Genomic DNA, 57671 nt, shown 5'->3' with positions numbered 1-57671 from the left:
AAATTATCAACAAGCACAGCAATATGACCTTGGTTCCTACCTTTGATTTGTTTAACAAGCACTTGGACAAATATTTATCAACGGATCATTTTCATCCGAATGGGGATGGATATCAGCGAATCGGAGAGCGATTCATTCAGGCTATACACTAAATCATAAGATGGCTGTGTTAGATAACATATCCTTTGAACAAGTACTAGTCGAGGAAATGACAGTAACAAGGAGATAAGCAGAATATGACAAAAGCGAACAGTGGAGAATCCAGCCCGGTCGTCTTGTCTGTGGACGGGGTACGGAAAAAAATAGGACGAAAGTGGATTATTGATGATGTTACGTTTGATGTGAGAGAAGGAGAAATATTTGGCTTCCTAGGACCCAATGGTGCTGGGAAGACGACTACAATTCGAATGCTTGTCGATTTGATTCGTCCTAGCGAGGGCAAGATTACGGTATGTGGTTACAATGTGAATCGAAATCCGGAAAAAGCGTTGCAATTTGTTGGCTCTATCGTTGAGAACCCTGAGGTATATACCTATTTGACCGGATGGGAGAATTTACAGCATTTTGCCCGCATGCAGCCTGGTATTGATAATGCTCGTATTAGCGAAGTCGTAGATATCGTTCGGCTGGATCAACGAATCCATGATAAGGTAAGTACATATTCACTTGGGATGAGACAGCGTTTAGGTATAGCGCAAGCGCTGCTGGGACGTCCGCGTCTGCTTATTCTGGACGAGCCTACAAATGGCTTAGATCCAAAGGGAATTAAGGAGTTACGAGAATTTATACGCAAGCTGGCTGATGAGGGCCTAGCGGTATTTGTATCGAGTCATTTACTCAGCGAAATTCAGCTTCTTTGTGACCGTGTTGCGATTATTAGCAAAGGACGTGTGCTGGCGGTAGGTGCGGTAGATGAGCTGATCGCTCGAAATTCGCCTTACGTTCTTTGGGAGCTGGAGCCTTTTGCTGAAGCTCGGGCACTGCTGGCTGATCGCCCGGACATTCAGATTCAGAAGCTGGAAGACGTTACCTTGGATGATTCTATTATTGCAGGGATGGGTCCGAATTCTTTAATCACTATTATGGAGCAGGATTTAATCCCCGAGATTGTGGCCGTAATGGTGACTTCTGAAATCGAAGTTAGGGCTGTGCATAAAATCAATCCGACACTGGAACAGCTATTCTTGAAACTAACGGAGGGTGAGAACGTTGAATAATATGCTTCCGTTAATCCGTAATGAGTGTTTAAAAATCATTAAAAAGAAACGGTTTTATGTTATACTGCTGATTCTGATTGTATTGGTGCCTATGTTTACCTACGCTCAGATGCGATCAGCGGAGCGTAGCCGAGATAAATTCAATTCCGATTGGCGTCTGGAGATCCAGCAGCAGATCATTGATAATCAAAATTCTTTGGGCAGTGATCGAATTCCAGAGGAATGGAAGACTTATCGGCGAATATTTGTACAGCAGCTTCAATATTACCTACATCATGATGTGAATCCGAACGAGCCAAGTGGCGTTACGTTTACCCGAGAGTTTTTGGATAATTCGGTTACTTTATTTATTCCACTGCTCATAATGGCGGTAGCATCGGATTTAGTCTCTGCGGAGCGAACCACAGGAACGATCAAAATGCTGCTGACAAGGCCAGTTAAGCGCTGGAAAGTCTTATTTAGTAAAATGGCGGCGCTGCTTATGTTTGTCTCGCTTATCGTACTCTCCACATTTGTGATCAGCTACCTAATCTCCGGTCTGGCTTTTGGATACAAGGGTTTTAATATCCCTGTATTTACAGGCTTTAAGATCAGTGGGGACTCGGTGGATATGTCTACCGTACATGCAGTGCCACAGTGGAAGTATATGCTTATGCAAGGTGGATTGGTCTGGTTCGTTAGCGTCGTAGTTGCCTTGCTTGCTTTTATGATTTCTGTACTTGTAAGGAGCACTGCTGCTAGTATAGTGGTCATGATGGCAGCGCTGATCGCCGGGAATATTTTGACCAATATGGCTTCAGCGTGGACAACAGCGAAATATTTATTTATGGTAAATCTTGGACTGACCGGTTATTTGTCAGGTACGCCTGCACCCATAGAGGGGATGTCCTTGTCATTTTCCATGGCTGTACTGGCTGTATGGGGGGCCGCTTCGGTGATCATTTCATTCGCCGTCTTTACGAAAAGGGATATTTTGAATTAGAATGTACAAAGTGACCAAAACGTTTGTTTGCATTTCTTGAAATATAAGAAGTATAAGATTTGTATCTATATTTAATATCTTATATTTCTCGCTTAAAGGCTTACCGTCTTTAAAAGGACGCCGAAGGCGCTAATGCTTGAGTATAGAGAAAAGAAGGAGGAGCATGAATGCTCGAACAGATCGATATGTTTGCTGAAGTTTCTAATAACGGCGAGAATGGCCGTACTGGATACGATGCTGACGACATTCAAGTGCTCGAAGGTCTAGTTGCAGTTCGCAAACGACCTGGCATGTATATCGGCAGTACAAGTTCTTCGGGACTACATCATCTAGTATGGGAAATTGTAGATAACGCTGTGGATGAGCATTTAGCCAAGTATTGTACGAAGATTGATTTACTACTTCGCAAAGATGGCTCTGTAACAGTAACTGACAACGGTCGTGGAATTCCTACTGGAATGCATAAGACAGGAGTGCCAACGCCGCAGGTTGTATTTACAATTTTGCATGCAGGCGGTAAATTCGGTGGATCTGGTTACAAGAAATCAGGCGGTTTGCATGGCGTCGGAGCCTCAGTGACGAATGCATTGTCTGAATGGCTTGAAGTAGAGATCTATCGTGAAGGCAAAATCCATCGTCAACGTTTTGAATATTGGGTGGACAAGAAGGGGAAAGAGCATGTTGGCGAACCTGTAACAGGCCTTGAAATTCTGGGCAACACCAACAAAACCGGTTCGAAGATCACTTTTAAACCGGACATTCGCGTCTTTCCAAATGGAATAGCCCTGAATTATGACACACTGGCAGAGCGGGTGCAGGAGATTGCCTTTCTAAATTCCGGTCTGCGTATTACGCTGCATGATGAGCGCAGTAATCGTCAGGACGAGTTCTTTTACGAGGGTGGAGCAAGCCAATTTGTTCAATTCCTGAACGAGGGTAAGGATGTTCTGCATGATGTCATTCACTTCAGCGCAGAAAAAGATGATATCGAAGTGGAAGTAGCCCTTCAGTACAATGGAGGCTATACAGAAACCTTGGCTTCCTTCGTTAACTCCATTCCTACTCGTAGCGGGGGTACTCATGAGACTGGCTTTAAGACTGCGTATACTCGTGTGCTAAATGACTATGCCCGGCGTACACAGTTGCTTAAGGAAAAGGATAAGAATTTAGAAGGAAATGACTTGCGCGAAGGTATGATGGCTGTCATTAGTGTCAAAATGTCCGAGGTTGAATTTGTTGGACAGACGAAGGATCAGCTCGGTAGTGCTTCTGCCCGTAGTGCAGTAGACTATATCGTATCTGAGAATATGGCTCGTTTCCTGGAAGAAAACCCACAGGTTGCACAAAGTCTTCTGAAAAAGTCGATTCAAGCTTCGAAGGCTCGGGAAGCGGCTCGCAAAGCCCGTGATGAGATTCGTACAGGTAAGAAACGCAGCGAGAGCTCGAATCTTGGCGGTAAATTATCACCTGCGCAGTCTAAGGACGTTACACGAACCGAGCTGTTCATCGTAGAAGGTGATTCGGCCGGAGGCTCGGCGAAGCAAGGGCGTGATTCTAAGATTCAGGCGATCCTGCCGCTAAAAGGAAAACCGATGAATCCGGAAAAAGCCAAGCTGTTGGATATCCTGAAGAACGATGAATATAAAGCGATCATTTCCACGATTGGTGCAGGAATTGGTCCAGACTTTACCGTCGAAGACAGCAATTATTCCAAAATTATTATTATGACCGATGCGGATACAGATGGAGCGCATATTCAGGTGCTGCTGCTGACATTTTTCTATCGTTATATGAAGCCGTTACTAGATGCTGGAAAGGTCTTTATCGCTCAGCCTCCGCTATATAAGCTGACCCGTAAAACGGGCAAGCTGGAGACCGTAAGATATGCTTGGAGTGATGAAGAACTGCAAAATTACTTAAAGGAATTCGGCAAAAACTTCGAGCTTCAGCGTTATAAAGGATTGGGTGAGATGAACCCGGATCAGTTGTGGGAAACGACGATGAATCCAGAGTCGCGTACACTGCTTCAGGTGCAGATTGAGGATGCTGCTAAAGCGGAGCGCCGCGTTTCTACACTAATGGGTGATAAAGTCGATCCTCGTAAACGCTGGATTGTTGAAAATGTCGATTTCACTGAAATTGTAGAGTAGTTGCAGCTAGTATTGCTGCAAGTGACGAATACTTCCACTGTTTTTAATTTTTTGGTGATAGGCAACGGAGTGGCGGAATCGTTCTGGAGGAGCGTTAGCGTTCGCCTTTGTTTCCGGATTTTATCCGCTAATAGCGGTATAATCGAAAAATCTGGAAACAACAGCGACCGGAAGAATGATCCGCAAAGCGAAGTTAAAGAATATCACCAATCTTTAAGAAAGTGGACAGATTGAGGAACAGAAGGTGAGCAAAGTGAGTAGTTTATCAGAACAATTTTTGCCGGCTTTTCTGGAAGAGGTCGTCGGTGACCGCTTTGGTCGGTATTCCAAATACATTATTCAGGACCGGGCTATTCCCGATGTCCGCGATGGACTTAAGCCTGTACAGCGTCGGATTCTTTATGCGATGTACGATTCTGGCAATACGCCTGACAAGCCGTATCGCAAGTCCGCCAAAACCGTCGGGGATGTAATGGGTAATTACCATCCACACGGTGACTCCTCGATTTATGATGGTATGGTTCGTATGGCACAGCCATGGAAGATGGGGCATGTACTTGTTGATGGTCACGGCAACTGGGGCTCGATGGATGATGACCCAGCTGCAGCGATGCGTTATACGGAAGCACGGTTATCTCCGATTGCAATGGAGATGATGCGTGATATCGAGAAGCGGACAGTATTGTTTAAGGATAACTTTGACAATACAGCTAAAGAGCCTGTTGTTGTTCCCTCTCGGTATCCGAACTTACTCGTGAATGGTACGAGTGGGATTTCCGCAGGTTTTGCCACTGAAATTCCGCCGCATAATCTGCGTGAGGTTATTGATGCTTGCATCGCAGTGATGCAAAAGCCGGATATTGAACTTGAAGATATCATGACCTTCATGAAAGGTCCGGATTTTCCTACTGGCGGCACTATCATGGGTGGCGATGGCATCATGGATGCATACCGCACAGGTAAAGGTCGTATTTACTTGCGCTCCAAGACTGAGATTGAGAATATGCGTGGCGGTAGGCAACAAATCGTGATTACTGAAGTTCCCTTCCAGATTGTAAAATCACGACTAGTTACCTCCATGGAGAACATTCGGTTAGAGAAGAAGATCGATGGCATTGCCGAGGTTCGTGATGAGAGTGGACGAGAAGGTCTTCGGATTGTAGTTGAACTCAAAAAAGAGGCTGATGCCCAAAGCGTTTTGGCGTATCTGCTCAAAAAAACCGATCTTCAAATCACTTATAACTTCAATATGGTAGCTATAGTTAACAAAGCTCCGCAACAGCTTGGTCTTAAAGCCATCCTGGAGGCTTATATTGCTCATCAGCGTGAAGTTGTGACTCATCGCACCCAGTTTGATCTGGAACGCGCAGAAGACCGTGCTCATGTCTTAGAGGGCTTGGTTAAAGCACTGAATATTCTAGATGAGGTTATCGCTGCCATCAAGGCATCGAAGAACCGACAGGATGCTCAGAACAATCTCGTGTGGATGTTCGGGTTCAGTGAACGTCAAGCGGACTCCATTCTTACCTTGCAATTGTATCGTCTGACTAATCTGGAGATTACTTCACTCCAAAAAGAATTGGACGAAATGATGGCAAAGATTACACATCTGCGCGGCATATTGGAAAGTGACAAGAAGCTCGTAGCTGTAATCCGTAAGGAATTACTGGAGATCCGCGACAAGTACGGGATCGATCGCCGTTCTCTGATCCAAGGCGAGGTTGAGGAGATTAAGGTTAGCCTTGAAGCGTTGGTCAACGCAGAGGATGTGTTAGTAGCACTTTCCGCAGACGGTTATATTAAGCGTACAAGTATGCTTTCCTTTACCCGTTCTGGTGGTGAACGCCATACATCGGGTGTTAAAGAAGGCGATCATATCGTCAAGCTGCTCGATGTGAATACCCGTGACAGTTTGCTGGTATTTACGCGAAAAGGACAATACTTCTTGCTTCCAGTTCACCAGATACCGGAGTTTAAATGGAAAGAACCTGGCACAGCGATCGTTAACGTTATCGGATTGTCTAAAGGGGATGGAATCATAAGTGTGATTCCGGTCAATAATCTTGATGATCCGCAGCAAAGTCTTGTGTTTATCACCCGTAGAGGTCAGGTTAAGCGTACAGAGCTCAAGGAATACTCTACAAGCCGTTCCGGAGCTGTAGCAGCCTGTAAGGTAGCAGACGGTGATGAGATCATTACAGTGGCTACTAGTACGAATGACAAGGATATTGTACTCGTGACTCGTGAAGGAATGAGTATTAGATTCCATGAGAATGAAGTTAATCCTATGGGCCGTGTTGCATCCGGTGTAAGAGGGATTCAGCTTCGTGAGGGCGATGAGGTGATTTCTTGCTTCTGGGTCAGCGAAGATGAAGGTGAGATTCTCTCCATCTCTGATATTGGATATGCAAAACGTTCATTACTAGTAGATTATCCATCTCAAAGCCGTGGTGGAAAAGGGATGCCAACCTTTGAATTTAAGGAAGGCAAACGAGTACGACCAAATGGCAGTAGATTGGCAGGGGCTTTCTATTGCAGAGAACCGCTGGAACTGAATGCTATTACAAAGGAGAATGCACATCACACATTCTCTTCTGAATCTGCACCACTTGGAGAGCGTCGTTCTACGGGTAAACAGATTGTCCCTGTAGAGAAAAAAGATGAGATTGTTAATCTTTTTCCGGCAGTTAAGTAAAACTAATCAGTAATTAACAGATTAAGGTGTTTAGTCAATTCTTTTTGAGAACTGACTAAACGCCTTTTTTTAATGTTCTTGCTCAACCGTGCAGAAGATTTATTTTTCTTCACTTGCAGGAAATGGAATTTGTTTCGCGAAAATGTAGTTATACCGGATAGAACCGCGAGGAAAGGAAGGAATAAGTGTGCACGCTTCTGAATTCAGTAAAATATGGCATAAAATTTTGAAAGATTACAAACTACATATGGACAGTAATCTTGCCCCATCGCTAACGGATGCCCAGCTCACAGTACTTGAACTGCTTCAGGAACGTGATGCCATGAAGCCTTCTGATCTGGCTCCACATCTGGCGACCAGTCCTGCAGCGGTTACTATGTTACTTGATCGGATGGAGAAAAATGGGCTTATCATTCGGGAGAGAGATGCTGCGGACCGCCGTATTGTATGGGTGAGTATAACCGAGATTGGAACGCAAGAGACTGTACGTGGTTTGAAGATCCGCAGTGATTTTTTTGCAGAAGCGCTTGATCCGATTTCCTCTCATAACCAACAGTTACTACTTTATTTAATGGGCAAAATGGTAGTTACAGCTACGCCGGAAGGTTCTACGCCGTGAATAAGCTAGCTTTGTTGTATCATTATTACGATAAAGCTACGGGTCCATTTCAGAATTTATCTGATTTACCACCACAAGAAGCAGAACAAATTCTGAATGATCTACGACACCAGAATAGAAGCTTTGCAAGTAAACGTTCGCAAGATTATCTTGAAATTCGACGGAGCCTTGAAGCAAAAGCCAGAGAATTATTTATTCAAAAAGGTGGAAAGCCATCGCGAGCTTACCCACATTATATGACACTAGGAGAGTGTCCGTGGTTATTAGACTGGTATCCAGAAGCTAAAAGCCTGCAGCTTTCCGTTGATCAATTTAATGCTGAGGGTATCAGCTTCACCTACGGGGATTTATTTCCTACAATGAGATATAAAGATGGTAAACCTTATCGCAATCAAGTGTATACCAAGGACGAGATCGTCCGTGTAATAGAACAATTTGGTATGCCGCAGGAATGGAATACCAGCGGTGACAAGGGACCTGAACGATATATTGAGGCCCAGATATGGGATGACAAACCTATAAATATCTTATTAGAGTATTTAGAGAAATGAAGGAAGTAGTGTTTAGAGGCACGAAGTAGGCATTTAGAAATACTTAGTTGTATTTCGTACAGCTACAAGTTGCTATTCACTCTGCCAAATAGATATAACTGTATTTTATACACCTAAACGCAGGGTTATCTTTACTTTTGAGAGGTTTAGCCAGTTTTTAATTGTAGAGAATGCACTTGAAATCCGATTGACTGCTTTTTTATTGTGAATAAGTGTACAGAATGCAGCTACTGGGTTCAATCAACCCACCGTAGATCTAAAAAAACAGGCAGCGATTCTCCGGTTAATGGACAATCACTGCCTGTTTTAAATTGCAAGAAAGGGCTGTTTTAAGAAAGCTCTTTTTTTAGTATTTCCCGCGACCACAGATCCCAAGGATAGGTTTGTGGCGGAAGAGAAATGAGTTCTACTTCTTCTTTAGTAACAGGGTGGGGAAAGCCTACAAGTGCAGACCACAGTGCAATTTGCTGTCCAGGTCTGTTCACCGAAGCCCCATACTTCTGATCACCGTATAAGGGGCAGCCGATGGAGCTAAGCTGCACTCGAATTTGATGTGAACGACCGGTAAGTAAATCGATCTTGAGCAGACTGTAACCCTCAGCGCTGCCAAGTACCGTGTAATCCAGAATGGCTTCCTTACCGCCGGGTGTTCCTTTCCGGACTACGGTGACGGTATTGCTCTTGGCGTCTTTAAGCAGCGTATCGGTAAGACGGCCATGAGATGCTGGTGGTTTACCGTGCACGACCGTTAAGTACACCTTATGAAAGCTGTGAGTTCTGACACACTCGGATAGTCTTGATGCTGCTTTTGATGTCTTGGCAAAGATCATTGCACCTCCAACCGGACGATCCAGGCGGTGGACTAGCCCCATATAGACATTGCCAGGTTTGTTAAAGCGTTCCTTCACATCTTCTTTGAGCAGGTTGAGCAGATCAGGATCTCCAGTAGCATCCTCCTGAACAGGAATATTCACGGGCTTCACAATGCCTAGAAGATGATTATCTTCGTATAACACTTCAAAGCGCTTCGACATTCCGTCCAACGGCTCATTGCTGCCAGATAAATGCTGTGTCATGGCTTACGCCTCCCAGCGTCCCAGAATACCGCATGGCAGGTTCATGCCGGAGGAAGTGATCGGAAGACCGATTTCGCCGGAGGTGAGCTTCCCACCATAACGTTTACCCATGGTCATCGACAACATATTACGTAGGACAGTTGGAGAAATCCCTGTGGTGTATGAATTGATTAGCATAAACAAAGGTTTGTCGCTCATAATTTGCATACAGCTCTCAAGGAAAGGATATAAGCTGGATTCCAGCTTCCACATTTCTCCGCCAGGTCCTCTTCCATACGAAGGAGGGTCCATTATAATCGCATCATACTTACTACCACGACGTTGTTCACGTTGTACGAATTTGAATACGTCATCCGTGATGTAGCGAACTGGACGATCACCCAGGCCGGACAGCTGGACATTTTCTTTGGCCCATTGCACCATTCCTTTAGCTGCATCCACGTGAACAACAGAAGCGCCGGCACTTGCTGCGGCTACAGTAGCTCCACCAGTGTAAGCAAATAGATTCAGTACTGAGATCGGACGGTTAGCAGCCGCAATCTTGTCCATCATCCAGCTCCAGTTGGCCGCTTGTTCAGGGAATAGCCCTGTATGCTTGAAATTCGTAGGACGGAGGTGGAATTTTAATTTTCCGTAACTAATCTTCCAATCGTCCGGAATCGTTTTTTTCATTTCCCATTGTCCACCACCAGCCGAGGAACGGTGATAATGACCATGTACATCACGCCATTTCGCGGTCTCATTGGAGAGTGGCCAAATAATTTGCGGATCAGGACGGCGCAGGATAATGTCACCCCAACGTTCAAGCTTCTCTCCACCGCCAGTGTCAATTACTTCATAGTCTTTCCAGTCGCTAGCTATATACATTTTTTAATCCATCCTTCAAAAATTCATTTAGCCTTTATTGTACATCATTTCACCATATAGCTACAAACAAAATACGCACAGGTCTAATGCACTGTTTATTTTATTGAATGAAGATAATGTGTATAATATTTCCATGCTGACTGCTGTTATTCTGGCAGATCAAGCAGCGATTGTGTATGATCAGAATCCAGAGTGCTTACAATTTTACCGATCGGAGAACAGCAGCTTATGTTCAATCTCGCACCTCTATATTTCCCGATAACTGCAAATCCAGCCCAAACCAGTGAATATCTACCCAACCAAGCTTTGCAGCCGTATATTCGCTGTTTCTGGGGCTCTGTTGCACCACGTATTCGTACGGATGTATCAGTTCCCTTAATGGACAAGATATCTTGTTATGAACCTCGAAATGAAACGATTATTCCGGATACATGCATGGACATTATTTGGGATTTAGATGAATCAACAGGGATAACAACATCCGTTTTTTCTGGCATCAATGATGCTCCATTTGAGGTGCCTTCAGACAGGGGGGAAGGGTTGATTTCACGATTCGGTATCCGATTTCATTTCTGGGCTGTTCATTTTTTTGCGGATGACCATCTGCGGGATGTCTTGAATGCATTTGTGGATGTAGACCATTACTTTAGTACGTTTAAAAGTGAGCTTGGACTATTGCTGGAACAAGCAAACTCTATGGATGAAAGAATAGCGGTAGCTGAGGCTTATCTGTTTCAGCGTCTTGACCGTGGAGGCCGGACTAACGATCGGATGATGAATGCCGTTTATACCCTAATTAAACAAAAGGGTGTCGTAACCGCTGAGGATTTGGAAGCCAGCTCTAATCTAAGCAGACGTCAACTCGAAAGACTGTTTCAAGAATACATAGGTGTATCACCTAAAAAAACAGCTGATCTTGTGCGATTTCAGAATGTATGGCGGGAAATGTATCATCAGCCTGTGCAGACGAAGAATATGCAGGATCTTATTTTTTCGTATGGATTCAGCCATCAGCCGCATTTCATAAATAGTTTCAAGAAATATGCAGGAAGAACACCACTTGAAGCTTTAGTCTATGCTGGCAGATAAAATGTCGCAATTTTGCAATACAAAGGCTGTTAGCCTTGTTAAACTAAATTCAAGTTAAAATTGACACTATGATGCTGAGAATGAAAGGGGACAAATTATGATTTCGTCTTTTGAAGGTACTAACATTTACACCAAGGACACAGCAGCGCTGGCTGCATTTTACTCGGAGGTGCTGGGTATTCCTATCCCGTTCGAAGGTTATGGCAATTTTGATGGCGCAAAGATTGGCTTTGACAAGAAGCAGCCTGGAATTATCATTTGGGATGCGACAAAATGGGACAAGCTCACGACAGGCTTTGTTAATTTAGTGTTCGGCTGCGATAATCTCGATGAGACGTATGAGCAATTAAAAGCTAAGGGACTGGATTGTCAGCCGCCGGTTACGATGGAGTATGGCGGGAAGGAAATGAACTTCCGCGATCCTGAGGGGAACCACATTACCTTACTCGAAGGAGCATACTAATTCAGTATTGAGCAAAAATAAGGATCGAACGCAAGCTTAACCGTGTGAATAACCGGGAGTTTGCGTTTTTTTATTTTTATCATTTGACAATGATAATCATTATCAAATAGAATGAGGGGGAAGCACACATCATTTAAATTTTATGTTTAGTAATGGGAGGAACAGATAGATGACTAAAGTGCTAGTGGCGTATGCCAGTTTAACTGGGAACACTGAGGAAATGGCTGAATTGATTGTAGAGGGAATACGCCAAGCAGGCGGTGAAGCCGTTTTGAAATCGGTCACTGAATGTAATGCGATTGAGATAAATTCATATGAAGGCGTTCTGTTAGGAGCATACACTTGGGGAGATGGAGAGCTGCCGGATGAAGCTCTTGATTTCTATGAGGAGATGGATGAGCTTGATTTGACCGCTATGAAATCAGCAGTTTTCGGTAGTGGAGATACAGGTTACGCCATTTATTGTGGAGCGGTGGACTTATTTGTGGAGAAGTTAAAGGAACGCGGGGCTTTTATATTACAGGATAGCCTAAAGATTGAATATGGACCGAACGCTGCTGAAAAAGAAGCTTGCCGCCAATTCGGTCGTCAATTTATCGAAGCTTGTACGGTGGTTTCATAGGATGGGCGGGCCAGCGGGAAGTTGGATGAAGAAATCAGTGAGTTTACATACGCCATCGTATAAACGGTTGCATGATTATCGAGTGGAGCACATTATGCTTGGTGGAGCCGAGAATTTATCAAGCGGTGCTCCAGCGACCGGGCTCCCACGCTGGCGCCAGCAGGTTCAATATGCTGTAGGGCATACACTTAACGACTTCTACAGTTTGTTGCCTGAAGTTCGAAGGGAAACACCTATACAATTTCTGTTAGAGCGTCGATGGCCTCCTAGAGGGGACGCATTTCCTTCATTACTTCAATATTGGGATATCAAGACGAGTATAGCTGATGAACTTATGCGTATCGTTTCGACCAATCATCTAGAGGAAATTCCGGTAATGCTATACGAGCAGTGGTATGTGCCCGTGCCGGAGTTGAATCTGGAGCTATCTATGATTACTCAATTGGCTTGGAATTCTTCTCAGCATGGTCGAAGTCTGAACATTCAGAAATTTATGGTGAATGGCAATGAGGATACCGTTGCAGGCTTTTTGCATATGACTAATGTCTTTTGTTATGCGGCCTACGGAGAGCCTGCAGAGACCGTGGAAATTTACTCTTTACTAGAGGGGCATAAATACACTTACAAGGGAAATGCAGTCCCGTATAAGGAGTCTTTGGATTACGTGCGATTGTTATCTGTATTTCTGGATCAGGAAGTGCTCGCTGACGGCTCGTTAAGCTGCAGTAACCGTAGAAGTGATAGAGGCGAAGCTAATGTTGGAGGCTTTGGACTCATGTGATAATAAGAAAGCCTCCTGCTCTACAGGCGAGAACGCCATTAGACAGGAGGCTTTAATTCTATGGATTAGCCGATATAGCGGTAATAATCCTGTTTATTCTGAATGACAAAGCCACAGCTTTCATATAGCTTAAGCGCATTAGGATTATCTAGAGCGACCTCCAGATTAATGCCATTATAGTTTTTACGTTCTCGTTCGATCGTTTGAAGAAGTGCGCTTCGACCAATACCAAGTCCTCGTAGCTTCTTGTTGACGGTAAACCCATAAATCCAAGTTTCATTATCTTCGGTCCACAGTCGCATTTTACCAACAGGTTGTCCGTCCATTTCGATCATAATATGCTCTTGCAGATCTTCTTGCTTCTGCAGGTCATAAAGTTCGGCGGCATCTGCTGTCTTCATGTCAAAGCCTCCACAATCCAGCTCTACGAGGATAGGTGCTTCGTCTGCACGAGCAGGTCGTAAGATCACAGTTCCTGTCGCTGAGCTTGCTTCAGAAGAAGCAACCGAATCTCCGCTCCATTTCATTTGATATTCCGCGTGGTTGAACTGAAGAGGTAGTGTTTGCAGGAACGCAGCTCCGGAAGCTGAGGAGGCGGGAGCATTTAGAAGCAGGCTATCAACATTGCCCCGTTTGATAATCGTCTGTGCCCGGTTCCACAGGGAGGTGAAGATTCCACGTCGACGGTAACCTGGTCGAACCATACCGCAAACTTCCATTTCACTTCCGAATCCATACAAACCTAGGAATCCGACCAGTAGTTCATCATCATAGGTCACAAGCCATTCTGTATCACCAACATTTGATGGGCCGCGAAGCATATCCCAATTCAACTTTAGTGAAATTCCGTCATATTGCTCACAGCGTTCTTGTAACTCCTCTATATTTCTCAAAGTATCAGTAGTAGTCAAACCCGTTTCCTCCTAAAGTGTATTTGAACTAAGTGAATAAGTTCGAATAGGTTGATAAAGCTTTACGGAAACGGGAAGAGAGATCAGTCTCGTCCGCCTGTGTTCCCGCTCAGCACGTCCTTATACTCCGGATGCTTCTCGAATTGATGAGCTGCATAGGAGCACACAGGAACAATTTTTAAATTTTCATTTCGGGCTTTATCTACAACAGCCCGTACAAGTTCTTCACCGGTACCTTGCCCGCGCAGTTCTTCAGAGACACGGGTGTGGTCAATGACCAATTCCCCAGCCTCTTTATCCAAACTGTATGTGATCTCGGCAAGGTCCTTACCGTCATTCGCAACAAAAAAACGATCTGTCCCATTTTGAATTTGCATCTTATGGCTTCACTCCTAAATTGTTATTGCCTATATTTTACTACTGCGATTTGTAAAAAGCGAGGCACTAAGCAGATTGATTGCTCACCCTGGACGTTTGATGGCGTTCCATAGATGGATTTATCGAGGAAGTTAGGATTATTGGTGTGAATGATGCGCTCATGTTACTAAAGGCAGTTGCTTTGTAATGTTTGTTCTGCAAGTAGTCTGGCTTTGCGGAATGGGGATAGGAGGCAGACGTGATCGAGTGACTTTTGGCGAGCCGAGAAGGCGGAAGGGGTTGAATTTCTGGACAACCTAGTGTGCTGGATACGCAAGCCGGCCCAGACATTCCCAGCACTCTGAGGTAGGAATATCCAGGACAGCCGGACTCATGGGAATCCTTGAGACCTCAGCGTGCCCAAAATTCCTGTTATCATAATCATCCACTGGAGCTTTCGGACTTAGATGACGTTATTTGCAAATTTTTAGCCGTTTGAGTAAAGTTTCAGACTCCATTTCAGCTATTCCTTAGGAAAAAGCACAAATTAGGCGATTTCTATGCCAATAGCGCCTATGGAGTCCGATAGAACCCCAAATTGGGGGGAATACTGCTTATAAGGTCCACTGTGCCCGATAGCAACTTCGTGAGGGTATGTGTTCACCGATGGAGCCGAACTGTAATGTCCTGCTGCATATTAGTAGCAATTCCCTTTTAGACTCTCGCAATCTCAAAATCAAAGTGAGATGCAAATAAATTCTTCATTCAAACAGTAGTCAAGCAGCAGTCAATGAATTTTTATACACTCCCGTTTATAAAGTAGCTTGCGTATTCTCAGGATAATACAATAAGATTAAGAGAATATCTCACTACTGAAAAGAACCGCTAGCAGGAGGAATCATTGTGGAATACAAAGTTGAGGTTGAATTTGGATCGATTTACGAGTTATTGAATAGCTTACATACTTATCTCTGCAAAAAATCCTATAAGAAGATTGACCTAGGGGTAGCGTGGGTTACTGAAATTGAAAGCACCCTAAGTGAGGAACTATTATCCCGTCTGAAGGAAACTGAACTAAACAATGAATGGAAAATGTTGAATCTGCTCATTTACTGTTGTCCATTCAAGGATGATGTAGACAGTGTGCTGAACTGGATTGAAGGGTTAACAGTTGGCGAGTTATATGAGACCTTATCAAAATATGTAAAGGTATTTCCAAGCCATATGGAGGATTACCGTAATCGCGTAGTATTTTTACTCTCCGAATGGAACCGCCAGTACTTTAGTCAATGCAATCCTGCGATTCTAAGCAAATTACAGCAGCATACGGATTTGAAGAACAAGGAGCTTAATGAACTGGATACTGCTGATTTTGTGAACAAAACGACCAACGGATTCTATTTCATGCCTACTGATGGGCTTAAGAAGCTTGTATTAATTCCACAGTATCATTTTCAGCCTGCTAATATCATCTATTGCTACGGTGAATTAACAATCTGTCATTATGCGGCCTGGATTTCGATGGAGAACGAGGAAATTTCACCTTTTATGTATAGAGCCATTCGTAGTCTGGGTGAAAAAAGCCGCCTGAAAATTCTCCATGCTCTTAGCGGTGGTCGCAAAACATTCACCGAAATTGTTAAGCATGCGGGAATCTCGAAGGGGATTGTGCATGATCATATTTTTAATCTTCGTTGTGCAGGTTTGCTTCATGCCTATATTGAAGGGGAGAATGTCACCGGGTACAGTCTGCGTCTGGAAGGCATTCATCGGATGAATGAGCAGCTATTTGATTATTTAAAATAATCATTTCACAAAAAAATATAACGATCTAAAAGTCAGAATTCTCTTATGCAGAGAGGGTTTTGGCTTTTTTTAGTTGTCTTAATTTTCATTTGATTCTGTTTATAGAGAATTTTTTTAAAGTTCTCTCTTTACAGAACTCGAAAACCTTTCTATAATGAACATCAGAAGTTATTCATACTTAACAGGTAGGAATTATAGTTATTATTCTATTAGAGAGAAAAGGGAGATAGGTACATGAGAAAAAATGCGATTGTAATCACTTCATTACTGCTTACGGGTTCACTGTTACTTTCTGCTTGCGTTAACAACAGTAATAACGAATCCTCGTCTGGTAACAACGCGGCTGCAGGGTCCAATTCAACCAATGTGGAAGCAACAACTCCGGCAGAGACTGTTCCTGCGGGTGCGCTAAGCGAGCCTTTTACCGCAACCGATTTGTCCAAACTTCCAGCAGTTGCACAGAAACGTACAGACACCATTATCGTAGGGTTAACGGACCCAAGCGGAGCTTTTACTCCGTATTTTCAGCAAAGTGGTTATGATGGCAATGTATCTTCACTGCTATACGCTTCTCTCGTAACTGTAGACGATAAAGGCGTTCCAACACCGGAGCTTGCAGAGAGCTGGGATGTTTCGGATGATCAGCTTACATACACGTTCCACTTGAGAAAAGATCTGAAATTCAGCGACGGTTCACCATTGACAGCGGATGACGTAGCGTTTACTTGGACGATACAATACGACAAATCGTATGACGGTAGCTCACAGCTCCCATCACTAAATGTTAAAGGCGGCAAAGCCTATAAAGATGGTTCTTCTACAGCAATAGAAGGGATTAAAGTGATTGATCCACAGACGATCTCAGTGACGCTTGAGCAACCAAACGCAACAGCGCTGGTACAGCTCGGCTCGAATGTTCTGTCGAAAGCTTACTATGGCAAGGACTATAAATTTGGAGATCTTGAATACATCAAGAAGCTGCATGAGAAGCCACTTGGAGATGGACCTTACAAGCTGGAGAAATTTATTCCGGGGCAAGAAGTACGTTTTGTGGCGAATGAGAATTATTTCAAAGGTAAACCCAAAACCGAACATTTCATTTATAAAACTACGGAAGGCGATGTATGGCAGTTCGTAGAAACAGGTGAGGTAGACTACGCTTCTTTTAGTGCGACAGACGAGAATATCGAGAAGCTGAAAGCGCTCGGTTTTGTGAATATTATTCCTTACACTCCAAGTACCTATGGTTATTTGCAAGTCAATCTGAAGCATGAACAGCTCAAGGATAAGCTTGTACGTCAAGCCATTGTGTACGGTCTGGATCGTCAGAGTATTTATGTAGATGCAGCGCAAGGTGCAGGCTCAATTGCCAACATCCCGGCATCCCCTATCTCTTGGTCTTACACGGAGGAAGGCATTAATGCTTACAAATATGATCCGGAAAAAGCAAAACAATTGCTGGATGAAGCAGGCTGGACAGTAGGCGCGGGTGGTATCCGTGAAAAAGATGGCAAACCGCTTACCATTCACTACCTCGGCTCTAAGAGCAAAAATACAGATATTTTCATTGCTGTAGCTAAAGAGAATTTTGAAGCACTGGGTATCGATTTCCAGCCTGAGGTTTTTGCAGACTTTAACTCTTTGGTATCTAAGGTAGAAGGCGGGGACTACGATCTCGTATCCTTCTCCACTAGTATGTTGACTGATCCGGCTGACGGGTTTATGCAATTCTTCGATGGAGAAATCACGGATTATGACAATCCGAAATTCCTGGAGCTATACAATAAAGCCTTAGCTACTACTGATATTGAAGCACGCAAAGCGGTATACAAAGAGCTGTACCAGCTCTTCAATGATGAACTGCCTATTATTTTCACAAGTTACAAAAAGACTGTATACGCCTATAACGGACGTATTGAGAATCTATCGGTCAGCCCGTTCATCGGTCTTGCTGGCAGTCTGCCAACTTGGAGCCTGAAATAAATAAAACAGTGTCTCCTGCTCTGATGAGCAGGGGACAAATCATAAGGAGTCTGTCATGAGCGCTTATTTATCGAAAAGACTGTTGTACATGGTCATTATCTTATTTGCGGCATCATTATTGATCTTCTGCCTGTATGCATCAACCCCCGGCGATTTCATAACTGGAAATATCAAATTGACTGCAGAACGTAAAGCTGAGCTGCGTGAGATCTACGGCTTGAACAAGCCGATGCTTGAGCGGTATGGAATCTGGATGAAGAATGCGCTGCATGGCGATTTCGGTTATTCCTTAGCCCAACAGAAGCCTGTGCTGCAGCTTTTTAATGATTATATTTGGAATTCCTTTCTACTGGCTGCCGTTTCCACGTTTCTGACGTGGGTGATTGCAGTTATTATTGGTGTGATTTCAGCTTATAAGCAATATTCATGGTTCGATACTCTCGTGATGATCGCTATATTCGCAGCAATGTCACTGCCGTCATTTTTTATAGGCTTATTCCTGATCAAAATTCTGGCCGTCGATCTGAAGTGGCTGCCTCCGGGTGGAATAATCACTACGGGCAGTAATGCTACGGGTCTGGCGTATTTTAAGGAGATTGTAACGCATATGACCCTTCCGGTTGTTGTTATGACCCTCCTTGGATTAGGATCGCTTACCCGTTATTTTCGAAGCAATATGATCGATGTCTTAAAGCAGGATTATATTCGTACCGCCCGTGCCAAAGGCTTAAAAGAACGCAAGGTGCTATTTACACACGCCTTACGTAATGCCTTGCTGCCCGCAATTACACTGGTTGGTTTCGAGCTTCCAGCACTATTTGGCGGATCACTTATTATTGAAAAAATATTCAATTGGCCTGGGATTGGCCAGCTGTATATGCAGTCCTTCGGACTTAGGGATTATCCTTTGCTGATGGGCTTTACGATGTTTATTGCCATACTTACCGTCATAGGAACGTTGCTTTCGGATGTTTTGTACCGGATTGCCGATCCTAGAGTTCGGCTATAGAGAGGAGGAAGCTGACGTGGCAGTTCAAAGTAATGTAGAGGGTATCTCGAAACCCCAGACCACCAAAGGAAAATCCTCTTTATTCCGGCAATCCCTTCGGAGGTTGCTGAAGAACAAGCTGGCGGTATCCGGGTTTGTGGTAGTGATCTTTATGTTTGCGCTTTGTTTTATTGGCCCGCTGTTCTCACCCTATACGGATAACAAAATTAATATGGCATTGATGAACAAGGCACCTAATATGAAGCATTGGCTTGGCACTGACGCGCTGGGCAGAGATATTTTGACCCGGGTGATGCAGGCAGGACGCATTTCACTAACAGTAGGACTGGCATCAATGGTTCTTTCGGTGTTTATCGGGGCTCTTTTGGGAGCCATAGCTGGGTATTACCGCGGAATCGCCGATCAAATCATAATGCGGATTGCGGATCTTTTATTGACGGTTCCGAGTTTGCCGCTGCTCTTTATTATTGGAGCATTATTATCAGAGTGGAAGATTCCAACGGACTACCGGATGTATATCGTTATGCTTATGCTCAGCATTGTGAGCTGGCCAGGTATGGCGCGTATGGTACGGGGGCAAATGCTTAGTCTGCGAGAACGTGAGTTTATGCAAGCAGCTGTAGTATTAGGCCTTCGGGATCGGCGTAAATTGTTTAACCATTTGCTGCCGAACATTGTCCCGCTGCTGATCGTTATGGCAACGCTCAACATCGGTGGCGCTATTCTGAGTGAATCGGTTCTTAGCTTTTTTGGGCTAGGTGTTATGCCGCCAACCCCAACCTGGGGCAATATGATTGACGCAGCGAATAATATGATCGACTTCAAGGATCGGCCGTGGCTGTGGATTCCGCCTGGGCTATCCATTTTCGCGACAGTAATCGCGATCAATATTTTTGGTGACGGACTCCGGGACGTACTTGATCCTAAACAGAAGAGGTAGGTGACCCTCACATGAGTGATTTAATGAATATAGACGGTCTAAGTACATACTTCTTCACGGAAGAAGGAAAAGTGAAGGCCGTTGATGATGTAAGCTTCCGTGTCCGTGAAGGAGAGACGGTCTGTATCGTCGGAGAATCGGGCTGCGGCAAAAGTGTAACTGCGATGTCCATCATGGGTCTTGTTGAAGAGCCAGGGGGCAAGGTTGCCCATGGAAAAATTGATTTTCAGGGTGAAGATTTGTTGCAAATGGACAAAAACACACTGCGAGCTATCCGTGGCAACGAGATCGCGATGATCTTCCAGGAACCCATGTCCTCCCTTAATCCTGTAATCAAGATCGGTGAACAAATTATGGAGCCGCTGATTGTACATTTGAAGATGAATAAGAAGCAGGCGCGTATCCGGGCGATTGAACTAATAAAACAGGTAGGCATATCACGACCTGAGCAAATTGCTGATAGTTATCCACATGAATTAAGTGGAGGGATGCTGCAGCGGATAATGATCGCTATTGCTATCGCCTGCAGTCCCAAGTTATTGATTGCAGATGAACCGACAACGGCGCTGGATGTAACGATTCAAGCACAAATTCTGGATATGCTTCGTGAAATTAAAGACAACTCAGGCATGTCTATTCTATTAATCACCCATGATCTGGGTGTAGTCGCGGAGATGGCTGACTACGTGATTGTTATGTACTCCGGAAAGATTGTGGAGGAGGGGGAGGTTGTTGAATTGTTCAACAACCCCAAACACCCGTATACGAAAGGGCTGCTCAAATCGAAGCCAGTTATCAATCAGCGGCAGGATGAGCTGTATTCCATACCAGGCCAAGTACCAAATCCGCTTGAGCTTGTACCTTCTTGCTATTTTCATGACCGCTGTGAGCACTGCATGCCTGTTTGTGTCAGCCAGCAGCCCCAGCTTAAAGAAGTGGCCAGCAGACAAAAGGTAGCTTGCTGGTTGTATGAGGAGGCGGTTGTTCATGCCTGAGGCATTGCTTGAGGTCAATCATCTGAAGAAATATTTCCCTGTCACTAAGGGATTGCTTAACCGAACGGTTGGGCATGTAAAGGCTGTTGATGATATTAGCATCACGCTTCAGCCAGGGGAGACGTTTGGGCTTGTAGGAGAATCCGGGAGCGGAAAGAGTACGGTCGGACGGACGATTTTACGGCTAACGGATAAAACGGCAGGCGAGATCAAATTCAAAGGAATAGACATTCATTCTTTGTCCCCCGCTGAATTGCGAAATATCAGACCCCAAATGCAGCTAATCTTTCAAGACCCGTATAGCTCACTTAACCCTCGGGTCCGCATAGGTGATGCTATCGGAGAAGCTTTACTGGATCATGGCTTATGCTCAAAATCAGAGGTTCGTGATCGTGTACTTGAGGCGCTTGAGGCATGTGGTTTATCCTCTTATCATATTGATCGCTTTCCGCATGAATTCTCAGGAGGACAGCGACAACGGATCGGAATCGCGCGTGCGCTTGTGCTGAATCCTGAGCTAATCATTGCAGACGAGCCAGTCTCGGCCTTGGATGTGTCCATCCAAGCACAGATTATTAATTTATTCAGTAAGCTGCAGCAGAGCCGTGGGCTCACCTATTTGTTTATCTCCCATGATTTGAGTGTGGTTGAGCATTTATGTTCAAGAATCGGTGTTATGTATCTGGGATCTATGATGGAGACGGCTTCTAGAGATGAATTATTTAAGAACCCGCTCCACCCGTATACCAAGGCATTGCTATCAGCTGTTCCAATACCTATTCCCAAGCTGAAAAGGGAAAGAATTGTCCTTAAGGGGGATATTCCAAGTCCGGTGAACCCTCCTTCTGGCTGTAAATTCCATACCCGTTGTCCCTATGCTCAAGAGGTTTGCAGATCTGAAATCCCGGAATTCCGGGATGCTGGCAATAACCACTTTGTAGCTTGTCATTTGGTCTGATAGCTGTCAAAGATATAATGACGATTCGCTCCTAAGTCTTGAATAATTAAAGTTGAATTGTATAATAATACAATTTGACCTTATTTTTGCCTGTGCTCAAAAATTTATTAAGGGTTTCGAAGCCAGGTTAATGGGGTAATAGAGAGTGGTTAGGTTAGACGTACATATCTAATCGGTCTAGTATAAAATCCCTACTTAGGAGGAATCATCGTGAATACAACAGTACGTTTGACAGAAAGATCCGGCTCGACTTCTTCACAGCGCAGAAAAGGCTTTGTACCGGTAGTCGTGTACGGTGCAGGTTCAGATAGCCAGTCCTTTACAGCGGATGCTAAGACAATTACCGGGATTTTGGCTAATAACCCTCGGGCAGTATTAACCTTGGAATTACCAGACTCGGGTAAAAAGAACGTTGTCATCCAAGAAATTCAGCGCCAGCCAGTATCCAAACAACTGCTGCATATTGATTTTCAACAAATTGATATGAAAGCTAAATTGGATACAAAAGTGGCATTCCACTTTACAGGTGATCCAGTAGGTGTGAAGAGTGGCGGCGTGCAGCAAATTGAATTGCATGAGCTGGATATTCGCACACTTCCAGATAAATTAACGGCATCCTTTGAGGTGGATATCAGTGGACTTGATATTGGTGACCAATTGCTGGTATCTGATCTGCCTAAGCATGAAGGCTGGGAAGTGTTGACACCTGAGGACACTTTGATTGTCCGGATCGCACCTCCAGCAGCTCAAGAGCCAACCGATGAAGATGCTGCTGAACCAGCTGCAGTCGAAGCTTCTGAAGCTTCTAATGAAGATAAAGCAGAATAGAATAGTGATTAAATCATAAAGAGCAGATAGAATCCTACCCAAGGAGCTGTCTGCTCTTTTTGTTTTGTCTTCGTGAACACGAATTAATAAAATAAGTGCGGTCTTTCGTATAGTTTCTTAAATGGGATTTATGGTTGTTTCGCCTCATTTAGTTAAAATTTTACAGAAAATCGTTGACTAATAGGCCCCAAAGGCTGAAAATGAGGACAATTACCATGGTAAAGATTTCAAAAGTTCCTGTTGTCGCTGTTTGAAAACGCTTTAGTATTATGCTTCAAAGAACTCTCATTGCCCAGTTCATTATGAATATGAGGAGGAAAGTTATGAAGATGAGGAAGCTGTTTTCGATCTTAATGACAAGTCTGCTGGTTATTGGAGTAGCTCTACCTATGGGTGGAAAAGTGAGTGCAGATCCTGCAAGTGACGCTTCAAATCGTGCTTTAATCTGGTTGAAGGTCCAGCAGGATGCAACAGCGGGGTATGCTTTTGAGGGATTGGTAGATAGCTTTGAAGATTTCTGGGGACCAAACAACCCCAAACAGATTGTATACACGTATGATCAAGCGGTTGCAGCTATCGCCTTTATTATAAAGGGTGAACGGACGCGGGCAGAGCAGGTCTTGAACAAAATGCGGGACATTCAAGATCCTTCAGGCTTCTGGCTGAATTCTTATTGGTATAACAACGGCTACGGAGAAGAAATTCGTAAACATGTGGGGCCGGTTGTATGGATGGCAATGGCTGCTATGGCTTATGAGAAGGAATATAATGACACGCGGTATCGTCCAATGGCGCTCAAAGCGCTCGATTGGAGCTTGCAGTATAAAAAAGCAAATGGCAGTATCGCAGGAGGCTGGAGTGCTTGGAGTAACTCCGATGAGCCATGGAGCTCTACCGAGCACAATATCGATATTTACCGGGTGCTGCAGTATTATGCTTCGGTGGATTCCTCCAAGGCAGCCACTTATAATAGTGCAGCTTCTGGAGTTAAATCCTTCTTGGATAATTATGTGTGGGATGACAGTGTCAAACGCTTCAAGGGAGGTTGGAAAAACGATACGAATCTAATTGATCCTAAAATTCCTTTAGACGTGAATCCATGGGGAGTACTGGCCTTAGGAGTATCCGGCACCCATAACTACGGTGCAAGTTTAACTTATGTGGAAATTGCTTCCGGCACTCCAGGTACACTTGCGAATCCGCGTTACAAGCAGACGCTAACTTACAATGATGCTGGGAATACACTCACCGGCTATGATTTTGACTGGACGGACGAAGTTTTGCCAGCTTATGACGATAACGGGAATCAAATCGGTAATACGGGTGCTGATGTATGGTTTGAAGGAAGCGCATTTATGTCGCTCGCCTACTTTATGCAAGGCAATGTATCCAAAGCAGATGCCATTAACACTGAAATTATTAAAAAGCAAGGCACAAGCGGCGCTTCGCTTGGGGGAATCCCCTACTCGCTGAAAGGGACCAGCAACAGCTATTGGGTTATGGCACAGCAAAACTGCGTGTCCAGCACGGGTTGGTTAATTCTATCACTACACCGGTTTAATCCATTCACAGGTCAATACTTGACGGGTGGAGGTAATACTGGAGATACAACAGCACCCACTGCACCCACTAATCTGACAGTAACCAGCAAGACGGATACAGCAGTTAACCTGAGCTGGTCTGCTTCAACTGATAATGTTGGTGTTACGGGATATCTCGTTTATCGCGGAACACAGCAAGTAGCCTCTGTGGCAGATACTACGGCTACTGTTACTGGACTAACTCCAAACACAGCCTATACGTTTACAGTAAAAGCTACGGATGCAGCGGGTAATCTATCATCCGCCAGTAATGCCGCAACGGATACTACTAATCCATCTGGAGGCAGCGGAGGCGGTGATCATGTGACGGCTGACTTTACAGCAGGGGTAACGAGACTTTCTTCAACAGAAGCGAGCATTTATATTACACCTGTAACCAGTGCTCTTTATGTAGATGTGCATTATAAGGTTAACGGGGGGCCACAGCTTAATTACCGGATGATCAATAGCTCAGGTACATGGAAACAGACGGTGAGTGGGTTAAGTGCTGGCAGCAGCATTGAGTATTGGTTCACTTATGAGAAATCCGGGCCACAATATGATTCAGCTCATTATACTTTTGTTCAGTAGTGAGATTATGAAAGACTTGAACAATAAAATTCGTAGATAGAGCAAGTAAAATAAAGAAGGCTTTCCAAGATGCCATAGTATTGGCTAGGGAGGGCTTTCTTTTTCTTTTCTTTGTTTTAAATGAAGAGTGAAGCAACAGCCTAGCTTAAATCAAAGAATACAGTGCGGGTAAAAGAGTGGAAATCCTTCTCTAGACGGAGGTTTACTTTTTGCCTGTGTCGTAAAATCTTGGAGGGACTTTAATGCAATGATTTGTTGCGGTAGAGAAGTTAAGGGGGAGTGTTTTGTTTACAACGTAACAGTGTTATGTTACGATGCTTTCAAGGAGTGATCGCATATGGAAGATGATTTGATTTCGAAGAAGCAACTGCTGGATTTAACCGGTATTTCATATGGGCAATTGTACCGCTGGAAAAGGAAGCAGTTAATTCCCGAGGAATGGTTTATCCGTAAATCTACCTTCACTGGGCAAGAGACTTTTTTTCCTAAAGAGATGATCTTGTCGCGGATTCACAACATTGTGAATATGAAAGATGGGCTGTCCTTGGATGAAATGGCTGATAAGCTATCGGATAAGGCATCCTTTGAAAAGGTGAGTATAACTGCTAAGGAAATTGTAGAACGTAACATTGTTTCGACAACAACGCTGAGGAAATTTGGAGACAATCTCAGTGATGAAAGCAAATATACTTTTGAGGGGCTCGTTCATTTATTCGCTGTAGACCGCCTGCTTAGTGCTGGAGAGATGAGTATGGAGGAGGCAGAGCTTCTGTTTCGCACTTTAGAGGAAAAAGTTTCAAGGGTCGACAGTGGAAGCTGGGAGTTGTTTTTTGTCCGTAAAATGGGGGTTTCATCCTTCATAATCGCTCAAGCACCTGCGGAGTTATGGTTTGATGAAGGGGTTAGATTGGTCAGTAAAATGACATATGCAGATTTGATCGAACAATTGAAAGGTAAGCTTGCCTACAAGCTTGTTGAATAGGAGGAAGAGTAATGGACAAACATCAGCTGCCTGATTTGATTATAAACGGGGTTAGTGGTGGGGCCGGAGGTACTTACAACAACGTAAACATGGATGGTGTAGGTAAAGTAGTGGGGCCGGTTGTGGCACGAATGTTTAAAGGAAATGGGCATATGAATTTGAATGATGATCTCACAGCAGAAGAAGCAGAATGCAACGGGGTCATTAAAGTGATAGGCAATTTGCAATTTGGCACCCTAAAGGTGGATGGGGTTCTTACTGTAGGTAAGAGTTTTCGAGGTGAAAGCTGCACCCTTAACGGAATGATGACAGTCAAGGGGGATTGTGATCTTGAGGATTTCGTAGGTGAAGGAAGCTTTAATGTTGGTGGTTTACTCAGTGCCGGTCATGTGGACTTCAAACTGCAGAGTCAGGCGAAGGCTAATGAAATTGGTGTGGAGAGCCTAGTGATACGGCAAGTAAATAATGGGTTTTGGAGTAAGATGTTCAGTGGAATCATCCCTAAACTTCGACCGGAGCTATGTACTCGAACGATCGAGGGAGATTTTATAGATATAGAATATACAACTGCGGATATCATCAGAGGGAATATTGTTATTATTGGCCCAGGCTGTACACTCGGACGGGTAGAGTATCGCGAACAAATTACGGTGCATCCTGAAGCGAAAGTTGGAAAGGTGGAGAAGGTCGGTGAATGATAATCTGAAAATAATTGGAACGACGTCTTCAGCCGGGGGTTCTTTCAAAGATGTTAAGATCACTGGAGAATGCAAATTCGCCGGAGATGTGAATTGCGAGAAGATGAGTCTGACTGGAAATGCCAATATTGCTGGAAATCTGCATATGAAGCAAATGAAAATCACTGGTGAAATTGCGCTAGAGGGTGGTCTTGAAGGAGATTCCTTGCGTGGACAGGGGGAAATAAAAGCAGCCTCTGTAAAAATCGATAAGCTTCATCTCTACGGAAATCTGGATGTGAAGGGTGATTGTGAAGGGGAAAAATTGCAAATTTCCGGTGCCTTAAGCGTAGCTGGATTACTTAGTGCTGAGCATTTGGAGATTAAATTGTTTGGTCCAAGTAGTGCGAAGGAGGTTGGGGGCAGTATCTTAACCATTAAGAAGAGTAAAACTGGGAGACTGCTTCATATGATGAAGCCAACTTCGAAAATACTGTTTGAAGCAGGGCTAATCGAGGGCGATGCTATTGATCTGGTCAATACAAAGGCTAGTATGGTAAGGGGAGAACGTGTAATCATTGGCCCGGACTGTGAAATAGAAATGGTGGAGTTCCGTGATACACTAGAAGTTCATAAGCACGCAACAGTGAAGCATCAAGTGAAGATTTAAAGATAAATTTATAGTTATTTTTTGAGAAAAAGAGGAGTGGAACATATGAGTGCTGCCAAATCGCCCAATCTGGGCATTGTTATCGCAGGTCTCCTATTAGGAATTCTGATGGCTTCCATGGACAGCACTATTGTTGCTACAGCGATGGGGAATATTGTTGGAGAGCTTGGCGGAATGGACAAATTTGTCTGGGTCACATCAGCCTATCTCGTAGCCGAGATGGCGGGTATGCCCATTTTCGGCAAGCTCTCTGATATGTATGGACGCAAGAAGTTTTTTATTTTTGGAATTATCGTATTTATGGTAGGTTCGGCTCTTTGTGGAACGGCTGATACAATTACTCAGTTAGCTGCGTACCGGGCTATTCAGGGAATTGGCGGGGGCGCGCTGGTGCCGATTGCCTTTGCAATCATGTTTGATGCTGTACCTCTGGAGACCCGGGGGAAGCTGGGCGGGGCCTTCGGTGCAGTATTTGGATTGTCGAGTATATTTGGTCCATTGCTGGGTGCATATATTACCGATCATATTGCTTGGCAGTGGGTATTTTATATTAACTTGCCCCTTGGCCTGTTGGCTTTTGCGATGGTTGTATTCTTTTATAAAGAATCCCATGAGCATTCTAAACAGCCTATTGACTGGTTGGGAGCAGGTACGCTGCTAGGTTCAGTTATTTGCTTAATGTTTGCGCTGGAACTAGGCGGGAAAGAGTATGCTTGGAATTCGTCCATGATTCTTGGTTTATTTGCAGCCTTTGTGATCCTTGCAGCGCTGTTTCTTTTTGTGGAGACTAGAGCGAAAGAACCGATCATTTCCTTTGCTTTGTTCAAAAAAAGATTATACGCAGTGAGCATTATCTGTGCTCTGTTTAGCGGTGCAGCTTTTATTGTGGCTTCCGTATATATTCCGATCTTTATTCAAGGGGTATTAGGTGGATCAGCTACAAATTCGGGACTGGTGCTGCTGCCAATGATGGTTGGCTCCGTGGTTACAGCTACGATTGGCGGATTTCTGATGTCAAAAACCAGTTACCGCAGCCTGCTCATTCCTACATTCGCACTTCTGGTGATCGGTACTGGTCTTGTAGCGACACTTACGCCGGAGGCTTCGCGATTGCTGGTTACATTGTATATGATCTTAATTGGACTAGGGATTGGTGCTTCATTCTCAGTGCTAAGTACGGCATCCATTCATGGATTAACCGCACAGCAACGTGGCTCGGCCAGCGCAACGCTGAATTTCATTCGTTCATTGGGCATGACCATAGGCATTACCACCTTCGGTATAATTCAAAGTCATTATTTCTCCGGCAGTCTTATCAAGCTACTCTCGGCTAGTGGAGGAGGAGCGGCTCCTGCGGGAGCTATGGATTTTAAAGACCCGCATGCCTTGCTTTCACCGGAGACTAGGGCGCTAATTCCACCTGAGATTCTGGGTAAGATTACTGCAGGGTTATCGTCTTCCATAGTAAATACTTTTGCTTGGGCGGTGATTCCCGCAGCGTTAGCATTATTGGCTTCGTTTTATATGGGACGTCAGAAGATGGATGCCTCTGCGGAGGGGGATGTCCGGGCGTCTGGGCATTAGGCTATCGTGATGCAGTACGGACTTCAGTATGCGTACAGTGGGTATTTGGTGTTAACAAACTAGGGTTTTTAAAGTAATGCAGCAGCAACCTATCGGGGGCTGCTTTTTTTGTTGACACGGAGAGCGAACATGGTGGAAATGCTGAATGAGCGGGAGTCTGAGGCAAGGGAAGGTGCTGATGAAATCACGATATGGCTCTTATTGGTATGAATTGGCTCGTATTTTGTCCCACAGGGCAGGTAGAAAATGGTCGATTGTGCTGCGAATTTGGTTCACTAGCATCTGACGGTTCTCCAGAGAGGACGTTCTGTGCTCTATCTCGCCAGAAGCTCAGGTTCTGATATTCTGAAAGCGTAATCAAAATCTGGATATAGGAGATTCCGATATGGGGGTACCTGCTGGCGAACTGCTTCCCAGCGTAGATCCGGTTCATCGATCCCGCTGGAAGATGAAGAACAAACATAAATTGTTCTTCATGGCTTTTCCATTTCTTGTTGTCACCTTTATTTTCTATTATCTGCCGATCAGCGGATGGATTTATGCCTTTTATGATTTCATTCCCGGAATACCTTTGTCAGATACGCCGTATGTCGGGCTGAAATGGTTTAAGACGATTGTATCCAATCCGACACAAACCGCAGAGGTTCTACGCGTGCTGAAGAACACACTTGCCATGAGTTCACTTGGATTAATTACGTCCATATTTCCAGTGTTCTTTGCCATTATGTTGACCGAGATTAAGTCAGGCTGGTATCGCAAGATGGTGCAGACGCTAACCACGATCCCGAACTTTATCAGCTGGATTCTGGTATATGCATTGGCATTCTCGTTGTTCTCAGTAGATAACGGTGTCATCACTCACATTCTGGTGCAGCTTGGAATAGTGGATGAAGGCTATAATTTACTAGCTTCCAGCTCAAATATCTGGGTCACGATGATCCTTTGGTACTGGTGGAAATCGTTAGGCTGGGGAGCCATTCTTTATCTTGCTGCAATTGCTGGCATTGATCAGGAATTGTATGAAGCTGTTGAGGTGGATGGTGCAAGTCGGTTCCGCAAAATCTGGCATATTACCATTCCAGGTCTGATCCCAACCTTTTTTGTACTGCTGCTGTTATCCATAGGTAACCTAGTCAATAACGGTATGGAGCAATATTTTGCCTTTCAAAATGCTATGAATAAAGATTCCATTGAGGTGCTGGATCTTTATGTATACAATATCGCGTTTGCTAACAACTTTCCTTTTGCCACAGCCGTCAGCATGTTGAAATCGGTTGTCAGTGTAATTCTACTGTTCGCAGCCAACACATTATCTAAGATGGTGCGTGACGAATCTATCATTTAAGTCAGGGGTGATCCCATTTGAGAAAGAAAAAACTAACGACTGGAGAACTTATCTTCCAGATAATTATCTATACGCTCTTTGGATTGTTCACCCTGTCATGCATCTATCCATTCTACTACTTGTTTATCAACACGATCAGCTCGAACGATCTTAGCGCAGCAGGGTATATCAAATTTTATCCAAGACAGATTCATTTCGATAACTATAGCAAGGTTCTAAAAATCAGCGGTCTAGGACATGCGGCAACAGTCTCTGTATATAGAACGGTCGTCGGGACGCTACTTACTGTAGGGTCGTCAGCTTTTTTAGGTTACTTGTTCACTAAAAAGGAAATGTGGGGCCGGAGTATTTGGTACCGCAGTGTTGTAGTTACGATGTATTTTAGCGCAGGTCTAATTCCTTGGTACATCACAATGCACAATTTGCATCTGACCAATAATTATCTGGCTTATATTTTGCCTACGATTATTACGCCTTTCAATATTATTCTAGTCAAAACCTTCGTTGAAGCCATTCCACCTTCGCTTGAGGAGTCGGCATCTATGGATGGTGCGGGTTACATGCGAGTGTTCTGGAGTATTATTGTACCGCTTACGACGCCAATTCTAGCTACGATTACGATTTTCTCCGCAGTGAATCAGTGGAACTCCTTCATTGATACGGCGTTTTTGATGACAGATACGAAGTACTATACGCTCCAGTTCTTGTTATGGCGTTATTTGAACGAGTCCAGCTCGCTCGCTGCTCTAATCCGCAGTTCACCTGATATGGCCGCTGGTGTAGCGAATATGCAGACTCCAACCTCGGTACGGATGACCGTGACCATGATCGTCGTATTGCCGATTTTAATCGTGTATCCGTTCTTCCAACGCTTTTTCGTCAAAGGAATTATGATCGGTGCGGTTAAGGGCTAATGAGTTACCGGATCGGTAATGAAATGGGGTTTTCCTCTGCTACAAGCAGAGTTGAACTATAAGTGAAGATACGAAAGGGAGGGTATAAAGCAATGAGACTAAGAAGAGCATCGCTTGTCATGCTATCCGTAATCCTGGTCTTCGTTCTGGCAGCATGTGGCGGGGGGAATAATACGGCTAACTCGGGCAAAAACACTAGTACAGAGAAGCCCACGTCCGCTGCCACAAATGCGCCGGCGGAAGAAACAGCAGCACCAGATGACGGAGCACTTGATCATTCCAAGCCGCTGAAGCTGACCGTATTCTCTACAACGGCTAACTATGCGGGGCCACAAACTGGATGGTTCGCCAAAATCATCAAAGATAAGTTCAACATTGAGATGGACATTGTAGCTTCAAATCTTACAGGTGGAGATACCAAAATTTCTGCAATGATGGCATCTGGTGATCTTGGAGATATCATCATTTTCGGTGATGACAAGAACCATTATCCAAATGCGATCAAAGGAAAGCTGCTCTTAGACTGGACACAAGACGGACTTCTGGACAAATACGGAAAAGATATTTCTAGCACTTTTCCAAAAGCTATTGAGAAAGCAAAGGTAGCTTTTGGCGGTGGATCATCAGTCTTTGGCATGGGAAACAACGTAGCTTCTAACCCATCCGGACCTTCTGAAGGAAAAGATATGACTTGGGGTCCAGACCTACGCTGGGATCTTTATCAACAAATCGGAGCACCTGAAATTTCAAAGATTGAAGATTATCTTCCAGTCCTGAAAAAAATGCAAGAGCTTGAGCCAAAGAATGAGCAAGGTAAGAAAACCTATGCCTTCTCGATGTGGTCTGACTGGGATGGCAACTATAAAATGACACTGGCTAAACAGTTTGCAAACATGATGGGCTATGATGAAATTCCTGACACTGCTGTGTATGTTAAAGCAGATGAAGAAAAGTATTATGACTTCTTATCCGAAGATAGCTGGTATATGAAATCGCTCAAGCTGTATTTTGAAGCTAACCAAATGGGTCTGGTGGATCCAGATTCTATGACTCAAAAATTCGACGATGTTGTAGCGAAATACAAAGATGGCCGTCTGTTGTTCTCCTGGTTCCCATGGCTTGGAGCCGCTAACTACAATACACCGGAAAGAACAGCTGAAGGTAAAGGTTTTGCATTAGTTCCATTTAAGGATGAGCTGATGTACTCTACAGGCTTCAATGTTTACGGTGGTAACGGTATTATAGCAATCGGCGCAAAAGCTAAGGAACCAGCAAGAATTATGGAATTCATTAACTGGATGTACACCCCGGAAGGTGCAATGATCTCTGCAGGAAGCGGGACTGCGGTACCAAACGGACCTAAGGGGCTGACTTGGGATATAGATGGAAGCGGTAAACCTGTCGTGACTGATTTTGGTTGGAAGGCTTACGCGGATCAACAGAATACGCAAGTGCCTGCAGAATATGGCGGCGGTGACTACTACTACGGCTCCAATCAAATGAACTTCTCTTTTGTGGTACCAGCGATGGTGAATCCAGAGAACAAAGAGCCATATGATCACAATCTATGGACGACAACCCTGCAACGTAATCCGTCTAAGCTTGATAGTGATTGGAGAGCGAAGATGGGCGTTCTGACACCTAAGGAGTATTTTGAGAAAAATAATCTGCTGGCTGTAGCTCCACAAGGCTTCACTGGCAAAGAGCCATTGATGATGGATAAAACACTGGAGCAAAAGAACAAACAAATCGGTACGGTCATTCAACAAATTTCTTGGAAAATGGTTTTTGCTAAAGATCAAGCTGAATATGACAAATTGAATAAAGAGATGCATGATAAGGTGAATGGTCTTGGCTATTCCGAGGTGATGGATTTCTCTATTAAAAAAGCTGAGGAACTATTTGAGGCTCGCAAAAGCGTGAAATAAGGTTCGATTATAAATAGGGCGGGGCGGCGTGGAGGCTGTTCTGCCCTATTCTATTCAATTAAGGATAAATGTGGTATTCTCACATTAATATATAAAACGCTTACAGGAAGAAAGAAGAGGATCATTCGGATGGTAAGAGTACTCCAGCGTAATCATACCCCAGCTGTCAAATCCTTACGTAATACTCTATTCATCTATCTAGTAATCGGAACGCTACTTCCGCTTCTCTTAGTAGGATTCGTAACCTACACCTCTATTTACTCTATCCTTTCAGGGAAAATTGGCAATGGTATAAGTGCAAGCCTGAAACAGGAAGCCTCAAGTTTGGAGAATGCCATCGACAATATGGATTTTGCTTCTAAACAGTTTGCGCTGGATGGTCAGATTGTGGAGGAAATGTCCTCTTTTATTCAAGAAAAGCAAATTTATCGCAAATCGCAAATGATGAACTCCATCAATCAGAAAATCAACCTCGTCAATTTTACGAATCCCTATATTGGACTTACAGCTTACATTATGCCTAGCAGTGATGATCCGGTTCTGTTCACCAATATGAGTGCGCGCAGAAATTTCGATATCAGTACTTTACCTTCTTTTATGCGGTATAACGGGGCTGATTACTATGGGCCGCATTCTACGATGTATGCCGTCGGAGATAATCTCGTATTCTCGGAGCAGCGCATTGTACGCGTACCAGGTGAACATAAGCTATATATTTATTTAGAGACGAATTACAGTCTGCTTCGCAAAATATTTAATCAGGAATCTTACGGGATGAAGGTAAATCATATCCTTGTGAATCAACAGGGCACTAACACCTATGAAATTGACGGAAAATTGCCCCAAGGAATTATCAAAGCTGCAGGAAGCAGCTCCAATCTCTCACATGAGACGCTTACCGGATATCATCTGTTTCGATATGCTAGTCCGCAGGGCTGGAAGCTTATTGCCGTAGTTAAAAAGTCTGAATTCAACAGTGAAATTTATTCTTGGTTCTATAAAATGATCCTGCTTGCGTTCTCGACGCTACTCTTTGCCGGAGTTCTGGCTTGGATGATTTGGAAAAAGATTTATGGCCCATTGCGCAAGGTTAACCTTGAAATTAATCGAATGGCAGAAAATGTTACCTCTCCGGTTGCCTACACGAACGTGGAAGAGTTTGATTTCGTACTTAGTAACTTCCAGCAGATGAAGAAACAGGTGAATGAGCTGATTGTTGCAGTAGCCCATAATGAGAAGCAGAAAAGCCAATTCGAGATTGAAAAGCTGCTTAGCCAGATCAATCCGCACTTTTTGCACAACACATTGAATACGGTGCAGTGGATGGCAAGACTCAACGGTCAAAAGGAGATCGACAAGCTGGTTACTCTCCTTGTAAAGGTGCTGCATTATAATCTGGGCAAGCAAAGCATCATTGTTACCCTTGGAGAGGAAATTGAAGCGATCCGAAATTATATGGAGCTGCAGCGCATCCGTTATGACTATGAATTCGAATTTAACGTGGAGGCAGATGAGGATGTATTGTCTGTGGCAGTCCCCAGATTCTTACTTCAACCTCTCGTAGAGAACTCGATTTATCATGGACTAAGCGATAATGGCAGGGTAGATGTCTTAATTACAGAGCATGGCGAAGGAGAAGTTAAGCTATGTGTAAGAGACAACGGAGCTGGTATGGATGCGGATACGTTAGACCAGCTGCTGTCAGAGGACGGAGCCAAGAAACGGGGACTCGGAATCGGATTCTCGTACGTGAACCGGATGCTTAGAACCTACTATGGAGAGCAGATGAAGCTAGAGATGTACAGCAAGCTAGGGGAAGGTACGGTTGTATCTATCGTGATTCCGAGAAAAGGTAAGGAGGACTTCGATGATTAAGGCTGTAGTGGTTGATGACGAGAGACTTGTGCGGAAAGGCTTCATATCTCTAATCGATTGGTCGTCCTTAGGGGTTGTTATTGTTGGTGAGGCGGGAGATGGAAAATCTGCCCTGGAGCTACTTCAGCAGCAGGATGTGGATCTGCTTTTTGTAGATTTGACTATGCCTGGTATTTCTGGGTTCGAGCTAATTAAACTAGTGAGGCAGCGTTTCGCAGGCATTCGCTGTGTTGTGCTTACTTGCCATCATGAGTTTGACTATGTGCAGGAGGCCATGCGTTTAGGAGCTGTTGATTATATTGTCAAAACTCTGTTAGAGATGGAAAATGCGGATGAGACTATACGTCGGCTCGTTGATCGGATCAAATGGGAGGACAACACACGGGATGCCTTGGTTCATGGTGAAGGTAAACGGATGGCCGCTGACAAGGCGCTGCTCTATTTACCATTAAACAATCACTGTAATGAAGAAGAGTTATTTCACCTATCCTTTGTGAAGAATAATCCGTTGATCACCTTTCATGAGATGTGGATGTCACCTCTGCTTCAACGTTTCTCAGAAGAAGAAAGTAAGCGGGAGCTTAAAAGCCAGCTTTCTGGGAGATGGCAGATCGCGCTTATCAGTGGGATAAGAGATCAGTCGTTACAGGAATTGGAGGAGCAACTCACAACGAAGCTACGGCATATGCTATTTTATCATTCTGGAGCTGAGGAACTGACCTCTCTGAATTATGAGGAACTAAAGAAGGAAATATCGGGCACCAATTTAATACATGATGAAGCGGATCTATTCGAGCAAGCTCAAAATCTCAAGTGGACGATTGATGGAAACGAATGGGACCATTTTGTATCGAACATACGCTTGCAGAAGCCGCGATCTGATAGATATCTAACGTTCGCACATTCTCTATTGCAAAGATGGAGTGCTTTACTCTTGAAGCCTGAAGATGCTGTTCAATTGGAACGGGACATTTCACTTAACTTGAACTGGTGCCATTGGAAGACCTGGCTGCGCAGATTCTCTGATCATGTGGGACGGAGAATGCTCGAGCTAGGATTGACTAAAGAGGTGATGTCCTGCCTAATTCGCGCAGTTCGTTATATGCAGAGCCATGCAGGTGACAAAATCAATCAGAGCGATGTAGCGGCTGAAATTAATATGAGTCGTGGTTATTTCAGTCAATGTTTCGCTCGTTTTGCCGGAGAGACATTTGGTGAATGTTTACGGGGAATGCGGCTTGAGTTGGCTAAATCATTGCTGCTGGAGACCTCGCTACCCGTCTGTGAGGTTGCTTCAAGGTCTGGCTTTGAAGATGACCGTTATTTCAGTAGGCTGTTCAGGGAACGCATTGGTAAACTACCGAGCGAATATCGTGCGGAGGGGAAAGGCCAATGATGAGATTTTGGAGATCCATCCTCCTTCTTATAGTGATCATCGGACTGACATCCTGCCGTGACCAGAGCATACCAGTGGATTCTGGCAGAAGTCCTCAGGGAGAGGTCGAAGATACTTCTATCGCATATAGCAAATATGAAGATCCGATCGTGATCCGGGTAGGATTTAAGGTTCCAGATTCCAGGTTAAATACAGGTGACAGCAACGATAACAATCCAATCACCCGTTATTTGGAGAGTATTACGAATATCAAGGTAGTTCACTCTTGGGAGGCAAAGGGTGAAGATGCTTTTAATCAAAAAGCACAGCTTGCGATCGATAGCAATGATTTGCCAGATGCGATGGTTGTAGATCGAGATCAATTGAAGAAGCTCATTGATAATGACATGATAGAGGACCTTACAGAGACCTACAAAGTATACGGCTCTGAGTTAATTAAAGATATGTACAATTCTACGAAGGGAGAAGCATTAGAAGATGCTTCACGTGATGGTAAATTATACGGATTACCGAATGTAGCGATTGATGCGGATTCTCCTGTTCTGCTCTGGGTACGTCAGGATTGGCTGGAGAAGCTGGAGCTGCAACCCCCTCAGACCTTTGAAGACATCGAGAAAATTGCTCAGGCTTTTATTGAAAAAGATCCTGACGGGAACGGGAAAAGAGATACTGTAGGATTAAGCGGCTACAAAAATATCGTATATGGAACTAAGCCATTAGTTAATGGTCTGGATGCTGTTTTTAGTGCATTTCATGCTTACCCGACGAATTGGATCAAGGATAGCAACGGTAAAATTGTGTACGGCTCTATTACACCAGAGACCAAACAAGCACTTGCTAAACTGGCGGATTGGTATAAACGTGGGTTGCTGGACCCGGATTTTGCTCTGTATAAAGAAACTCAGGAGCCTATAATCACTGGGAAATCAGGCATGTTTTTTGGCCCATGGTGGATGCCTTATTATCCATTGTCAGAGGCTGTAGCTTTGGACACGAAGGCAGAATGGAGAGCGTATGCAGCTCCACTAGATGATTCCGGCAAGTTTGTTGCTCACTTGGCTCCAGTTACGGATCGTTATCTAGTTGTACGTAAAGGATTTGAACACCCAGAAGCCATTATGAAGCAGTTGAATGTGTTTACAAGACTTGAGAGAAGGCAAGACCCAAATACAGAAGAAGTTAAGAAGCTGGATGATTTCTCTGCACAAACAGGAATTCAGCTGCGTGCTTATTATCCGTTTGACCTTCTAATTGATTATTCGGATGCGATAGAAAAACATTATGCAGATATTCAGCAAGCTCTACATGGAAAAATAGACCCGGATACATTAAATCCAGATACCCGACTCATCTATGATCAATGGGTGGAGGACACTGAACAACCTAAAAAAGATCTAGAAGGCTGGAAAGCAGCGAACGCGTATAAATACGGAGTTGCCGTCTTAACCTCAACTGCTATTGAGGGAGTGCGAGGGGTCTTTTATGGAAACACACAACTAATGAAAAGCAAATGGGCGGAACTTCAAAATCTAGAAAGTGAGACATTTTTGAATATCATTGTGGGCGATTCACCCCTTAGTGACTTTGATGTTTTTGTAGAGAAATGGAAGAGCCTCGGTGGGGAAGAGATTACGAAAGAAGTTGCTGAGACTGTAAAGGTGAAGTGAGTACGGAAAAAGAAGCAGCTATCCCATTAGTAGCATTCACTACTTTTGTGACAGCTGCTTTTTTGTTCCTACTCTTCGTCAGTGCTGATCTTTTGAAGTAAGTAACGAAGCTGTTCTACTTCCTCATTTGTTAATTTGCCAACGAGACTTTTATTGTAATCATCTAAAATAGACTGAAGGATAGGTGAGAAATTAATTGCCTTAGGAGTTGGATATAATAGGTGAGAGCGTCGATCATTAGGATCTGGTTTACGTTCAATGTATCCCGAATTCTCTAATTGCTTTACGGAACGAGCGGTGGTTGCTTTATCGAATTTCAATTCAGAAGTTAATTGATCTTGTGTAATCCCTGGTTTGGCAAGAATCAATTTGAGAAAGCTGTGTTGCCCGCCGCTACCTATTCCATAGGGCATGAATTTTTTTACCAATTGCTTTTGATTTTGACGATGAAAATAGGAAATTAATTTACCTATAGGCTCTTTTTCCAAGATATAGACACCTCTTTGGGTTTAGTTCGCGTATTTACTACTCTGAGACAAAGTGTACAATAAAGTCGTTGCGTGCGCAACTAATTTGATGTACACTGGGTATGCAAGTTTTGTTGCGTGCGCAACTAAACGTTGATTATACATTCAATGAGGTGTTAGTTATGAGTTCTATTAGCGCAACCTATCAGGAAGACAAGGAAATTCAGAAGAAACGCTGGATAATATTAATTGTCCTGAATATTTTCACCTTTATGTCCACGCTTGATGGTAGTATTGTCAACATCGCTTTACCTGAATTATCGAAACAATTGAAGCTGCCTATGGCACAAATCGAATGGGTAACCACAGGTTATTTGATGGCGATCTGTGCAGCGATTCTTTTCTTCGGGAAGCTTGGAGATATTGTTGGGAAGATTCGAATCTTTAAGATTGGGACGGTTGTTTTTGTTATTGGTTCTATGCTGTGTGGATTCAGTTTAAGTTTACCTGCTTTGCTTGCTTCGCGCGTTATTCAGGCTATCGGAGCTTCGATGACAATGGCGAACAGCCAAGGAATAGTTACGGATATTTTTCCTGCTAATGAGCGGGGGAAAGCCCTTGGTTTCATAGGTACATTCGTGTCACTGGGAAGTATAGCTGGCCCTAGTTTAGGTGGGATTATGGTCTCGACATTAGGGTGGGAGTATATCTTTTGGGTGAACATTCCAATTGGAGTGATTGCTATCCTGTTAGGATGGAAGGTACTGCCTAAGGATTTAACTAGAACGAAATCTACAATTGACGTTCCTGGCAGTTTGCTCTTCGCAATTTTTATTATAAGTTTGTTTGCGGGATTATTATTGGGACAGCAGCTCGGTTATGGCGACAGTTTAATTGTGACTTCACTAATCGTAGCTGTAATCAGCTTTATTGCGTTCTTGTGGACGGAGCTTCGAAGAAAAGAACCGCTGCTGCAACTGTCATTATTTAAGAATCCATTGTTTTCATTAAGTATTTTGTGTGGGTTTCTCGTATTTACAGCGAACTTTTGCTTTAACATTATCGCACCATTTTATGCACAGAATATGCTGAATCTATCGCCCTTTGAAGCGGGATTCCTGTTGATGCTGTTACCGATATGTATGGTAGTCGTTGCACCAATAAGCGGTGCTTTATCGGATAAAATCGGCTCTGAATTTCTAACTTTTGCAGGGCTGGTGGTCATGGTTATTGCTCAGTTTGGATTAGCAGCGCTTCATGAAGGAAGCTCTGTTGTGCTGGTAGGCGTGTGGATCGCTATGCTAGGAATAGGCAGTGGTCTATTTCAATCGCCGAATAATTCACTTGTTATGTCTAAGGTGCCTAGAACTCAGCTTGGTTCCGCGGGCAGCGTCAATTCGTTGGTTCGTAATGTGGGTATGGTTGTCGGTATTACGATCGCTACGACGATACTCTTTCATGTGATGAGCAGTGAAGCAGGTTATCGGGTAACAGGTCTAGTTCCGGGTCGACCAGAGTTGTTTATCAGTGGCATGCATGTGGTGTTCATGACTTCAGCATCCATATGCTTTGTGGCTGCATTGCTAACGGGGTGGAGAATGATAAGTGCAAGAAGCGCCAGAATGCAGACTTCGGAAAGATAATAAGGAATAAAGAAGAAGATCCTTCAGACGCTACGGCGTGGAAGGATCTTCTTTGTGATGATATTGAAGAGCATTCTTAACGGCTTGTAAGTATTGATACCGGTAATGATCATCCGGCTCTAAATAGGCACCCTCAGCCCACTCGTTCCAGGCGTTTATATAAATAAAATCACTTTTGAACATCTTTTTGGTCCTCTCAATTTGTCGTGACAGGTATTGGCCGAATTTGTGAGGATTTGCACCCAAAGTACTTTGTCCGGCGGCACCTTTGCGTGGTGTATTATCCCAGTTCACAAATGCTCCCGGATATATAATTTCTCCGTCTCTATGAGGTGTCCGCTCTAACATGGATTCCCATAATTCATCGTAATCAATGACGATATGCTTCTGGTCCTCCACCTGCTTGGAGCTCCACAAATGCTTTACACCGCCATGTGCGAATGTGTAGTGAGGTTCAAATTCTAGACTGGCATCGAACCCGTGCTCTGTCTTTAGAGGGAATCCGCCCAGTGTCCTGATCAGATGAAGACCCTTAAGACCGTTTTGCTGAGCTAAATCACGCCAGCATTGAAGCATTTCATCACAGCGAGGGATGCTGGAGGATCTGTAGATAATAAATACCGGTTTGCCATCTACGCAAATATATCGTTCATCTTTGAAAGCCTCGAGCAGAGCATAAAAATGCATCCGCCAATCCCGTTCTTCTCCATATTCCTGTGGCATCAAGACATCTTCTTCGGTACCATCCCAGCTTCGCGTCCAAGGTTCGTTAGCCCAAGACAGGCAAAAGGGGAAGTCTGGCTCTTTGCTGGTAAGAATCTGCTGAACCGGTTGTTCCAGTAGTCGCCTCCCATTGAACCAATAGTGATAATAACAAAAACCGTAAATGCCATGAGCCCTTGCAGTCTCAGCCTGCCATTGTTTCACTTTAGGGTCCGTTAAATCGTAGTAGTTATTATTTAAAGGTTTTTTCGGCTGATGATGTTCAGGATAAAGGGCTGTAGCCTTCCTGACATTTGTCCATTCTGTAAATCCCTCCCCCCACCAGGAATCGTTCTCTGATATCTGATGAAACTGAGGTAATACAAAAGCAATGCATTTCAAGTCAGGTCACCCCCTATGGTTCCGTGAATATTTTTTTGAGCAGCAGCTTTCCTTGTTGAAGATAAGAATAGTTGTACTTCACTTCCTTTAGCGCACGTGACGCAGAAATTCTTCTTTCATCGCTATGAGTAATATAGTAATTGAAGCTCTCAGAGAGCTCTTTAAAGCTCTGGAAACGAATGAGATCTTCTTCTGTGATTTGGTAACCCTGAAGATGGGGATGATCTTCCACTAACTGAAATACACCGCAAGCAGAAACCTCCATAATCTTCTGTACAGAACCTGTGCAATTGATGATGATCCGTGCGCCATTATAATAGTTAGACATATCTTTCTCATGGCTAATGTCTATGAAATTTTTGATGGGCTCCCACCCGCTACCGACGGTTAATACCTTGAGGCCATGAAATAGTTCAGAATGAGCTAAGGTATGCAGAACACTATTCATTTGAAAATGGCCGAGGATGAGTACGTCACTGTGGTATTGGTTCTCCACACGTCTTGGATAATAGAGATCCGTGTCTGGAGCATAAGGGAGATAGCTCGAATGTTTTTCACGTAAACCCTGATAATAGATTAGATTAGCTATGTTCTGTGTAAAAATATAATCGAATAACAGTGCCAGATTACGTTCTGTTCGGGTAAGGCAGGACGCGTCTGCCATCCATACGGCCTTTGGAGCTTTAGAAGCCTTAAGGGCAGGGATGTTCTCCTCAGGGAACAGGGTCTCTGATCCCAAGGCAAGTATCAGATCAGGCTGATATTGGGTTAAATATTCTTCTAGATTGTGATGTAACTTAATGGCAAGCACTTCTTTAACCAGGTGCCTTAGCTGATCTTTAAAAAGTCGTACATTAGGCATTTTATTACTTATCTCTGAAGGGACCAGAAGCAATACTCTTAATTGCTTTAGTTCCCGTTTTAGGGGTTCCGCTCTATAAGAGTTCATCTCAAGAATGAGATTAGGCGGTTGCGATGGATGAACATGGCTGATGGTGACGTTGTGAGTTGAGGGCCTTTGAGGAGTGAGCCTATTAGCTGTCTTCTTCATAATTCCTCCTGTATTCCTTGGAGCCAGTTATTCGCTCTAGCACCTAGTCTTGCTAAACATTATATGTGTAGGGGGATCATTTGACTTTAGGTATAAGACCATTAATAAGAATCTCGTAGGAAAAAGCGGATTTAGTGAAAGATGTATATCTATCTATGACTGAGTTGGCTTGTTTAACATAAGATATACTATATAACCTGAAAGGGATGATCGCCTTGCCAACCTTTGATAATGTTCTAGTTACAGGAAGTCAGACCATTCAAAATGATCTGCATGTTAACGGAAATGAAACTATCGATTCAAATCTGCATTTGAATGGTAGTCAGACTATAATGGGTAGCCTTAATGTGAACGGTAGTGAGTCTATACTTGGTCATTTGGGGGTAACCGGTGAAATTAGCGGTGCTGGCACCATTAAAACTGCTACACGTTTGATTGCTGTGAATCAGGCGTTGACACCAGTAGCAGCACCTACAAGCCTTCAACAGGTCAGATATTTCGCTGTGGGAGTTGCAGGACAGACAGGACTTGTGCTGAAAGGCACGGATGGAAATGACTATGTATTATTTATCGATCTAACCGGTGGAACACCTAATATTGGGATCCAGCGAGCATAAATCTGATCACATGAATATCTTCAAGCTCTGAACAATAAAAAAACAGCAAGTCGCCTAGGTGCAAATAGGGACTTGCTGTTTGATGTTTCTATTAGTTCTTAAAGCTGTGAATTGGAGCAGGAATCCGTCCGCCCCGGTTAATGAAGTTGGTGCAATTGAAGCCGTTAACTGCCATAACAGGCGCATATCCAAGGAGACCGCCAAATTCTACGATTTCACCTACATCCTTGCCGATGACAGGAATGACGCGAACAGCGGTTGTTTTGTTATTGACCATTCCGATAGCAGCTTCATCGGCGATGATACCAGAGATCGTCTCTTTGGTGGTACTTCCCGGTATAGCAATCATGTCCAAGCCTACTGAACATACACAGGTCATGGCTTCTAGCTTTTCAAGGGTAAGAGCACCACGTTGAACGGCTTGAATCATTCCATGGTCTTCGCTGACCGGAATGAAGGCGCCACTGAGTCCACCGACATAGGAGGAGGCCATAACGCCACCTTTTTTAACATTGTCATTTAGAATGGCCAGAGCGGCTGTTGTGCCAGGTGCGCCGGCTTCTTCCAGACCCATGACTTGAAAGATCTCTGCAATGGAGTCCCCAATTTCTGGTGTTGGAGCCAGAGATAGATTGATAATCCCAAAAGGTACGTTCAACCGTTTGGAAGCTTCCTGAGCAACTAGTTGTCCCACACGCGTAACTTTAAACGCAGTTCGTTTAATCGTTTCACACAAGGTTTCAAAGTCCTGACCTTTAACTTCTTCTAACGCACGCTTAATTACACCTGGTCCGCTGACACCTACATTGATGACACATTCCCGTTCTCCAACACCATGGAAGGCTCCCGCCATAAAAGGATTGTCCTCGACGGCATTGCAGAAGACCACCAGCTTAGCACAGCCGATGGAATCCCGATCCTTGGTGCGTTCCGCTGTTTGAATGATGATATCACCCATTAATTTCACAGCGTCCATATTGATTCCACTTCTAGAGGACCCAACGTTAACGGAGGAGCAGACTCTTTCAGTGACTGCCAGTGCTTCTGGGATGCTGTCGATCAGAATGCGATCACCTTTGGTGCAGCCTTTTTGCACAAGCGCAGAGAAGCCGCCAATAAAGTTAACGCCAACTTCTTTTGCAGCCTTGTCTAAAATTTCAGCTACAGGCACATACGTATCCGTCTTCACAGCTCCAGCAGCGATAGCGATAGGAGTGACAGAAATCCGCTTATTAACAATGGGTACACCGAATTGTCTTTCTAAATCTTCCCCTGTTTTGACGAGCTTCTCGGCGGATCTAGTAATCTTGTCGTATACATTTTGGTTAAAAGTTCTCATATCTGTATGAGCACAATCCATGAGACTGATCCCCATTGTTATGGTACGCACATCCAGATTCATTTCACGGATCATCTTATTCGTCTCTTGTACTTCCACTAATGATATCATGGTCATCCTCCTAGATGCGGTGCATAATATTAAAAATATCCTCATGCTGAAGCTTGATTTCCACGCCGATTGATTCTCCGATTGAATGTAAATCCTCAACAATATCCTCAAATGCTTTGTTCGCGCTAGAAATGTCTACAATCATCATCATGTTAAAATAATCTTGTACAATCGTCTGGGAAATATCCAGAATGTTCAAATTGTGCTCGGCAAGATATGTACATACCTTAGCAATAATCCCTACTTTGTCTTTCCCTAATACAGTAATAATCCCCTTCATGCTTACAGCCTCCCTTTGTATATGGTGATTACGCCGTGTAAACGGAATGAACCATTCCAATCATTATTACAAATGCTGAAGCAAGCTTCAACCAAAGGTTTTTTGTCAGTTTGATCATTTTTTTATGTAGACCTATGAATTTAAAGAAAATTCGATTGACAGTATATGAAAAATATGATGAAGTGAGAGATTGATACGATACTCTGAAGGAGTAAATATGACTACACAAAAATATAAAGATATGGTTGAAGAGCGGACCAAACAAACCCTCCAGGAATGGTCTGACCTGCCGGAAGTTAAAGAGAAGGACATTTATCGTTTTTTGCATAATTTGAAGGGTACGGCTGGTACTGTTGGGTTAAAAGAAGTTGAACAATTTGCCGATGCAACATTGCCCTATTTCATGGAAAGCAGTCTAAAGTGCTGGTCTATTGAAGAGTGGGGGGATTATTTGTATCCGCTTATTTCTCTGTTTGACCAAGATGAATCGGTTTCTCTAAGTTCAGTTAAGCAGCTAGACAAAAGAGGGAATGATGAAATACTCCCGCATAATGATATTTTGCTTATTGATGATGATGTTGAATTAGTTGCTTATTTAAAAGAATCATTGGAGAAGCAGAACTATTATGTAAGCATTGCCTTATCTGCTGAACGGGGTCTTAAGATTTTTTATGAAACCAAACCCGATCTGATCCTGCTGGATATTCTTTTACCAGATATCAGTGGAATTGAGGTCTTGAATCAAATTATCGGCAAAGCCAAAAAGGAACGTATTCCAATCATCATTATAAGCGGGGAATACTCCAAAGCGACGCAATTGCATGCCTATAAGCTTGGCGTGATGGACTTTTTATCGAAGCCTGTAGATATTGATATATTCATGGCTCTGATCAAAAACCGTTTTGAGCTGAAAAGGGAATGGCAGGACTCCATCATTGTGGATGAATTAACGGGTGCATTCAATCGAAAACACTTTAATCAAGTGATGAAGCAGCTAATTTGCGATTTTAAGCGTACGGAGCGAGTATTTTCTTTAGCACTGATTGATCTGGACTATTTCAAAAAGATTAATGATACATATGGTCATCTAATCGGAGACGAGGTATTACAGTCCTTATCTGAGCTTGTACAAAGTTCGATCCGTATGGAAGATACCTTTTGCCGTTTTGGTGGAGAAGAGTTTGCTGTGTTCCTGCCAAATACGGATGCGAGCTCTGCATTGACAGTGATACAACGTATACAGGAGCGATTTGCTGCCACCGATTTTTTTGCGAAGAATGAAATCTTTCATGTGACCTTTTCTAGCGGGATATCTGAGGTAACAGAAGCTGAGAATATTGCCGATAAAATTGTAGAGGAAGCAGATCAGGCGCTCTATGCCAGCAAGGATGCTGGAAGGAATCAGACGACGCTTTATAACGACCATTTATTGTCGACTAAAAAGCATTCAGTTCTAAATGTAATTATTGTGGATGATGATGCGTTAATTCGTAGAATCGTGACTCATCAGATTGACACTTGGGAGCCGGAGGATATTGCTGAGGTCAATATCAGCAGTTTTGCGAATGGACTGGATTTTTTACAATCGGATTGGTATTCCATGGATGAAAAGTATATTATCCTGCTGGACGGTGTGATGCCGGATCTTGATGGTGTTGAGGTGCTGGAAAGAATTCGCAAGACATATCCGGAAGTGAATATATTAGTGATTATGCTGACAGGCAGAAATAATCAGGCGGATATTGTACATGCCCTGCAGATGGGCGCCGATGATTATGTAGTAAAGCCAGTCCATATGCCTGAGCTGTTGTCTCGGATGGAACGCTTGGCTCATAGATTCTTGTTCTAAAACGAAGGGGATTGTACCAATATGCAAAAGATAATGGTAGTGGATGATGAAGAAGTATTACGGATGTTAATCGAGGATACACTGGAAGATTTAGAGAATGTTGAGATTCACACGGCGGAGAATGGATTGGAAGCACTGAATAAGCTGTCCGCGGATCATTTTGATTTGGTGATTCTGGATTATATGATGCCGGAAATGACAGGGATTGAAGTGCTCCAGCAGCTGGACGAGGAGAAAAAGAAAACTACAGCGATATTAATGTTAACGGCCAAAGCTCAAGATGTAGATCGACTTCGAGCAGTGGAAGCAGGAGCACGTTATTTTATGCCCAAACCCTTTAGTCCAATGGAACTCTTGCAGATTGTGGAGGGGATCCTAAGTGACGAAGAGAAGTAACGCTAATCACAGTATCAAAAATAGGTATTTTCGTATCATTGCACTGGTCTTTGCTTTAATTATCATTATGGGATCGATATTTTTCTTTTTCATCAATGATGAACAGAACAAATTAAGCAGAGACCGGGAAATTCTGCAAAATAAGGCGGACACCGTAACTGATTTGGCGAGAGCCTTAAATGAGGTGTTTTTCCGTGCCAGGGGATTTAGCGCTCTTAAGAGTGATAATGAATTAAAGCTTCTAAATTTAGGACTAGTTAACTTTGATAAGATTCTGGATACCTATTCCAATCTCAATTTATCTCCCGAAGAGGCTCTTTTCAGGGATGGCTTAAAGGCCTTTTATGTTCAGTATAAAAATAAAACGCTGCCCGAAGCGATTCGGCTGGTCGAGGCTGATGATTATGTAGCTTTGCGTGCGCTGTCCGCAGATGGTACCACTAAATCTGTAAATGATTTTCTCTCCTATACGGAAGAGTACAAAAAACGCTCTGATGAAGCATTAAATACTATGGCTATGGATTATATCAAACAGGCAAATGAATTTACATTTATCGCATTTTTTATTAGTGCCATCATTCTGTTGTTCTTTACCTTTATGATCTGGCGGATTCTGAAGAACCTGATTGACCCTATTTTGAAGCTGGAAGGAGCAACGCATTCACTGGCTGCCGGTGAGGAAATTCTTCTGGGCAAGCTTAAGCATCAAGATGAAATTGGCCGGCTTTATAATGCATTTCTAAATATGGCCAGAAGTATTCAAGATAAAGAAGAAGAATTGATGATGCAGAATGAAGAGTTGCACGCTCAGCAGGATGAGCTTCAGGATCAGCAGTATAGGCTGCAACGGTCGCTTAGTGAAATTGAGAGCATGATGAAAGCGCTCGATCAGTCATCTGCCGTCGGTATCCTTACCGCTAAAGGTGTGTTTACTTACGCAAATGAGAACTTGAGTGAATATACCCGCTATAAAAAGTCGGAGATTATCGGCTACACATACAGACTATTTGAACTTTATAATGTGTCTCATGATGAATTCCAAAAAATCATCAACAAATTAAGTACAGGTGGAGTATGGAGCAATGAGCTTCAGATTATAGCCAAAGACGGATTGCCGGTCTGGCTGCATCTGACGATTGTGCCTTATCTGAATGAAGAGGGTGTAATTTATCAGTACATCCTTATTGCGAACGATATCAACTCTATGAAGAGCGTGCAGCAAGAGCTTGCGGAGACGCTGAAAAATACGGAACAGACCAAAAAGATGCTTGAGCTAAATAATCAGCTGAATCATGATATTACCTACACGTTAGATAAACATGAATTTGCAGATAAGTTCATTCAATTTATGCATCATCTGTATTCATTTGATTCAAGTTTCTTCCTGCTAGTAAAAGATAAGATCGCTGCTGTTAAAGGGATTCCTCAGGAAAATGTAGAGCGTTACCTCGATAATGAGAACAATGAAATGTTATATCGTCTGAAGACAGAAAAAACCTATCTAATTAAGCGTCTAGCTACGCAATCGGAACAAGGAATCTCTTCGAATGAAGTCTACTGTTATGACTTCTATACTACTGTTGTGAATGCAGAAGATGAGATTTTAGCTGTATTCTGCGGGACCCGGATTGGACATTCCTTCAGCAAAGAAGAGATTAATGAGGTTCAAGGGATGATGAACCGTGTAGCTCTGGCGATTGAGCGTTTATTCATGTATGAAGAGATTGAACATGGCCGAAAGCTGAACCGCGATATCGTGAATAACGTTAACGAAGGCATTCAGTTCGTGAATACAGAAGGCAAGATGCTTCAGATGAATAAGGCACTGTGCAACATTGTGAACTATGAATGGACAGAAGGTACATTGATTCCTAGAAAAGAATGGATGGATTATTTCATCGAACGCTCGAATGAGAATGATGAACTACGGTTGTTCTTTGAGAAGGCAATCGCCGAGCATGCTCTGGAGTCCAGCAGTATGCAATATTCTATCGGAACTGAATCCAAAAAGCATATTGATGTTTATGCGATTCCCGTTTTCCGACGAGAGCTTAGAATCGGTACACTTTTCGTTTATAGAGATATTACTAGGGAGTACGAGCTGGATCTTATGAAATCTGATCTTGTCAGTACGGTAAGTCATGAGCTGAGAACGCCATTGTCGAGTGTTCTAGGATTCACGGAATTGCTATTGTCCAAAACCATGAAGCCTGAGAAGCAGCTGAAGTATTTGGAGACGATTCATAAGGAAGCGAAGCGGTTGACTGAGCTGATTAATGATTTCCTAGATCTGCAAAGAATGGAATCAGGTAAGCAGCAGTATATCACGGAGCATGTGAATCTCAGCGAAATTGTGCTTGGCGTTATCGATCAATATAAACTTAGCAGCACACATCATGTGCTGCTCGTGGATGAGGCTCTTAATGCAGACGTTGATGTGGACAAGGATAAGATCGTCCAAGTTCTAACGAATCTGTTAAGTAACGCGATCAAGTTCTCACCTTCTACCAATGAAGTGAAGGTGCTGCTACACAATGAGCCGGGTCAAGTTATTGTTCGCATCCAGGATAATGGTCTCGGTATTCCTAAGGATCAGATAGGACAGTTGTTCCAAAAGTTCAGAAGAGTGGATAACAGCGCTTCTAAAAGAATTGGCGGAACCGGACTTGGTCTTGCCATCTGTAAAGAAATTATTGAGAAACAAAAAGGAACCATAGGGATCGAATCGGTAGAGGGAGAAGGGACTACTGTTTGGTTTAGCCTCCCAATCCTCCATGAGGATACAATCCAACAGCAAGATGAGCTAAATAAATGGAATGCAGAGAAAGAGAGTAAGCCAAATGTAATGATTGTTGAAGATGACTATAGTCTTTCGTTGCTCTTATCAGAAGAGCTTAAAGGAAAGGGCTTCCGTGTCACCCATCACTATCATCCACAGCAAGCCTTTGATCAAGCTTTAAAAACACCATTTGTTGCGATCGTGGTTGATTTGATGCTTGGGGAAGATTTGGACGGTTGGGATTTGATCCGAATGCTGAAAGATGATTCGAGAACAGAGAATATTCCTATAGTTATATCCTCTGCGCTAGATCAATCGGATAAGAACCAATTGAATGATGTGATTCAGAAGTATTTAACGAAACCTTATCCACCTGGCGAGTTATCGAATACGCTTGAAGAGATTGTGAAGATAAAGCTGGGGGTAGGCGAGGTATTATTTCCCGAAAGTAAGAAGGATTTATAGTTTTTATTTATCACAATATTTTATAAATAGTATCACTTTTTATAATGAAACCGATCAAATCAGAGTAAATCATACTGTTTTGATCGGTTTTTCCGTACTTTATTGATATTTTTTCAATAAATAACATTTTTTATGTAAAAACGACTTCATTGATCGTTTACAATTATTGTGATAGCCTGATTTTATGAGGTTCTAAAAAAGGCTCAGATCGATTCAAATGAGGTACGGATCATAACCAGATTTCATGTTTAGGAGAGGTGGATATTGTTGCAACTACAGGTAACGAACAGTCCTTTTAACGAGAACCAAGTCGAGCTTCTCAATCGTCTTCTACCATCCTTAACGGAGACACAGCAAATATGGCTAAGCGGATATTTGTCTGCGATTGGCCGTACTGCGGCAGCGGCGCCGGCGGGTGCCGAACTTCAAGTGCAATCGAATTCGATTGGGAACGCGGAGGTTGGCGCGGCTGTGACGAGTCAACCAGCAGCATCACGGGAGGTAACCATATTATTTGGTTCGCAAACTGGGAATTGCCAGAGACTGGCAGGGAGCTTGTCCCGCAAGCTGGAAGAGCAAGGATTTCAGGTCACACTCTCCGCGATGAACAGCTTTAAACCTACTGCGCTTAAAAAGGTTGAGAATCTGCTTCTACTGGTGAGTACTCATGGAGAAGGTGAACCACCAGATAATGCACGGATTTTTCATGAATTTCTTTATAGTAAAAGAGCTCCTCAATTAGAGAACCTGCGGTTTTCTGTTCTGGCTTTGGGAGATACCTCCTATGAATTTTTCTGTCAAACCGGTAAGGATTTTGATCAGCGCTTAGAGGAACTTGGCGGTCAGCGGTTAAGTCCGCGAGTAGATTGTGATCTCGATTATGATGATTCCGTAGCTCAATGGTTTGAAGGTGTAATTGGTGCATTAAATGCTAATTTGAATGCTCCGGGTATTGCTGCAAAAGCGGTTCAAGCCGCTGAGGATGCAGAATCGCAAGAACCTTTATATACCCGGAATCACCCATTTAAGGCAGAGGTGTTGGAGAATTTAAATTTGAACGGGCGTGGTTCTGATCGGGAGACTCGTCATCTGGAGCTATCGCTTGAAGGGTCTAATATACAGTTTGAACCAGGGGATGCATTGGGCGTATATCCTGAGAATCATCCTGAATTGGTGGATGCCATTATTCATACTATGGGTTGGAATCCTAGCGATAAGGTTCCGTTTAATAAGAAAGGTGATGAAGGAGCCTTACGTGAGGCCCTTCTGCATCATTATGAAATCACCGTATTGACAAAACCATTACTTGAGCAAGCAGCAAAGCTATCTGCCTCAAGCAAGCTGAGTGAGTTAGTTGCTCCAGACCGTGCTTCGGAGCTTAAAGAGTATATTCAAGGACGCGATCTGCTCGATTTGATCCAGGACTTCTCACCATGGGAAGGCTCAGCTAGCAGTTTTGTGACTATTTTACGGAAGCTTCCTGCACGTCTATATTCTATTGCTAGCAGTTACAAGGCTAACCCGGATGAGGTTCATCTCACCGTCAGAGCTGTACGTTATGAGGCTCACGGCCGGGAACGCTACGGTGTCTGCTCAGTGCATTGCGCCGAAAGAGTAGAGCCGGGAGATACATTGCCTATTTACATTCAACATAATCCTAACTTTAAGCTTCCGACTAATCCGGATGCACCGATCATTATGATCGGACCGGGCACAGGCGTTGCCCCATTCCGTTCTTTCCTGGAAGAACGAGGAGAGCTTGGAGCGGAAGGGAAATCATGGCTGTTCTATGGGGATCGGCATTTCGTTACAGATTTCCTGTATCAGACAGATTGGCAGAGAATGCTAAAGGATGGCGTTCTAAGCAAGCTGGATGTGGCCTTCTCACGTGATACCGAAGAGAAAGTATACGTACAGCATCGTATCTTGCAAAAGAGTCGTGAGGTTTATGAATGGCTGCAAGAAGGTGCTCATGTCTACGTTTGCGGAGACGAGAAGTATATGGCACATGATGTTCATACTGCTTTGCTTACTGTGATTCAGAGTGAGGGCGGACTCAGCCCTGAAGCGGCAGCGGCTTATCTGGAAGATATGCAACAGACACAGCGTTACCAGCGTGATGTCTACTAATGGATAGATGGGAAGTTATCGAATGACTTCGGGGGGAGATAACAACAATGGCAAACAATGAGAAGGTTAAGCCGATCGGCGGGCCTCCAAGTGATGTTGAGCATATTAAGTCGGAGAGTAACTACCTGCGCGGTGCGTTAGTTGAGACACTAAGCAATCCGATTACGGGCGGTCTGCCTGAAGATGATAATCGTCTGCTGAAATTTCATGGAAGCTATATGCAGGATGACAGAGATCTTCGCAATGAACGGGAACGTCAGAAGCTGGAGCCTGCATTCCAGTTTATGCTTCGCGTAGTAGCCCCAGGTGGAGTAGCTACACCGGAGCAATGGCTGGTGATGGACGATCTGGCACAGAAGTATGGTAACGGAACCTTACGTCTGACTACAAGACAGGCATTTCAAATGCATGGTGTACTTAAATGGAACTTAAAGAAGACCATCCGAAGTATCAATGATACGCTAATGACGACTCTTGCAGCCTGTGGGGATGTCAACCGTAACGTAATGAGCAATCCGAATCCTTATCAGTCTGAGGTGCACGCAGAAGTCTATGAATGGGCGCGAAAAGTCAGCGATCATCTATCACCTCGTACTCCTGCTTACCATGAAATTTGGTTAGACGGTGAAAAGGTAGTAGATAGTTTAGGTGATCGGGCAGAAGTTGAGCCGATCTATGGTCCGGTATATTTACCACGTAAATTCAAAATTGGTCTTGCGGTTCCCCCTTCAAATGACGTAGATGTATTCTCGCAGGATTTGGGCTTCATTGCTATTCTTGAGAACGATAAGCTGGTAGGGTTCAACGTATCGGCAGGCGGCGGTATGGGGATGACACATGGCGATACAAGTACGTATCCTCAGCTTGGCCGTATCATAGGATTTTGCCGTCCTGATCAATTAATTGATGTAGCAGAGAAGACAGTAACGATTCAGCGGGACTATGGAAATCGTTCTGTCCGCAAAAATGCACGGTTCAAGTATACGATCGACCGCCACGGTCTGGAATGGTTCGTCGATGAGCTGCATGAAAGACTAGGATGGCAGCTTGAGGCGGCGCGGGAGTACCATTTCGATCATAATGGAGACCGTTACGGCTGGGTGAAGGGTACCAATGGAAAATGGAATCTAACGCTTTATATCCAAAGCGGACGGATTCATGACCAAGAAGGGTACACATTGATGACCGGACTGCGGGAAATCGCCAAAATTCATACCGGAGATTTCCGGCTTACTCCGAATCAGAATCTAACAATTGCTAACGTAACCTCTGCCAAAAAACGAAAAGTTACTGAGCTGGCTAAACAGCATGGACTTACGGATGGAGCACATCTTTCTGCACTACGACGCAGCTCAATGTCCTGTGTGGCGCTGCCAACCTGTGGGCTTGCGATGGCGGAAGCGGAACGTTATTTGCCTTCATTGATTGATAAGCTTGAGCTTGTCATTGACGAAGCAGGCCTGCGTGATGAGGAAATTGTGATCCGGATGACGGGCTGTCCTAATGGATGTGCAAGACCGGCACTGGGTGAAATCTCGTTTATTGGTAAAGGACCAGGCAGATATAATATGTACTTGGGAGCAGGTTTTACGGGAGATCGCTTAAACAAGATATATAAAGAAAACATAGATGAAAAAGAAATTTTGGAGACGCTGGAGCCTATTCTTCATCGTTACGCCAAAGAACGTCTGCATCGTGAGCATTTTGGAGATTTCGTGATCCGAGCAGGTTATGTCAAAGCGGTTACGTCAGGCCTTAATTTTCACGACTAATTCATTCTAGATTGAAGGGGTGTCCCGGAGCCTGCATTATGGCTGCTGGGATGCCTCTTTGTTAGTTGTCATTACTCAAACCCATACCATATCTAACATTCACGTAAAAAGGGAGTCTTTTTTTAGAATTATTAATGAATTTATATTTTTTTTGCTTAATGATTTGGATTTCTCGTGTTTTTCTTTCATAATATAAAGGGGAAACTAAATACAAAAGAAGAGCCATTGCCCGAGAGTGATGTGTTCTGTACAGAAGAGGCGATATTATGATTATCATGAAAACGATGGAAGAAATCGAAAAAATGCGTGCGGCGGGAAAAATTCTGGCTGAATGTCATCGTCAAATTGCGCAAATCTTACAGCCTGGAATTACTACCTGGGAGATTGATGAATTTGCTGAAAAATTTATATTGTCTCAAGGAGCGACTCCTGAGCAAAAGGGATATAACGGTTATCCATATGCAACCTGTGCATCTGTAAATGATGTAATCTGCCACGGATTTCCGAAAAAAGAGCCGCTTAAAGATGGGGATATAGTAACAATAGACATGGTAGTGAATTTAGATGGCTGGTTGGCAGATTCCGCTTGGTCGTACGGGATTGGAAATATCAGTGAACAGGCGACGAAATTATTAGACACCACAAAAGAATCTTTATTCCGCGGTATCGAGCAGGCAGTTGCAGGCAACCGGATCGGGGATGTCGCTCATGCTATTCAAGTTTACGCAGAGTCTAACGGTTTTTCTGTTGTGCGTGATTTTATTGGCCACGGAATTGGTTCAGAAATGCATGAAGCTCCAGAGGTACCACACTATGGTCCGGCTGGCAGAGGGCCTCGACTTAAAGAGGGGATGGTATTTACCATTGAACCGATGCTGAACACAGGCAGCTACAGAACAAAGATTGATGCGGATGGTTGGACTGCGCGTACCATCGACGGCGGTCTGTCAGCACAATATGAACATACGTTAGCTATCACCCCACAAGGGACCATTATCCTGACTGAATTATAATTTTGAGTTAACAAAAAGACCTGATTAGTATCATCTTCACAGGATGGGACTGACCCCATAACGTGAGACAAATCAAAACACCTTCAAGAGAATGGAACCTTGTCGTAAGATAAGGAGATCATCTTGGAGGTGTTTTTGCATTGGCAACCAGAGTAAGTTATCCCGTGGAAATAAAGATGAAAGCTATAGAAATGAGATTAGCAGGAGTACCTGTGAAAGAGGTTATGGAGCAGCTCGGAATACGGAATAAGACACAGCTAAAGACATGGATGAGATGGAATCGAAATGGTGAACGACATCGTTTGGAGCAGCCGGTGGGTAAACAGTACAGCTATGGCAAAGGTCCGGAGGACTCTTCGGAACTCGAAAAAGTAAAGGCAGAGAACCGATTCTTAAAACAACAATTAGATCTGCTAAAAAAGTACGAGGAGTTGGAGAGGAGGTGGAACCAGAGGCCGTTATTGCCTGGATTGAATCCATTCGAAACGAAGTGACGGTGTCTGAGGCTTGTAGATGGCTCGGAATCGCAAGAACGACTTACTACCGCTGGAAAGCAGCTGTGAGGACAAAGCATACAGACAGACTGGTGGAGAAAATCCGGGAGCTTTGCATCCGTCATAAATTCCGCTATGGGTACCGGAAAATCACGGCGCTCCTTCGGATAGAGCAGAGTATAAATCATAAGCGAGTCCAGCGGATCATGCAGTGTGAGGGGCTTCAGTGCCGCGTGAGGATGAAAAAACGAAAGGTGACTGGGCAATCTGTACACTCCTTTGAAAATCTGCTCAAGCGACAGTTTCATGCAGAAGCACCTCTGCAAAAACTCGTCACGGACATTACCTATTTGCCATTTGGCGGGAAGATGTTGTACTTCTCCAGCATTCTAGACTTGTACAATGGTGAGATTGTGGCTTACAGTATAGCAGATAAACAAGATACCTCTTTGGTGTTGGATACATTAAATCAACTTCCAAAGCAGAAAAAGATGTTGTTGCATAGCGACCAGGGCAGCGTGTATACGTCCTTTGCGTACCAGGAAGCTGTAAAAGGAAAAGGCATTACCATGAGCATGTCCCGTAAAGGAACGCCCGCTGATAATGCCCCCATTGAATCGTTTCATTCCACTCTAAAGTCTGAAACGTTCTACCTCGAAGATCTCACATCTACAACGACTGCAATCGTTGTAAAGACCATTCGAGACTACATCATTTACTATAACTCAATTCGAATTCAAGCGAAACTAAATAACCAGTCACCGATGGATTTCCGGCGACTGGCTACTTAAACTTGTAAGGTGTTTTGATCCCTGTCTCACAAACGGGGGTCAGTCCCGATGCTACTGATCAGGTCTTTTTGTTGTTGTTCAATTAATCTGTAATGTTACGAGTATAATATTCAATGATATCTTTTCGACGAATAATTCCGATAAACACGCCCTCATTATCAATAACAGGGACGAAATTCTGATCTGCAGCGAGCGTTAGCATATCCTCCATTTCGGCATGAATGAGGACGCTTTCGTTATGGACATGCTTCTGGATTGTGCTTACTGGAACTTCCCCTATATTGTCAAAGGTTAGACCGGCTGTGTTTTTCAACTTCCACAATAGATCACCTTCCGAAAGTGTTCCTACATATTTTCCTTCATTATCAATAATAGGGATAGCCGTATAATGGTGCTGCTCTAATTGTTCTAAGGCTTCCAGCATGGATATTGAATTAGTGATATAGGCAACTTGATCTTTAGGCAACAAAAAAGAGGATATTTCCATCGGCATGAACTCCTTTGTATTGAGATTTTTTAGTTAAGCTCCTTTTATTTAAACATACTTTTTGAAAAGATATGCATTTTAAATTTTTATCACTAAAATTATAGGAAATAAGACCTATTTAGGGTTAGTCGCATTTTGTCGATTAAAGATAAGGTATATTATCCTAGAGTGGAGTTGTTTAGATGGCATTATATCGAAGGCTTTCTTTAACGGTTAAATTTGTTCTGGTAGTAAGTTTAGTTATCATCGTGATCTTTTTCTTTAGTTTGGTTGCAAATTTGCTGAATTTGCGAAGTGTGAGCATATCGAACGGTGAACTAGAGGCGGAAGTTGCTGGGCGAAGTTATGCGGAAACTATTCAGAATACTCTGATAGACATAGAGTCGGCAGCCAAGGTATTCACAGAAGTACTGGTTGAATCAAGAGAAGGTCAAAGCTTGAGTCGTGAAGAAGTTGTTTCTACAATGAAATCGATGCTTGAGAATAGACCTGAGCTTTTTGCAATTAGTACACTGTGGGAACCCAATGCCTTCGATCAAAACGATCAGGCTAATATTAATAAGACACCATATGATGATGCTTCGGGGCGTTTTATTCCTTATGTTCTTAGAAATCAAGGTTCAATAACGGTTGAAGCCTTAAAGAATTACGATGTAGAAGGGGCGGGTGATTATTACCTTTTACCTAAAAAAGAGAAAAGACCGATCTACATTGAACCCTATTCCTATGATACGAGCGGTGGGGCTATAGAGATGATTTCGGTAATGCTGCCCAT

At 43.7% G+C, this 57671-nt stretch carries 49 protein-coding genes (2 of these 49 cut by a window edge); 39 read left to right on the top strand and 10 right to left on the bottom strand.

The window, feature by feature from the left end:
- From ACDZ28_RS29005 to ACDZ28_RS28975, 7 genes are all read left to right on the top strand, one after another.
- Positions 1 to 152 carry the final stretch of a GDSL-type esterase/lipase family protein gene (locus tag ACDZ28_RS29005; RefSeq protein WP_339287382.1) on the top strand. It extends 685 nt beyond the left edge of the window, so only the last 152 of its 837 coding nucleotides appear in the window; the start codon falls outside the window, past its left edge; it ends in the stop codon at positions 150 to 152.
- An 84-nt stretch (positions 153 to 236) separates the two neighbouring features.
- Complete coding sequence (locus ACDZ28_RS29000) at positions 237 to 1217, top strand: ABC transporter ATP-binding protein (protein WP_076119741.1); 981 nt, start codon at positions 237 to 239, stop codon at positions 1215 to 1217.
- Complete coding sequence (locus tag ACDZ28_RS28995) at positions 1210 to 2199, top strand: ABC transporter permease (RefSeq protein WP_042129431.1); 990 nt, start codon at positions 1210 to 1212, stop codon at positions 2197 to 2199. The genes ACDZ28_RS29000 and ACDZ28_RS28995 overlap by 8 nt, the downstream gene beginning before the upstream one ends.
- 167 nt (positions 2200 to 2366) lie before the next feature.
- Positions 2367 to 4349 carry a DNA topoisomerase IV subunit B gene (parE, locus tag ACDZ28_RS28990; RefSeq protein WP_042129430.1) on the top strand — a complete coding sequence of 661 codons (1983 nt, stop codon included), beginning with the start codon at positions 2367 to 2369 and terminating at the stop codon, positions 4347 to 4349.
- A 253-nt stretch (positions 4350 to 4602) separates the two neighbouring features.
- Positions 4603 to 7044 (top strand): DNA gyrase subunit A, encoded by a 2442-nt coding sequence (gene gyrA, locus ACDZ28_RS28985; RefSeq protein WP_076119739.1) that lies wholly within the window; start codon positions 4603 to 4605, stop codon positions 7042 to 7044.
- 187 nt (positions 7045 to 7231) lie between these two features.
- Positions 7232 to 7663: a MarR family winged helix-turn-helix transcriptional regulator gene (locus tag ACDZ28_RS28980; protein ID WP_042129426.1), complete on the top strand. Its 432-nt coding sequence runs from the start codon at positions 7232 to 7234 to the stop codon at positions 7661 to 7663.
- Entirely contained in the window at positions 7660 to 8214 is a 555-nt protein-coding gene (locus tag ACDZ28_RS28975) for a hypothetical protein (RefSeq protein ID WP_339287381.1), read from the top strand. The genes ACDZ28_RS28980 and ACDZ28_RS28975 overlap by 4 nt, the downstream gene beginning before the upstream one ends.
- A 329-nt stretch (positions 8215 to 8543) precedes the next feature.
- Here ACDZ28_RS28975 and ACDZ28_RS28970 read toward each other — a convergent pair whose 3' ends face one another.
- Together ACDZ28_RS28970 and ACDZ28_RS28965 are read right to left on the bottom strand one after the other, a co-directional pair.
- Complete coding sequence (locus ACDZ28_RS28970) at positions 8544 to 9290, bottom strand: RluA family pseudouridine synthase (protein WP_231573831.1); 747 nt, start codon at positions 9288 to 9290, stop codon at positions 8544 to 8546.
- A gap of 3 nt (positions 9291 to 9293) precedes the next feature.
- Entirely contained in the window at positions 9294 to 10157 is an 864-nt protein-coding gene (locus tag ACDZ28_RS28965; protein ID WP_042129425.1) for a class I SAM-dependent methyltransferase, read from the bottom strand.
- Between the two features lie 192 nt (positions 10158 to 10349).
- On the opposite strand from ACDZ28_RS28965, the gene ACDZ28_RS28960 reads away from it, so the two are divergent.
- The 4 genes from ACDZ28_RS28960 to ACDZ28_RS28945 all read left to right on the top strand — a co-directional run bounded on the left by ACDZ28_RS28960 (position 10350) and on the right by ACDZ28_RS28945 (position 13112).
- Positions 10350 to 11246 carry a helix-turn-helix domain-containing protein gene (locus ACDZ28_RS28960; RefSeq protein ID WP_156114834.1) on the top strand — a complete coding sequence of 299 codons (897 nt, stop codon included), beginning with the start codon at positions 10350 to 10352 and terminating at the stop codon, positions 11244 to 11246.
- A 97-nt stretch (positions 11247 to 11343) separates the two neighbouring features.
- A complete protein-coding gene (locus ACDZ28_RS28955; RefSeq protein WP_042129420.1) occupies positions 11344 to 11709 on the top strand; it encodes a VOC family protein in 366 nt (121 codons plus the stop codon).
- Between the two features lie 169 nt (positions 11710 to 11878).
- Positions 11879 to 12331: a flavodoxin gene (locus ACDZ28_RS28950; protein WP_042129418.1), complete on the top strand. Its 453-nt coding sequence runs from the start codon at positions 11879 to 11881 to the stop codon at positions 12329 to 12331.
- A 25-nt stretch (positions 12332 to 12356) separates the two neighbouring features.
- Positions 12357 to 13112: a hypothetical protein gene (locus tag ACDZ28_RS28945; RefSeq protein WP_375103427.1), complete on the top strand. Its 756-nt coding sequence runs from the start codon at positions 12357 to 12359 to the stop codon at positions 13110 to 13112.
- A gap of 65 nt (positions 13113 to 13177) precedes the next feature.
- Here the strand turns inward: ACDZ28_RS28945 and ACDZ28_RS28940 are convergent, their stop codons facing one another.
- Entirely contained in the window at positions 13178 to 14023 is an 846-nt protein-coding gene (locus tag ACDZ28_RS28940; RefSeq protein WP_042129416.1) for a GNAT family N-acetyltransferase, read from the bottom strand.
- Positions 14024 to 14106: 83 nt separating this feature from the next.
- Complete coding sequence (locus ACDZ28_RS28935; protein ID WP_339287380.1) at positions 14107 to 14400, bottom strand: GNAT family N-acetyltransferase; 294 nt, start codon at positions 14398 to 14400, stop codon at positions 14107 to 14109.
- A gap of 883 nt (positions 14401 to 15283) precedes the next feature.
- Between ACDZ28_RS28935 and ACDZ28_RS28930 the strand changes: the two genes are divergently transcribed.
- The 18 genes from ACDZ28_RS28930 (at position 15284) to ACDZ28_RS28845 (ending at position 38108) form a co-directional block, all read left to right on the top strand.
- Positions 15284 to 16186: a winged helix-turn-helix domain-containing protein gene (locus ACDZ28_RS28930; protein WP_341113999.1), complete on the top strand. Its 903-nt coding sequence runs from the start codon at positions 15284 to 15286 to the stop codon at positions 16184 to 16186.
- A 234-nt stretch (positions 16187 to 16420) separates the two neighbouring features.
- Positions 16421 to 18169, top strand: coding sequence for an ABC transporter substrate-binding protein (locus tag ACDZ28_RS28925; protein ID WP_375103426.1), 1749 nt, complete (start codon positions 16421 to 16423; stop codon positions 18167 to 18169).
- 55 nt (positions 18170 to 18224) lie between these two features.
- Positions 18225 to 19178: an ABC transporter permease gene (locus ACDZ28_RS28920; protein WP_339242616.1), complete on the top strand. Its 954-nt coding sequence runs from the start codon at positions 18225 to 18227 to the stop codon at positions 19176 to 19178.
- Positions 19179 to 19194: 16 nt separating this feature from the next.
- On the top strand, positions 19195 to 20118 hold the full coding sequence (gene opp4C, locus ACDZ28_RS28915; protein ID WP_375103425.1) for an oligopeptide ABC transporter permease: 924 nt from the start codon (positions 19195 to 19197) through the stop codon (positions 20116 to 20118).
- An 11-nt stretch (positions 20119 to 20129) separates the two neighbouring features.
- Positions 20130 to 21113, top strand: a complete 984-nt coding sequence (locus ACDZ28_RS28910) for an ABC transporter ATP-binding protein (RefSeq protein WP_076284612.1) — start codon at positions 20130 to 20132, stop codon at positions 21111 to 21113.
- Positions 21106 to 22071 carry an ABC transporter ATP-binding protein gene (locus ACDZ28_RS28905; protein WP_042190014.1) on the top strand — a complete coding sequence of 322 codons (966 nt, stop codon included), beginning with the start codon at positions 21106 to 21108 and terminating at the stop codon, positions 22069 to 22071. The genes ACDZ28_RS28910 and ACDZ28_RS28905 overlap by 8 nt, the downstream gene beginning before the upstream one ends.
- Positions 22072 to 22281: 210 nt before the next feature.
- Complete coding sequence (locus ACDZ28_RS28900; RefSeq protein ID WP_339287375.1) at positions 22282 to 22899, top strand: 50S ribosomal protein L25; 618 nt, start codon at positions 22282 to 22284, stop codon at positions 22897 to 22899.
- Positions 22900 to 23222: 323 nt separating this feature from the next.
- Positions 23223 to 25070 (top strand): fibronectin type III domain-containing protein, encoded by a 1848-nt coding sequence (locus tag ACDZ28_RS28895; protein ID WP_339287374.1) that lies wholly within the window; start codon positions 23223 to 23225, stop codon positions 25068 to 25070.
- A gap of 337 nt (positions 25071 to 25407) precedes the next feature.
- Positions 25408 to 26052: a YhbD family protein gene (locus ACDZ28_RS28890; RefSeq protein WP_375103424.1), complete on the top strand. Its 645-nt coding sequence runs from the start codon at positions 25408 to 25410 to the stop codon at positions 26050 to 26052.
- Between the two features lie 11 nt (positions 26053 to 26063).
- A complete protein-coding gene (locus ACDZ28_RS28885; protein ID WP_375103423.1) occupies positions 26064 to 26750 on the top strand; it encodes a hypothetical protein in 687 nt (228 codons plus the stop codon).
- Positions 26743 to 27399 carry a hypothetical protein gene (locus ACDZ28_RS28880; protein ID WP_375103422.1) on the top strand — a complete coding sequence of 219 codons (657 nt, stop codon included), beginning with the start codon at positions 26743 to 26745 and terminating at the stop codon, positions 27397 to 27399. The genes ACDZ28_RS28885 and ACDZ28_RS28880 overlap by 8 nt, the downstream gene beginning before the upstream one ends.
- 45 nt (positions 27400 to 27444) lie before the next feature.
- Positions 27445 to 28983 carry an MDR family MFS transporter gene (locus tag ACDZ28_RS28875; RefSeq protein ID WP_375103421.1) on the top strand — a complete coding sequence of 513 codons (1539 nt, stop codon included), beginning with the start codon at positions 27445 to 27447 and terminating at the stop codon, positions 28981 to 28983.
- 385 nt (positions 28984 to 29368) lie between these two features.
- On the top strand, positions 29369 to 30328 hold the full coding sequence (locus ACDZ28_RS28870; protein ID WP_076119731.1) for a sugar ABC transporter permease: 960 nt from the start codon (positions 29369 to 29371) through the stop codon (positions 30326 to 30328).
- Between the two features lie 17 nt (positions 30329 to 30345).
- Positions 30346 to 31242 (top strand): carbohydrate ABC transporter permease, encoded by an 897-nt coding sequence (locus ACDZ28_RS28865; RefSeq protein ID WP_042129404.1) that lies wholly within the window; start codon positions 30346 to 30348, stop codon positions 31240 to 31242.
- A 92-nt stretch (positions 31243 to 31334) separates the two neighbouring features.
- The gene (locus ACDZ28_RS28860; RefSeq protein WP_042129403.1) at positions 31335 to 33170 is read left to right on the top strand and encodes an ABC transporter substrate-binding protein; all 1836 of its coding nucleotides are present in this window, start codon (positions 31335 to 31337) and stop codon (positions 33168 to 33170) included.
- Positions 33171 to 33299: 129 nt separating this feature from the next.
- Entirely contained in the window at positions 33300 to 35045 is a 1746-nt protein-coding gene (locus tag ACDZ28_RS28855) for a sensor histidine kinase (RefSeq protein WP_076119730.1), read from the top strand.
- Positions 35038 to 36441 carry a response regulator gene (locus ACDZ28_RS28850; protein ID WP_375103420.1) on the top strand — a complete coding sequence of 468 codons (1404 nt, stop codon included), beginning with the start codon at positions 35038 to 35040 and terminating at the stop codon, positions 36439 to 36441. The genes ACDZ28_RS28855 and ACDZ28_RS28850 overlap by 8 nt, the downstream gene beginning before the upstream one ends.
- Positions 36438 to 38108, top strand: a complete 1671-nt coding sequence (locus ACDZ28_RS28845) for an extracellular solute-binding protein (RefSeq protein WP_052414659.1) — start codon at positions 36438 to 36440, stop codon at positions 38106 to 38108. The genes ACDZ28_RS28850 and ACDZ28_RS28845 overlap by 4 nt, the downstream gene beginning before the upstream one ends.
- A gap of 68 nt (positions 38109 to 38176) precedes the next feature.
- On the opposite strand, the gene ACDZ28_RS28840 is transcribed toward ACDZ28_RS28845, so the two are convergent.
- Positions 38177 to 38596, bottom strand: coding sequence for a MarR family winged helix-turn-helix transcriptional regulator (locus tag ACDZ28_RS28840; RefSeq protein ID WP_042129398.1), 420 nt, complete (start codon positions 38594 to 38596; stop codon positions 38177 to 38179).
- A gap of 161 nt (positions 38597 to 38757) precedes the next feature.
- Between ACDZ28_RS28840 and ACDZ28_RS28835 the strand changes: the two genes are divergently transcribed.
- Positions 38758 to 40218 carry an MFS transporter gene (locus ACDZ28_RS28835; RefSeq protein WP_375103419.1) on the top strand — a complete coding sequence of 487 codons (1461 nt, stop codon included), beginning with the start codon at positions 38758 to 38760 and terminating at the stop codon, positions 40216 to 40218.
- Positions 40219 to 40248: 30 nt separating this feature from the next.
- Here ACDZ28_RS28835 and ACDZ28_RS28830 read toward each other — a convergent pair whose 3' ends face one another.
- Entirely contained in the window at positions 40249 to 41322 is a 1074-nt protein-coding gene (locus tag ACDZ28_RS28830; protein WP_042129394.1) for a glycoside hydrolase family 99-like domain-containing protein, read from the bottom strand.
- A gap of 13 nt (positions 41323 to 41335) precedes the next feature.
- A complete protein-coding gene (locus tag ACDZ28_RS28825; RefSeq protein WP_375103418.1) occupies positions 41336 to 42184 on the bottom strand; it encodes a glycosyltransferase in 849 nt (282 codons plus the stop codon).
- A gap of 395 nt (positions 42185 to 42579) precedes the next feature.
- Here ACDZ28_RS28825 and ACDZ28_RS28820 point away from each other — a divergent pair, with 395 nt between their 5' ends.
- A complete protein-coding gene (locus tag ACDZ28_RS28820) occupies positions 42580 to 42990 on the top strand; it encodes a hypothetical protein (RefSeq protein WP_231573830.1) in 411 nt (136 codons plus the stop codon).
- A gap of 91 nt (positions 42991 to 43081) precedes the next feature.
- On the opposite strand, the gene ACDZ28_RS28815 is transcribed toward ACDZ28_RS28820, so the two are convergent.
- On the bottom strand, positions 43082 to 44440 hold the full coding sequence (locus ACDZ28_RS28815; RefSeq protein WP_375103417.1) for a PFL family protein: 1359 nt from the start codon (positions 44438 to 44440) through the stop codon (positions 43082 to 43084).
- A gap of 10 nt (positions 44441 to 44450) precedes the next feature.
- A complete protein-coding gene (locus ACDZ28_RS28810) occupies positions 44451 to 44720 on the bottom strand; it encodes an ACT domain-containing protein (protein ID WP_042129386.1) in 270 nt (89 codons plus the stop codon).
- 217 nt (positions 44721 to 44937) lie between these two features.
- On the opposite strand from ACDZ28_RS28810, the gene ACDZ28_RS28805 reads away from it, so the two are divergent.
- From ACDZ28_RS28805 to ACDZ28_RS28775, 7 genes are all read left to right on the top strand, one after another.
- The gene (locus ACDZ28_RS28805) at positions 44938 to 46569 is read left to right on the top strand and encodes a diguanylate cyclase (protein WP_042129384.1); all 1632 of its coding nucleotides are present in this window, start codon (positions 44938 to 44940) and stop codon (positions 46567 to 46569) included.
- Between the two features lie 21 nt (positions 46570 to 46590).
- Complete coding sequence (locus ACDZ28_RS28800; RefSeq protein ID WP_042129381.1) at positions 46591 to 46965, top strand: response regulator transcription factor; 375 nt, start codon at positions 46591 to 46593, stop codon at positions 46963 to 46965.
- The gene (locus tag ACDZ28_RS28795; protein WP_375103416.1) at positions 46949 to 50209 is read left to right on the top strand and encodes an ATP-binding protein; all 3261 of its coding nucleotides are present in this window, start codon (positions 46949 to 46951) and stop codon (positions 50207 to 50209) included. Before ACDZ28_RS28800 ends, ACDZ28_RS28795 begins: the two co-directional genes overlap by 17 nt.
- Positions 50210 to 50476: 267 nt before the next feature.
- A complete protein-coding gene (locus ACDZ28_RS28790) occupies positions 50477 to 52339 on the top strand; it encodes an assimilatory sulfite reductase (NADPH) flavoprotein subunit (RefSeq protein WP_375105432.1) in 1863 nt (620 codons plus the stop codon).
- A 47-nt stretch (positions 52340 to 52386) separates the two neighbouring features.
- Positions 52387 to 54111: an assimilatory sulfite reductase (NADPH) hemoprotein subunit gene (cysI, locus tag ACDZ28_RS28785; protein ID WP_375103415.1), complete on the top strand. Its 1725-nt coding sequence runs from the start codon at positions 52387 to 52389 to the stop codon at positions 54109 to 54111.
- A gap of 266 nt (positions 54112 to 54377) precedes the next feature.
- On the top strand, positions 54378 to 55124 hold the full coding sequence (gene map / locus ACDZ28_RS28780) for a type I methionyl aminopeptidase (RefSeq protein WP_042129378.1): 747 nt from the start codon (positions 54378 to 54380) through the stop codon (positions 55122 to 55124).
- 140 nt (positions 55125 to 55264) lie between these two features.
- Positions 55265 to 56409, top strand: a protein-coding gene (locus tag ACDZ28_RS28775) for an IS3 family transposase (RefSeq protein ID WP_156114830.1) whose coding sequence is annotated in 2 segments (ribosomal slippage) — positions 55265 to 55553 and positions 55553 to 56409 — 1146 coding nt in all. Because the reading frame shifts where the segments join, the coding sequence is not laid out codon by codon here.
- A gap of 82 nt (positions 56410 to 56491) precedes the next feature.
- Here the strand turns inward: ACDZ28_RS28775 and ACDZ28_RS28770 are convergent.
- Positions 56492 to 56896: a CBS domain-containing protein gene (locus ACDZ28_RS28770; protein ID WP_042129376.1), complete on the bottom strand. Its 405-nt coding sequence runs from the start codon at positions 56894 to 56896 to the stop codon at positions 56492 to 56494.
- Positions 56897 to 57078: 182 nt separating this feature from the next.
- On the opposite strand from ACDZ28_RS28770, the gene ACDZ28_RS28765 reads away from it, so the two are divergent.
- Positions 57079 to 57671, top strand: partial view of a methyl-accepting chemotaxis protein gene (locus ACDZ28_RS28765; RefSeq protein ID WP_339287362.1) — the 5' portion only. Its footprint extends 1516 nt past the window's final position; the window shows 593 of its 2109 coding nt (coding positions 1-593); the start codon lies at positions 57079 to 57081; its stop codon lies beyond the right edge, outside the window.

The organism is Paenibacillus sp. RS8, from assembly GCF_041956825.1.
Classification (GTDB): Bacteria; Bacillota; Bacilli; order Paenibacillales; family Paenibacillaceae; genus Paenibacillus_AQ.
Note: the sequence above shows the minus strand (reverse complement) of the source record. Positions and strands in the feature narration are given on the sequence as shown.

Bases quoted from the DNA above. Each gene is read 5' to 3' on its own strand.
- ACDZ28_RS29000 (WP_076119741.1), top strand. From the start codon at position 237: ATGACAAAAGCGAACAGTGGAGAATCCAGCCCGGTCGTCTTGTCTGTG.
- parE (WP_042129430.1), top strand. From the start codon at position 2,367: ATGCTCGAACAGATCGATATGTTTGCTGAAGTTTCTAATAACGGCGAG.
- ACDZ28_RS28970 (WP_231573831.1), bottom strand. From the start codon at position 9,290: ATGACACAGCATTTATCTGGCAGCAATGAGCCGTTGGACGGAATGTCG.
- ACDZ28_RS28965 (WP_042129425.1), bottom strand. From the start codon at position 10,157: ATGTATATAGCTAGCGACTGGAAAGACTATGAAGTAATTGACACTGGC.
- ACDZ28_RS28955 (WP_042129420.1), top strand. From the start codon at position 11,344: ATGATTTCGTCTTTTGAAGGTACTAACATTTACACCAAGGACACAGCA.
- ACDZ28_RS28950 (WP_042129418.1), top strand. From the start codon at position 11,879: ATGACTAAAGTGCTAGTGGCGTATGCCAGTTTAACTGGGAACACTGAG.
- ACDZ28_RS28945 (WP_375103427.1), top strand. From the start codon at position 12,357: ATGAAGAAATCAGTGAGTTTACATACGCCATCGTATAAACGGTTGCAT.
- ACDZ28_RS28935 (WP_339287380.1), bottom strand. From the start codon at position 14,400: ATGCAAATTCAAAATGGGACAGATCGTTTTTTTGTTGCGAATGACGGT.
- ACDZ28_RS28925 (WP_375103426.1), top strand. From the start codon at position 16,421: ATGAGAAAAAATGCGATTGTAATCACTTCATTACTGCTTACGGGTTCA.
- ACDZ28_RS28920 (WP_339242616.1), top strand. From the start codon at position 18,225: ATGAGCGCTTATTTATCGAAAAGACTGTTGTACATGGTCATTATCTTA.
- ACDZ28_RS28910 (WP_076284612.1), top strand. From the start codon at position 20,130: ATGAGTGATTTAATGAATATAGACGGTCTAAGTACATACTTCTTCACG.
- ACDZ28_RS28905 (WP_042190014.1), top strand. From the start codon at position 21,106: ATGCCTGAGGCATTGCTTGAGGTCAATCATCTGAAGAAATATTTCCCT.
- ACDZ28_RS28895 (WP_339287374.1), top strand. From the start codon at position 23,223: ATGAAGATGAGGAAGCTGTTTTCGATCTTAATGACAAGTCTGCTGGTT.
- ACDZ28_RS28890 (WP_375103424.1), top strand. From the start codon at position 25,408: ATGGAAGATGATTTGATTTCGAAGAAGCAACTGCTGGATTTAACCGGT.
- ACDZ28_RS28885 (WP_375103423.1), top strand. From the start codon at position 26,064: ATGGACAAACATCAGCTGCCTGATTTGATTATAAACGGGGTTAGTGGT.
- ACDZ28_RS28875 (WP_375103421.1), top strand. From the start codon at position 27,445: ATGAGTGCTGCCAAATCGCCCAATCTGGGCATTGTTATCGCAGGTCTC.
- ACDZ28_RS28870 (WP_076119731.1), top strand. From the start codon at position 29,369: ATGGGGGTACCTGCTGGCGAACTGCTTCCCAGCGTAGATCCGGTTCAT.
- ACDZ28_RS28860 (WP_042129403.1), top strand. From the start codon at position 31,335: ATGAGACTAAGAAGAGCATCGCTTGTCATGCTATCCGTAATCCTGGTC.
- ACDZ28_RS28855 (WP_076119730.1), top strand. From the start codon at position 33,300: ATGGTAAGAGTACTCCAGCGTAATCATACCCCAGCTGTCAAATCCTTA.
- ACDZ28_RS28850 (WP_375103420.1), top strand. From the start codon at position 35,038: ATGATTAAGGCTGTAGTGGTTGATGACGAGAGACTTGTGCGGAAAGGC.
- ACDZ28_RS28845 (WP_052414659.1), top strand. From the start codon at position 36,438: ATGATGAGATTTTGGAGATCCATCCTCCTTCTTATAGTGATCATCGGA.
- ACDZ28_RS28835 (WP_375103419.1), top strand. From the start codon at position 38,758: ATGAGTTCTATTAGCGCAACCTATCAGGAAGACAAGGAAATTCAGAAG.
- ACDZ28_RS28825 (WP_375103418.1), bottom strand. From the start codon at position 42,184: ATGCCTAATGTACGACTTTTTAAAGATCAGCTAAGGCACCTGGTTAAA.
- ACDZ28_RS28820 (WP_231573830.1), top strand. From the start codon at position 42,580: ATGATCGCCTTGCCAACCTTTGATAATGTTCTAGTTACAGGAAGTCAG.
- ACDZ28_RS28815 (WP_375103417.1), bottom strand. From the start codon at position 44,440: ATGATATCATTAGTGGAAGTACAAGAGACGAATAAGATGATCCGTGAA.
- ACDZ28_RS28810 (WP_042129386.1), bottom strand. From the start codon at position 44,720: ATGAAGGGGATTATTACTGTATTAGGGAAAGACAAAGTAGGGATTATT.
- ACDZ28_RS28805 (WP_042129384.1), top strand. From the start codon at position 44,938: ATGACTACACAAAAATATAAAGATATGGTTGAAGAGCGGACCAAACAA.
- ACDZ28_RS28800 (WP_042129381.1), top strand. From the start codon at position 46,591: ATGCAAAAGATAATGGTAGTGGATGATGAAGAAGTATTACGGATGTTA.
- cysI (WP_375103415.1), top strand. From the start codon at position 52,387: ATGGCAAACAATGAGAAGGTTAAGCCGATCGGCGGGCCTCCAAGTGAT.
- map (WP_042129378.1), top strand. From the start codon at position 54,378: ATGATTATCATGAAAACGATGGAAGAAATCGAAAAAATGCGTGCGGCG.
- ACDZ28_RS28770 (WP_042129376.1), bottom strand. From the start codon at position 56,896: ATGGAAATATCCTCTTTTTTGTTGCCTAAAGATCAAGTTGCCTATATC.